Here is a 57671-nt window from a genome sequence, read left to right as displayed (position 1 = left end):
AATTATACGTCGGGAACAACCGGCTATTCCAAAGGAGTCATGCTTCCATACCGGAGTTTGTGGTCAAACATCGCCTATTGTCATGAGATGCTTCCGGTAAAACCGGGAGATCATATCGTCTCCATGCTCCCTATGGGACATGTGTTCGGCATGGTCTACGACTTCCTTTACGGATTCTCTGCCGGCGCCCATCTCTACTTTCTGACGCGTATGCCGTCTCCCAAGATCATTGCACAGTCATTTGCGGAAATCAAGCCGAGAGTGATCTCTTGTGTGCCGTTGATTGTTGAAAAGATTATTAAAAAAGATATTCTCCCCAAACTGGACAACAAAATAGGTAAATTGCTGTTGAAGGTCCCCATTGTTAATGATAAAATAAAAGCCGCTGCCCGACAGGCCGCTATGGAGATCTTCGGGGGAAATTTCGATGAGATTATTATCGGAGGAGCTCCATTCAATGCAGAAGTGGAAGCCTTCCTTAAACAAATAGGATTTCCATACACCATTGCTTATGGCATGACAGAATGTGGGCCCATTATCTGTTCAAGTCGCTGGGAAACCTTGAAACAGGCTTCGTGCGGAAAAGCAACCAGCCGTATGGAAGTGAAAATCGACTCCCCTGATCCGAAAAGCATTGCCGGAGAGATCATTTGTAAGGGTATGAACCTAATGTTGGGATATTACAAAAATCCGGAAGCGACTTCACAAATCATCGATGTAAACGGATGGCTCCATACCGGCGACTTAGCTACAATGGATTCGGAGGGGTATGTCACAGTACGTGGACGAAGTAAAAACATGTTACTAACTTCAAGCGGACAGAACATTTATCCGGAAGAAATAGAAAGTAAATTCAACAACATGCCTTATGTATCCGAATCATTAGTCCTGCTCCAGAAAGATAAACTTGTGGCATTAATCTACCCTGATTTCGATGATGCCTTTGCACATGGACTGTCACAAACAGATATTGAAAGGATGATGGAAACCAACCGGATTGAACTCAATCAGCAATTACCCTCTTATTGCCAGATTACTAAAATAAAGATTCACTTCGAAGAATTTGAGAAAACTGCGAAGAAGAGCATCAAACGATTTATGTATCAGGAGGCAAAAGGATAAAAGCATTAAAGTACCAATTCCCGGAACAATCGCTCCAATGTCTCCTCCAGATCATCGGAGTAACCCACATGAGGTCTTGAAGTTTGAATACACGAACTCCGGTGTGCAGTCAACCATCGAAAACGTTCCGGGATTTCCAATTGGGCAATAGCTCCTCCTGTACGGCAACCGGCACAAATTTTGCTAAAAGCCTCCAGATGTTCACGGAAAGAATCAATATCAAGTTCCGGTGCAAATAGCCTCAGCCTTTTTTCATTGATATCATAACGCATCCTGATAAAGCATGCTTGTTTGGAAAACAGGATAACTCCAACATTGATAAACTCCTCACGTTCCACTTTCGGAACAATCCGGATAACGGCGTATTCATAAATATGCTTCTCTGGCATGTTTTGCTTCTTTTACAAACGTTTCAGAATGTTCTATCCTTTCTATAAGAAATTGGTAATAGATATCACGGATATCTTGGGGAGTTTCATTTTTGTCACGCCACTCCACCCAGTCATCCGGAATCAAATTTACGATCTCACGAATCTTCTCCGATGTCAGTAATACCCGAAATTCGGCATCCACCTCCTCCAACTTATCGGCTTGCGGCAATAGAGCATGATCTTTAATCTGAGTAAAAGGACTCATTGCATGTTTGTGCCAATTGACCCATGAATGCTGAAAAAAGAGAGAGGCACCATGATCTATCAGCCACAACTCTTTATGCCACATAAGCATATTGGTATTTTTCGTGGTACGGTCCACATTAGTCAATAACGCATCCAGCCATACAACCTGTGACGCCAGTTTGCCGTCGATCTCAGTAACAACCGGATCGAATGGTAAAGCGCCTGAAAGAAAATGCAAGCCCAGATTCAATCCCCGGCTTCCCTGCAATAAATCCTGTATCTCTTCGTCACCTTCCGAACGTCCGAAAGCTTCATCTAAATTCAAAAAGACCAACTCCGGCAGACGAAAACCCAACATCCGTGCAATCTCACCACCAATCAATTCTGCTATCAGTGCTTTAGTTCCGTGCCCTGCACCCCGAAACTTAACAACATATTTAAAACCATCATCAGCTTCGGCCAGCGCCGGTAGAGAACCACCCTCACGCAGCGGCATGATGTAACGAGTGACATCGACTGTACGCAACTCCATAATTCAAACTCCTTCCTGTATACTGTTACAGGTGATAAAGATACAATAATGTTTCCATTTCACCAACTTCTGTTTATAACACTCCATACGAATATATGTTTATACAAGCCGTTGACATACAAAAATACAACTATGCCTCAATTTGGCAGAAAAATCCCTTATTTTTGCACAAAATTCAGAAGTACATGAAAACAGTAAAATCACATATTACCCAATTATTGTATGCCATGAACGAGGGAATCTTTGAGAAAGAACATCCCATCGCATTATCACTTTTATCAGCCATTTCCGGAGAAAGCATTTTCTTCCTCGGACCTCCGGGAGTCGCCAAAAGCCTTATCGCAAGACGATTGAAACTGGCATTCGACAGAAGCACTTCCTTTGAATACCTGATGTCCCGTTTCAGTACCCCCGATGAAATATTCGGTCCGGTATCCATCTCTAAGCTGAAAGACGAGGATAAATATGAACGTATTATCGAAGGCTACCTTCCATCGGCAACGATCGTATTTCTGGATGAAATATGGAAAGCCGGACCAAGCATACAAAACTCATTGCTGACAGTCATCAACGAGAAAATATACCGCAACGGACAATATACGATCCGGTTGCCATTGAAAGGATTAATAGCAGCTTCTAACGAACTGCCCGCTCAGGGAGAAGGTTTAGAAGCTCTGTGGGATCGTTTCCTAATACGCTGTTTCGTAGGGAACATCGAACAGGAATTCGCTTTCGACCGGATGATAGCCTCAGTAAATGATGCTGAACCGGTAATTCCATCCGGACTTTCCATTACAGAAGAGCAATACAGGGACTGGCGAACTCAAATCAACCAAGTCAATATACATTATACCATCTTTGAATTAATTCACTCCATCAAACGGCAGATAGAAAAATATAACATACAGAAAGAAGAAATCCCCCACTCTGTTCTTTATGTTTCTGACCGCCGATGGAAAAAAATCGTATCCTTACTCAGAGCTTCTGCTTTTCTGAACGGAGCAGATACCATTCGCTTCTCCGACTGTACGCTATTACTACATTGCCTGTGGAACGAGGTGGAACAAATCCCGGTTGTCGAACAAATAGTTTCGGCCGCACTCCGCGAGTGCATCGACCACTATCTTTGTGGTGAACGAATTTTAGAACAGAAATTGAACAGTATCCGGGAAGACATGAAATCAGAACACAGCCTGAGAGAAATAAAAGATCCTGCATTACAGATTGTAGATACTTTCTATCATCAGATTGAAGGATATCCTGTAGCAGGCAATTTATTGATTTTTGCTTCCGACTACCAAGGTTTAAGGAAAGATACTCAAAAATTGTTTTATATCCAGAGAGATAAGTATCGTCCTGTAAATTGGATATTAAAGGTATATGACTATGTCCGCAATCGCAATGTATCCCAATCAGCCGTCGTCTCACTTAAAAAAGGCACTCGCTCTGTATTCATCAATAATCAAGAGCACCCATTAACCTGTAATACAGGATATGACATTGATATTCCGGAAGAGACATATCAACCTTTTGAATTTCGGTTTCAGGAGTTGATTGACCTATGCCACAACCGCGAAAATGACTTAAAGCGCATAACTGACATCGAATTACAATATTGCAAGGAACATTTATTTATGGACGATAAACAACGCAGTATGATTAAACGAGTATTAAACAGCCAGAAAGAAATGCTGGACATCTGCCAGAATGAAATCCGGGAAATAGCATATACACATGGATTGGAAAATAAGGAATATTAGGCTGCAAGAACTTAGAGACATCTATCTGGAAAAGCTGGAAAAGGTAACTTACCAACTATACGAGTCACATCTTCGGAATGATATTATCAAGCAAGAGGAACTTGATGAAGAAATCAAGTCTTATTATCAACACACTCAACCCTCCCTGCAGGAATTTTATTCACATTATGCTGCGCAATGGGAACATTTTTACGAAAGTCGTGAACTTACGGACACCGCTTTTTTGCATTTTCTTGAGAATTCAGCCTATCCGTTACAAATGAAATACAACCGCGGTGACTTAAATATTCAATACTATATCAGCCGATTTCATACACTTAAAAAACGGTCGAAAGAGTGGAAAAACCTTCGAAATCTTTTTTTTGGCAAATGGCATCACCTGTTAGCTAATAATGAATATAATTATCAGACAGAACGTATCGACGGACTTTGTGAGAACTTCTACCAACTACAGAAAAGCATAGCCGATCAGCTGCCCCAACGTGGTAGCATCCGCTTAATATGGTTATTAAGGGGTCACAAAGAACTGGCTAAACAACTTTTCCATTACGACGAAATAGCAAAAACTCACCCGGCTATTCGGGAACTGGCAGAAATTCTCGGAAAACAACATCAAGGTAAGGAGAAAAAATTCCGTATGATTGCAGGCATACACCAGGAACAGATCATTACGCCTGCTGCCCAAAGCGATATAAGAGGAATATGTGAAGGCAATGATTTAAACAGCCTCTTACCCATAGAGTATTGTTATCTTTCAGATCCAGTCTTACAATCTCTTTTCTTCGAACGATTCAGCAAGAAGAAGTTACAGATGATAGACTATGAATCAAAGGAACAACACCGCATAAAAGATGTAAAGGTACAGGGAAAAGATATTGCAGAAGAACAATCAGGACCATTTATTATCTGTGTGGATACTTCAGGATCTATGAGTGGAGAAAGAGAAGAGTTTGTCAAATCGGCCATTCTTGCCATTGCCGAACTCACAGAACAACAAGATCGAAAATGCTATCTTATCAGCTTTTCCGACGACATAGCCTGCATTGAGATAGAACGTTTAAGCCAAAATATACAGGAATTAGCAGATTTTCTTTGTCAAAGTTTTCATGGAGGCACTGATTTAACCCCTGCACTTCTTCACGCTATACATATTTTAAGAACTAAATCTTATCGGAATGCTGATCTGGTAATGATGTCCGACTTCGAAATGTCTCCGTTAAATGACGAGCTTTCGGAAGAAATAAAGAAAATCAAGCAAAACAATACCTACATATATGCTCTTTCTGTACAAAAACAATGTGAAAAAACTTATTTAGATATCTGCGATAGATTCTGGTTTATTTAAATTATGTTATAAAGCATGCTTTTTTTCTTGGATAGTTTGCAGATTAATTTATCGTGCGTATATTTGCAATGTGTTTTTCATAGTATTAGATTTTAAGGTTAACAAAGGTTGGAGTACGGCGGTACTCCTTTTTTTATTTATATATTCTCAAAGCACAAATCCTATTAAATATCCAATCAAACAGGTCAGCATCTTACTCACAAAACGGTAAAACAGTTTTTGAGTAAAAAGTCTCTAAAGTAAGGTTATAACCCCATTGTTCAGGTACCAAGCCGTTCCTATATCCACGACATCCCACTATCTTTAATCAACGAACTTCTGTTCATCCATGAATCCTTCCCTTATTTGGGTGGGTGTAGCGTTCAGGTTACGCCTGCAAAAGTCCCAGAAATAGTTGCTCGACTCAAACCCGCAATCACCCGCAATCTCTTTCATGGGAAGGTTGGTATGGGTGAGCAGCGTTACTACACGCTTTGCTTTTTGCTCCATCATCCATTTGCGGGGAGCAGCCCCGAACTCCTCTTTGAAACGACGTTCAAAAGTATTCACCGCACATCCGCATTTCTCCGCCAGTTCCCTGACGGTCTTTGCTGTAGGGAAGGCAGCCATCACTTTGTCACGGAAAGAATATTCTTTCAAGTGTGGCAAGTACTTTTCCGCCACTTGCAGATCCGCTTCGCTGAATACGGGAATATTCCCTTTTCGGTACTCCTTTACCCTATCACGGCGACAAGATAGCAGGTAGCCCGTTAGTTCGTTGTACAATCCGTTCAGGTGCGGATAATCCTCATTATCATTGATGGCAGCCTGCATCCGGCATAAGAACAATATCCCGTCATGGTCTTTCTTTTTGATATATACTTTCATTGTATCCAATAAATATCCCAAAGAATCGTTGTCGTTATGATAAGCAGCCAATATCAGGTAAGCCGGTTCTTCCTGTGTTTTTAATGAAGGGCAAGGGCAATGTTCCTTCAACAGTTTCACCAGACAGGGCATATTATCCTCGTCCCGGGACAATCTTTCCAATGCCATCCACGTTACCGGATTCTTCACATCCGTCTGCCACACAGCGACCTGTACCTTTTTCATCCACTCCTGTAACCCTGTTTGTCGAGCTTCATCCATCAAAATCTGACCCAAAGTTTTTCCCATACTTTCTATTTTAAATGGAAAAGTTATATGAACTTTATTTCATTCTGTTTAGCTGATCTTTTCCAACCGCATCCCATGTACTGGTTCTTATCGCCCTTTTTCTCATCTATATAACAGGGACAGCGGTTCCGGGCTACACATCTTATACGTCCAATAAACTGATTCCCCAAAATGAAACATGTCGTACTGCATTTTATTCAGTTGCTTTCATATTACTTTACTCTGCTTGTTATCAATGCCGTGCAGCCTGCTGTTTATTATTATCAAATATATGCGAAAGGTGTATAATACCAGTGCCCATCCTGTTTATTAACGTCAGTTTAACACGTTAAAGGTAAAAACAAGCTCCGGTCATAATCTTTTCCCGATTGAAATTTGCCCTTTCCCTGCCATATCCGTAACTTTGTAAATCAAAGAATCCGATATGAATCAGGAATTATTAAAGCGCACGCTAAAGAACCGTCGCATAGAGCTGACGGATCAGGAGAAAAAGGATTACTATCCTAAAGAACCTCTTTTTATGCTTCTGTTCACTTCTGTCGCTTTACTGTTTTGCCTTCTGATGGCAAAGATTAAGGGTGAAACGATGGAACCGGAATCTGTATGGTTTGTCGTATTGTTTCCGGTTGTTTTCGCTGCGGTTGGTTACATTACCTATCGGAATAAGAAGAACACGCTCAAACTGCATTACATCAGTACGGCACTCACCCCCAAGAGCAGCAAAAAGTCCTGATACGGCTGGCTAAGGAAAATCAGTGGGAAATAATACTGTGCAACAAACAGCAATTCGTAGCCGATGACATTTGTATGCGCTGGCGTGTGCGTATAACCGTCATTTTCGGGAATCCGTATATGGCTTACAATAGCCGATGCAATCCCACTCGCCGTTGGCACGCTTCCGGTGGCAGGAATTGTGATAACCGGGAAGCAATCCGTCAAGCTATCGAAAAAGAATGGACAACCAAAAACAAGAACTAAAAGGTACGGTATAAACAACAATATGATAGAGTATATGAACATTCCGGCTTTGGTCTGTGTCTCCCTGTTGGGTGCGGGAGCCCTTGCCATGATAGTAGGCTCGCTATTGAAAATGCAATGGGCTACGGAGGGAAAAAAGACTTCGCTATTCACTTATCTTTTATGCCTGATTGCAATGGCAGGTTCCGGCTGGACATGGTATGATAGCATACACAAAGCCCGTGCGTTGGCAGAAGGCAACCGATACACTTTAGCCACTTATGAAAAAGTGTCGGGTGTCATTAAAGGGGGACATAAGGTACGCCAGTTCGGTTTTTATGTGGATGGGGTGAAATATAATACTACGACGACATACCCCAAATTCTTGGGTGTCAGCAATCCTTTGCGCATCATAGTGAGGTATGCCGTCAGCAACCCTGAATACAATAAGGCTTTTGGGGACGAGTTTGTCCCCACATGGGTACTGTCCCCACCGGAAAAAGGTTGGAAACAATACCCGCCTGCTATTCATTGGGAAGGTGCTGTGCTGGATTCTGTTTATATGCAATCATTACAAGGTAATAATTAATCCGATGACGGTAAGTGCCGTATATACGCAGTTGATATAAAATGCAGCCATCAACAGCCGGGGGATATATTCCGACTTCCTGAATAGAGAGGCAGGCTGGATGATTAGCAAAGTAAGAAAAAGAACAATGCTAAAGCCGACCTGACTCATCAGCAACCATTGCGGATATTCCGTAATGACAGCCGCAGACCATGCTTGGAGCAAAGGAGTTATATTTTGCAGAAATACGTGAGCCGCAAAATATCCCAAAGAAGAAACGGCTTCTTTCCTCTGCCGTAGAAGCGCATTGATAGCATAAACGCCTATTCCGGCTTGTCCCAGCAGTATGGATAACTGGAAAAAGTCGAAAATCCAATAGATGGGATTGCTGGTAGTGCCATCGTTGGCAAAATAATCATAGAAACAGAGTGAGGACACGCAACTTGTTGCTACCAACCCCGCACAGATAAATGAAATGATTCTTTTATTCATTGTCTTTCATTTTTTCAGATACTTTTCCAATGCAATATACACTTCTTTCCGGTAACTGACAAAAATAGTTTTATCTGTTTGGGACGAATTTTTCTTTTTCCCGTCATAGTGCGGAATATTGGATAAAAACAGGCCATACGAGAAAATCATGTTCTCCTCTATTTTACGGGAAGGTTTGAATGACTTGGCAGGTATATAAGAATAAATACCCTCTTTACAACGGTAGGGCTTATACATTTGCACAACTCCCCACGAGTTTATCTCATCCACCCGGATGCTTCTTTTCCCGAACAGGCTTCGTGCTTCTATTCTATCCTCACAAAGTAAAATCTTACTGGGTAGTGCCCAACAGATTAACAGGATAGACAAAGATATGGGCAACAGGAAAATAAAGAGGACTTTATTCTCACTTAAATTGGCTACACATAAAAAGTAGATCATAAATGCACTGAATATACTGCATATGACAACTCCTGCCCAAACAAACTTATTTGTAGGGTAAATCCAGAATGTCTTTTTCCCGGAATCCTTATCTTTCATTTTATCATTATTCTTTTATATTCTCCTTATGCCCTCTAAGGCACTATATCGTAAATGGTCTGATCGTTATTCTTGAAAATGGTTTGTTCAATCAATTTTCCAACATGAACGATGCTGTCAATATCCGCATTGACTTTCAGGCTTAGAACCGGAGCATATTTCACATGATCGTAATCAATGGGAGTGTTGTTATAGGTCGTTTCGATAATTGGGTAATTATGCTCTTTGGCAAACTGCTTCAATGAATCCAGATAGGGAAGTTGGTCTTTGCTCATGGCTTCAAAATCAATGTAGAACTTTCCGTTATCCTGCATGAAATAGATACAATCCACACCATTGGCACAGATACCCGTAAAATCATATTCCGTTCGTCCTGCCTGTACGTTTTTCAGCACGCCCGGCAACTTATCCATTGTAATCTGTGCGGCTACCGGAATATAAGGATTTATACTCTCACTCTGCGTAGCTCGCTTGTTTCCATATCCACATCCCAGTAAACCCAGAATAGAGGCAAATATTCCCATCCTTATTATTTTTAAATGTTTCATATTCAAATTACTTTTATGATTTCATCCATTTCATTGAAATAGACTGCAAATATACGTTATGTGTTTCAATCCTATACTCTGATTTTTATCATATATATTCTGATAATGTCTGGTGGCTAATCGACCATCAGGTCGATTCATCCGCTTGTTTTCTGTATTATTTTATTTCTAAACAATATGTATGACACCAATAAACAAAGTAAAAATGGTATTGTAGTATCATACAAGCACATTGCACCAGAAAATAAAATCATCAAAATAGGAATAAGAAAAAATGATAGGAAACTATACAGCATGCTGTTTCTAACTCTTGCAAAGCAGTTCAAGAACAAAGTGATTGCTCCGGTAGATAATGCCAAAATTCCCAAAATTGACCAAGCCAATGCCATGCCTCTATAAGAAGTATCCATATCTGGTACAGGTTTTATATTTTGAGTCCTTAGCCAAAGAATACCCGTGGTACACAATAGGCTAATACATAATATTCCAAACCATATTTTCAATAATAGTTTGATTATATAGTATTTCTGTTTCATTTTTCGTTTATTTATTATCAAGTTAATGTCCGGTGGCAGCATTTTAATTCGAGCTATCTTTCATCATTATTCGTAGTTGTTTTTGTGTAGGTAATGTTTTCCATCCTTTATCTGGCGCTTTTAGAGTAAACCAAGATGGTACGCTGTCTAATATAAGATGTCGGTCGGGGGCTTTGGCTAAGAATGTTACAAAGTAACGGGTTCCGATTGGAGTGTTTTTACTCTCGGCAAATGATATAAAAAAACTTCCTTCATATAAAGTCTTATTATATATAAATTCATATTTTGCACTTTGCCCTCTATAAGCAGAACCGTATTTAATAAGAGTTACGATAGAATATATGCCATACTTTTTTACATTGTTGTTTCTAATTGTTGAGACATCATACAATAGAATGAATACTACAATAGGGATTATAAATTTTAAAATCTTGGTTTGCTTAATCATATTTATTGCTATTCTATATACTTTCATTTTTTTACTCTGTTGATAATGTTCGGCAGATAAACCATTTTCAATGTTTCATCTGTTTGTTAGCAACCTGTTCTATCCTTCTAATCCATTACATTCACATTCAATTTTTCCGTTTTCTTTGGTATATAGACTATACCATATAACATGACCTGCATAATAATCAGGGGAACAACTTATATACATGTTTATATCTGTTATCCCTTCCTCAACAGAAAAATAAATAGATTGCACCTTTAAGCTATTATAAAAATCAGTTTGAGTTATAGGTAAAAATACTTTTTCCTCATATGCCGTCAAATAACAATCTTTTTCGTTTGTTACTTTAGAATCTTCATCTTTTATCCATTCTTCAGCAAGTCTAATCATTCCTTCCTCTATTGCTGTTTCTGTGCAGATTTCTTTATTATTATTTACCCACACTAAAACAGATTTAATTATAGAGAGAATAGATATATTGTCAATTCCTTGTTTATTAGATATTTCGACACGAGTTGATTCATTCCATATTGAAATATGGAAATTATACTCATAAGACAGACTTCCTTGTACAAAATCTTTTTCTGTAAGTTGTTCTATTTCTACTATCATCTTGTTTTCGCTTTATGGGTTGCTAATGGGTTTCAGCTAACTGCATTTAGCCGTTTAGGTGATCGTTATCAGCCTTTTCTGTCAAGTATTGTTCGAATAAGATAAAGAACTTATCTAAAGCCTTGTTTTCATCGTTGGCAGACATAAAATATAAAAATTCACACCAACTACAAGTACGTCCACTGCTATTAAAGAACGAATCATCTATCCATAAACTAAAGTCACTCAATATTTTCATTTGAACATCTTCATCTATATTGCGAAAGTGCCAACCGTCTATAAAGGCTCTCAAACAGAATATGCTATGTCTGCCTATATACATTGCAGGTCTGTCTTTTATCATTCTTATTAGTTCAATTACATTCATATTCTTAACTGATTTCTGATTTCTGATAATGTTCGACGGATAACTGACCGTTAGGGTGGTTAATCTGTTTGTTAGCATCATATTTAACTATCAGCAGAAAGCGACCTCTCCGGTTCCTGTTTCGATAATTTCATATTTGCCTTCATTTATCTTTATCTTAATGCCACAACCATGTTCAATATCAAATTCAACCCTGAAAATCAGACCAAATAACTCGTGTTCATTTTGCTCAAATAAAATGTAAATACCCATTAGTTCTATATCTTGCAAGTGGACATCAATCTTATAAACATTTTTTATCCATGCGATGATTGAATCACAAGTTATTCCATACCATTGAGGCGTATTATTTACAAAGCTTGCTATCTTTTCTCTGTATTTATCTGTTAGCTCTTCTTCTGATGCATCTAATTCGTCAGATATGTTAAGATGAATATTCTTATTTAAATATTCCGAGAATATACTCATGTAAAATCTCTCATTAAAAGATATATCATTTGCTTTCATTCTTTTTTATTTTTAATTATATTGATGCTAATGGGGTTCAACTAACTGCGTTTAGCAGTTAAGGTGATTGTTACCGATACTATTATATTCTTCAATGATTTTTATATTGTTTAAGGGGGTTGCTATGGATATAAGCAAATAGCCATTGTTATTATTATATGCATAAATAACTCCGTCTATAATTTTGATTTTTTCAATAGGATTTATGCCGTCTAAAAACAAGAACCATACAGGTAAATTTGTTTTCTTGTCTATGACATAAATTATTCCATCACTCCCATAACTTCCATCCCCACCATACACTTTATACAAATCCGTTTCACATGAACAAAATATATCGAAGGAGCTTACAGTATCTATCGAATTGAAGTCAAAATAACTATCAATAGATGATTTGCACAATACCCTTATATTCATGGAAAAATCATTCAATACATATAAATCTCCATTAGCGAAAATAATGGAATTTATTATCGGGCAACTGCCTTTATCTATTATATCTTTTAAGTTCATTCTTTATCTGTTTTATTGGTTTATCGGTAATGGGTTGCAGCTTGCCGCCGTTAGGTGGCACAGGTGCTTGTTACCGATAATTACCTGTTTTTACTACCTGTTCCTAAGCGATTAGGATAATATTCTGATTGGAATAATAACTCTTCAAATGTTTTTCCTTTTGGTGGAATACAAGTTGATAAATCACAATCTTCAAAATCGACATATTCACCAAATATCGCTTCACTAAAATCTATATGATACATAGAGTTTAGTTGGGGATTTGAATATAAATCACTTTCATCGTTTCCCCTAAAAATAACATCTGATAATATTCCAACAAATTTACATGATACAAAGGAACTTGCCTTAAAATCTACTTTGCTCAACTTGCATTTATTAAATGCACAATTATTAAATTCAGGTTCATAAAAAGAAGCATCACGAAAATCACAATTATCAAAACGACAATTTATAAATAAACCTTTATGTGCACCTATGGTAGCTGTACGAAAATCAATCTTCACAAAACGACAATTTATGAAGGAACATCCATAAATCCTCGCATCTGTCATATCAGATTTATTGAACAGACAATCTTCAAATTGTACATTGTCAAAGATTGGATAATTGAATTGGGTACCTGAAAAATCAAAAGACTTGAAAGACTTATTTTCAATCTTTTTTTTCATTTCCCACATTTTGTTTTTATGCTCTTCGTTATATTCCATTTTATATTTTATCGGTAATGTTTGGCAGCTAACCTATTTTCAGAGGTTGAGCTATTTGTTAGCATCGTCTTTTAATCCAGTTCAGCACGGGAAAACAAGTCTATAATCAACTCTTGATCTTCACATGCTTCTTTGAACTTTAAGATAAACTTTTTTAAAGCATTTCTATCTTTTGAATAAACACAGAACATACTTCCTTCCGAATCAAAATCAATGTTTTCGGATAGTTCTGGTGCTTGTTCATCAATAAAGACACGAGCCAAAGATTCCCAATCATAGCCATTACCTTCAAATCCTTCATCTTCTCTTGATTGAAAGATTTCTGTTTTATATTCGCCAATAGTCAGACATACTGAAGCTGTAGTTTTATGTTCCACCCAAAAGAAGGGGTTAATTTCATCATTGATCTTCAACATAGCTATTCTGATTTTGCCCAACTTTTTATTTCTGTCAATTCGTTAAAAAGTTTATCTGCTGTTTCTTTTATTCCGGCACGATACTTTAAGGGTATTTTTTTCTCATTCCTTTCCCACCATTCATAAAATGTTTCTTTAAGCTGCTTGCGATTTAGGCGATAAATCCCCATTGAGGCTGTTGTTGGATATTTCTTGCAGATTGTGATTAACATATCAAGATTTACAAGTAAATACTGACAACCATCATCGTAATCTAATACCTTTAAACTCTCTTCCGCTTTTTGTACATTTTCTAAAGCAAAATTGAAATATCTCAAAGGAAATAAATCAGCCTTTGTATTTTCTTCCGGTCTTATGCCTTTATTGGTATGCTTCTTCATTTTTTATTTATTAATTCGATGCTAATGTTTGGTGGCTAACCGACCTTTCAGGGGAGGTTAAGCCGCTTGTTACTAACATTTTATTGTGTCAATTCATTATTAGTTTTACAACAGACCAATGACATTTGCAACAATATATATTGTCGCTATGTTGTTCTATACCTTCTATATCTATCATTGGAAGTTGTAATTTCTTTCCTTTCATCGCAATCTCAAACTCATTGAAATGCCAATCTTTAAGTTCTTGTTTTTCTATTGTGAAGCCACAACTCTGTAAAAGTGTTGTAAGCTCTATTATAGGATTGCATATTGATTTGTATTGACACATATTATTTTTTCCTTGTTAGTAATGTCCGGCGGCTAACCGACCTTTGAGGGCGGTTCAGCCGTTTGTTAGCAATATTTTATTCTAATTCAAAATACCATTCCAAAAAAGAATTGAAGTCTTTCCATTGTGGTAATAATTTCCCATTCTGAAAATTGATTAGTTTCTCTCCCAATTCAATTTCAAGAACTTCACCTGTTTTACGATTATAAAAGAAACCACCTTCAGCTTCAAAACTATCAAGAGGTAAATATTCGGAAGGAATGCCTAAACAAGCTTGATTTTCTATCCCATAATCTAAATCATTTGAATAAATTTTGAACCAACATACATTATACATTTCGCTAAGGCGTCCAAGAAATGTTACTTCAGTAGTGTGTAGATTGAAAAAAGCAAAATCACTGTTCAAATCAATTCCTAAATTGATTAAAGCCTCTTTGTATTCTTCATCTTCTTTTTCCGAATAGATACCTTGTTGCTTCAAATACTCTATTATTTTATTGCTCAACATAATTGAATGGTATTTTATTTGTTTTTTTGATTGCTAATGTTCGGCAGCGTGCTGTTTTAGGCAGTATGCTGTTTGTTATCGTCTTAATTTGTATTGCATTAATAGTGAATCAAATTCATTATCCAATTTCTTTGAGCCAAATGCTGCACTCATTTTCACTATACTTTCCTTTTGCATTATGAATTTTAAGTCATTTGGTAGTTGTGGCGTACAGACAATATCAAGTGATTGCAGATTGGGTATAAGGATAATATTTGTAATATCCTCTAAATTCTTACAATTAAAAAGTTTTAGCTCCTGCAAACTCACTAAGTTCGACAAGTCCGGGAACTTTTTAAACGTTGATACATATCCAATACCCAACTGTCTCAAATTACTGATATTACCAACAAAGTCAAAATTTATTTCTTGCACTGTTTTTATTGTATTAATGAATAGGCTTGTTAGATTTCTCAGTTCACTTAATGCCGAATAATCGTCAAACGTACAGCTATACATTCTAATATCTTGTAATAATGGAAATAAGCGAACGAAGTCAATAGTTTTACCTTTAACCTTGCGTAAAGTTAGTGTTTTCACCTTTCTATATTTATCTATCTCCTTGATATCTGAATAGGTCAAACCTTCAATAAAAAGTCCACTTCCACTAATATATTCTATCTTCTTTTCCATCACTATAATTTATTTGATTGACGATAACGTTATGCTAACAGCGGTCATTTAATGTTCCGCTGTTATTTTTTCTAAGTATTTTTTAAATCTCTTCTTCTAAAATATCGTCCAACGGACTTTTAATTTTGCTTTTGTAAGTGTCTGCTATATGGACGTACATTTCAGTCGTTTTAATATTGTTATGTCCCAGCAGCTCTTTTATTATCTTCAAGTCCGTACCCTGTTCTATTAAGTGAGTGGCGAACGAATGGCGGAACAAGTGGGGATATACTCTTTTTGTTATTCCTGCTTCATGGGCTATCTCTTTCAGTTTTTTGGAAACGATACTTTCAGAGAATTGTACTGCGGCTTCACGTTCAAAAAGCCACTTTTCCGGCTGATATGCTATCCTATATTCTTCCAGTTTATTGATAAACGGTTTGGATAGCAGCGTATATCGGTCTTTCTTCCCTTTTCCCTGTCGCACATGTATCAGTGAACGGGAAATGTTTATATCATCCGGTTTTAAATTCAGCAATTCGCTGATACGAAGCCCTGCCGAGTACAGTAGCGAATACATGCAATAAAACCGCAAATCTTCTTTAGCTACTGTTAGAAAGTCTTTCACTTCTTCCTTGCTCAATACATCCGGCAGTGTCTTCTCACGTTTTGCACGGTTTACCTTGTAGCAGTGACGTTCGTTGCCCAGCACCTTTTCATAATAGAACTTGATCGCGTTGATACGTTGGTTCTGTTGGCAGGAAGAGATATTTTTCTTGTCTATCAGTTGAAGCAGGTAAGCATTTATTTCGTCCGGCGAAATCCTTTTCAGGTTGCTTCCGGCAAAATACTGTTGAAAATCTCCGATATAGGTAGTATATACCCGTATTGTATGATCGCTGTAACGCATCTGTTTCAGCTTTTCCAAAAAGCCCGCAGGCAGTTCCGGGCGGATGGTCTTTTCTTTCTTCGGTTTATTTGTAGTGTCTGTTACTTTGGAATAGTCAATAAATGCAAGATTCACATAACGGTCGAAGAACTCTGCCAAAACAAAGTCTTCTGCCGGCAGGTATGCCTTGTTACTTTCAAACAGCACACCCTTCTCCTTTGACAACAATAGCCTTGCAGCATCGTTATTTCCGAAAGCTACCTCAATATACCTTCTCCTTCTCCGTATGGAGCGGGAGAGAATCATACGTTCTTTTTTCCGGTATGTTTTTATATTCTTTATTTTGTCAGGCATAATGTCTGTGTTATATGGCTTCTTATCTACTAAATGACGATATTGGGCAAATTTACGCTATTTCCTTCTATTCTCTATTCTGATTTTTATCACATACATTCTGATAATTCATCAATATTAGGTATTATGCCTCTAAAAATACGGTTTTGTCCAATCACCCACAAAGGAATCTGTTAGTTTTTTCCTATATCCTATAAAATAGAACAATACGGCTCCTCGTTTCGGAAGAATTCCCAATTAACAATGTTAATGCTATTCTTAAAGTATTCCATTCTTGAATAGAAAGAATAAATCTTTTGCACTTAAAAGACTTCTTCTTTATCATCAAAAGCCTTGCTTTAACACTGTGTTAAAACAAGGCTTTGGCCGACAAGCAGCAAAGCGTCATAATCATCTAATTTGCAAACACATATATAAAACATTCAATTCACATCCCCTGAATTCCGTTCATACATTCTGAAAGGAGATAATTACTTTTCTGACAAGTAAAGTTTCATTCTAAATCAATACTAACGTAAGCTATTTATTAGGGCACAGCGATAAATTACAAATAAAAAAAGCCGCAAAGTCTTTTTATAGACTCTGCGGCTTGGGTTGTGTGTGCTTTTTTTAGATCTTCATGTGTATTAGTTGGCTAATCCCGGATTGGCAGCAATAGCATCTTTCGGAATAGGAATAGTATAGCGTGGATCATCCTGTTCCAGTATATAGGTTTCGCCTTGGAGGACTTTCACAATCCGTGGACGCGTAGTACGACGAAGGTCAAACCAGCGATGTCCCTCAAAAGCAAGTTCACGGGCACGTTCATTCAATATTTCACCAATCAAAGCATCTTTATCCATTGTATTCACAGCATTCTTTTTCTCAACATAAGCTACGGGAGTGTAACGTTTCTGCATCAGTTCCAAAAGACGCGTACGTGCCTGCGGCAATTTGTCCAGACGCGCAGCAGCCTCGGCTGCATTGAGATAAAGTTCACCTACACGGAAAGTACAGGAGTAATCTCTTTTCCCTCCTTTAGAACTCTTTCGATTTCCATTTTCATCGGGAGCAGCAAAATAGGCAGCCAATCTCCTGTCACCTTCCTGATAAATAGTAAGAAAAGAGGCAGGAGCCCATGCGGCGTTATTGACTACTGAACTCATAACTTGCTCCAATGCCGTTATGGTTTCAACAGATTCAAAATGATTAGGCAGAACAAAGGAGGCTTCGTTCATATCAACAAGAACAGATTTCTTTGCTAATACTGCTTCAGCAGATTCAAGACATTTCTGCCACTCACCCATATATAGGCTGACACGAGACTGCAATGCATCTACTGCCAGAACGCTGAACCGATAAGAGAAAACTGTTTCCCATTCTTCTTTGTTTATCAGTTCACGAGCTCGTTCGATATCTGACAAAATAGAAATATAAACTTCTTCTACAGTATTGCGTCCTAATGTCTTTTCAATATCCGTATCCAACTTCAAAGGTACTGACTTTGAACTTAAGGCTCCGGGCTTAGTATATGGCTGACCATGTAAGTTTACCAAAACAAAATGCATATAAGCACGAAGTAGATAGGCCTCCCCCACCAACTGGTTCACTACTTCAGGAGTGCCCTCTGTAATTTCTTTTTCATTCTCGATCAACTGGTTAGCTATAAAAAGTACATTATAGAAATTGGACCAGGTAAACTGACTCGTCCCCGGAAACGGAGAAACATCATTCCAACGTTCAATGTCTCCGAATGAATTCCGGTCGTATTCATTATCATTCACCATCATCTCGTCCGAACGGAAACAAGCTTGTCCGCGGTCCTTCGGTACATTCAGATAAGCACGCGCCAATAAAGCGCGATACTCTTCAGCAGTTTGGGGGATCACGCTTCCCACCGGTTTTATGTCCAGATAACTATCACAGGCAGATAGCATCAACAGACAACTCAACAAAGTCAAAACATATATTTTTTTCATCTTCTTTTTTCTGCTTAATGATTAAAAATTTAAATTCAAGCTAAATGTAACTGATTTAGGAATGGGCGGTGCATACGGATTGTACATTGATTCCGGATCGAGGAAATTTTTGTAGCTTGAACCAAATACAAGTAGATTACGTCCTTCAATAGCTACCGAAGCTGACCCCATTCCCAAAGCTTTGGTCATTTTCTCCGGTAAACGATAACCTAAACGCAGATTCTGCAAACGGAAATAGTTCAGCTTCTTCACCCAAATATCCAGATGCCGATATATATCACTCTTTTGATCATACCAATAATACTCATCAGCACGTTTTTCACTGGTAATCAATGCCGGTAAATGTCCGTCGGTGTTTTCCGGAGTCCAACGATCCAAAATGTCACGATTCACATTCTGTCCCCGATCAAAATTGATAGAGTTATAGGAAGGGGTCGTACGTACATATCCCCCTAAATTAAAGGATAAATTCGCTGTCAATTCCCAGTTTTTATAGCTGAATGTATTGATCAGACCGCCGGTATAAGGAGTATCTCCCGAACCCATATATGAATAAAATCCACGTTCTTCTGCCGGAGTTACATCCGAACTAACCGTAAAACCTAATCCATAAGGATCCTGTAAGCGATACAGTTCTTTCAAAGTAACCTTCTTCCCTTCTTTATCATAGAACAGAGGATAACCATCCTCATCCAATCCGGCAGTCTTTATCGCAAAAATAGCACTGACCGGATATCCTTCACGCCCCGGAGTAGTCTGAGCCTCCGGAATAGCTTCCTGCAATACCTTGTTGTTATTGTAGGCAAAGTTGAAGTTCGTATACCATGAGAAATTTTTGGTAGCAACGTTTCGTGTGGAAAGAGATACTTCCACACCTTTATTGGTCATACTCGCCCAATTGACACTGGTCGAAACAAAACCGGTTTCAAGTGGCAACATTTGTCTTCCGATCAGATCTGTACCTTTACGATAGTAATAATCCACACTCAGGTTAATTGCCTGATTGAGTACCGAAAAATCAAACCCAACATTCACGGATTGAGTTTTCTCCCAACGAAGTTTCTTGTTCGGAGCCGAGTTTATATCGATCATATGTTCGGATCCACCCGGTAAAATATTATCTACCACATATTTGCCCAACAGGAAAGGAGAAGTGTTTTTATCTATATTTCCCTGAATACCATATGAAGCACGAAATGCAAGATTATCCATCCACTTTCTGGCTCCCTGCATGAAAGGTTCATTCGATAACCGCCATAATCCACTTATTGAATACAGAGGGAGATAACGGTACTTCTTATCGACACCAAATAAATCCGAACCGTCAAAACGGATGCTTCCTCCGAATGTATAACGGTTCATCAACGAATAGGAAGCTGTGGAGAAGAAAGAAACATAAGCATTCTCTTTATACGTTTTCTTATGGAGTGGAAATTGTTTGGCGCGATCTTCGTCCGGAAAGATAACCGGCTTCGTGGTCAACGTCTGTCTGTCGAAGCCATATCCCGCGGAAAAGAGTGTCTCATACCAGGTTTTACGCAATTCAGTACCCACCATTATTTCCAGTTCGTGAATATCATTGAAACTATCCCGATATTCTCCCATTGCCTTCCAGGTAATCTGAGAATTCGTGTTTTCATATGCCTTGTGCACGCCTCCGTCCGGTATGAAGTATTTGTTGCTTTGAGAAGCAGAATCCCAATATTTACTGTTCTTACGGGTTAAACGCATTGAGAAACTTTCCTGGTCGGCAATCTGTTCTTTTGAGGCCTTCTCTAATTGCAACCCAAGCTGGGTAGTAAACTTCAGCTTATCATTGAATCTCAGTTCAGCATCGAAAATAGATGAAATCGCATTAATTGTCTCTTCGTTCGATGTATTTTTACGTTCCTCAAAAATATTAAAACCTAAATCTGTATCAGAAGTATTTTGTACATCAAAATCGTACACGTAATTTCCATTTGCGTCGAAAGGCTGATAATATGGATTGGCCTTGCGTGAATAATAAACCGGATTCACTAATCCGTACGTATCTGTCAGGTAAGTTTTGTTATTACGACGGTTAGCAAACAAAGAAGCACCGAACTTTAACATGCGGTTGACTTTATACGAAGTCTTCGCTACAATATTCAAACGATCCAACCCAACACCTTTTACGTTACCGTTTTCTTTATAATATCCGATAGAGGTATAATAGGTTACACGTTCGTTACCTCCCGAAAGGCTCAAACTATACTCCTGATTAAAAGCATCACGAAAGAGAATATCATTCCAATCGGTTTCAGTATCCCGTAACCGGTTGATATCGGCTTGCGCTTCAGAAGTCAATGCTCCCCAGCCCCCGTTTTTGTATGCATCGGTCAGACCGTAGCCGGAAATGATTTTAGAGACTCCACCCTTATTATTCCCATAGGCAAAATTAGAACGGAGCAGTTCAAGTTCCAGATCTACTTTCTCCTGAGAGTTCAACAGATTCAAACGCTTGGAACTCAGTGTAGGCATATAAGTAAACTTTGAAGAAAAGTTAATCACCGGCTTCCCTACTTTTCCTTTTTTAGTAGTTATCACAATCACACCATTTGCAGCGCGAGCCCCGTAAATGGCAGTAGCAGCCGCATCCTTCAGTACGGTAATATTTTCAATATCCGCAGGATTCAATCCGGCAATAGACGACTGTTGTATATTAGAAATATCATTCAAGATCTCCGACTGAGGTACATCCGTACCTTCCAATGGAATACCATCCAGAACCCACAACGGATCCTGAGTTCCATTTAATGACGAAGTTCCACGAATACGTATTTTTGCCGGTGCACCGGGTGCACCGGAAGTAGAGGTTACGGAAAGTCCGGCAATTTGTCCGGCCAATGCCTGATCGATACTTTTTACAGCACCAATAGTTTCATCCGAAATGTTCAGCTTCCCAACGGCAGCTGTCAGTTTACGACGTTCTACAGTTTGATAACCGGTCACTACTACTGCATCAAGCATTTGTGCCGATGGAGAAAGAGTTATTTCATATTGATTCTTCCCGGGAACAAGCTTAATTTCCTGCACATCATATCCTACATAGCTACAGAATAGACGAGTTACTCCCTCGGGTACTGAAATATTGAATTTACCATTTATGTCGGTAATCACTCCTGTCATTGTCGGAGAGTTGCCGTCTTTTGACAGATCCTCTGCCTTTATATAGACAGAAGCACCTATCAACGGCATATTATCTTCCGATGAGATCACCACTCCTTGAATTTGCCTGTCGGCGGCAAATGCAGAAGTCAATGCTCCGACAAAAGACAATAAAAGAATAAAAACGTGTCTTTTCATTTGTTACATCCTATAAAATTAATACTCATTTTGAAAACTGTCTTTTATTTATATAAATACACAAAGCCCCTCGCTCAGCAAATAAAGTCGTTGAGTGTTTGTCAGAGGGAACTTTGTGTTTTTAGTGTATTTACTTAGAAATGCCTAACGCAGTGTTGATACGCAAAATTAAATCTTTATAATGATATTTGGTGGCTACATCCGATGTACCCAGACGGCTCTGGAGCAAATCTTTAATGCGGAGCAGCTCTCCCCGTTTCACTGAAATGGCATCTGAAATACGATTTATCTGAGAACCATAAAAATTCAGTTCACGGCGTGCCCCCATACGGTCGGCGTATGCCGAACGATGTGCATGATCGTCACAACTGCAAAGCGGTGCCTGATGATCGAACAAGAAATGGTTATCGGTCAACTTTTTGTTCACCTTCACTCCTTCGCTTTCGGCAGCAGCAGTAATCAATGCATCTACAAAGCCTTTTTGCAAATTGCGGGTCATCACATCGGGTAAGCCGCCACGCTCGGTTACGGCAAAAATCCCCTTATGCAGACCATCCATCATTTCCACGGCTGTGAAAGCCTTTCTGCCGTTTACAGACTCATTCTCAAGCATACGCATCAGGCGATTATTTGATAGCAAGTCCCAAAAAATATAGGACTGTGCATTTTTCAACACTTGAGTCGGTGCATTCTCCACTACTCCTAAAGGTGTATTTCTGAGCAGATAAGTATATTGTGCAACCTCCGGATCGAACAACCACTCAGGATAACACAATACTTCATCGAGCAAAAACTTCAAAGCAGCCTGCTGCTTCTCTTTTTCCACAAACGTATAAGTCTTCTCGCCATCACCTACGGTTGTATTCTCAATATAAATACCCCCGATATTTGCCATCACATGATAGAGATAATTATTCCATTGATTGATAACTGCGTAATACAAACGTGACGCCTCTTCGTATGTCTGCCCTTTCTCCCCGGTAGTGGTCCACTGGATTATTTGAGGAACAATACGCTTCAAATTGGCAATACCATACTGCGAAGAACGAATGGGGTCATCACCAAGATCCTCGTTCTGCGCACGAGGGTCAACGGCATCCCGGGGATCCTGTGCCTCGCTATACTTGTAAAGCCGATCGGTATGTTTTGCCAGAAAATCCTGCAACAATCCTTTTTCTTCTTCCGGAGTCTGTTTGCCATACCAACGGTAACCATATTCTATGGCAAAAATATCATAAGGTCCGATATGAGGTGACAAAGCTTTCACACCGTCACCGGGCTGTGCCACATAATTAAAGCGGGCATAGTCCATTATGGATGATGAAGTAGAATTCATCCGGTCGGTAAATGCTTTCGAACGGAGAGAGTCGGTAGGAAAAGCCCAAGAACCCATCATATTATGACGTAACCCGAGTGAATGCCCCACTTCATGGCAAGCGACAAAACGCATAGCGTCCCCCATCAGACTATCCGGCAGTGTTACGCCGCGAGCTTCGGGACGAACCACACCGGTTTGTACCGTAATCCACTCCTGAAGCATTGAAAGCACATTATGCCACCACATTATATCAGCCTCAAGTATTTCCCCCGAACGCGGATCAAGAATAGAGGGTCCCATCGCATTTGCCTTGGTAGATGCGGCATATGTCAATACAGAGTAGTTTACATCATCCATATCCACCTCCATATCATCGGTAATATCTTTGGCTATAATGGCATTCTTAAATCCGGCACGCTCAAAAGCTACCTGCCAGTCTTCAATTCCCTGTTTGATATACTTCCTCCACCGATAAGGCGTAGAGTTTTCTATATAAAATACAATGGGCTTCTGGGGCTCTACCAGTTCACCGCGCAGATATGCTTCCCTGTCCTCAGGCTTTGGTTCAAGACGCCAGCGGGTAATGAATTGTTTTTTATTCACCCGTTGTTGACCATCACTGAAGTTAGTCAGAGGATTAGTAAAATACCCCACGCGAGGATTATCCAGACGTCCGGTCATCGGCACTTCGGGAAGCAACAGGATAGACGAACTTACCTCCACTGTCACGTAGATAGTAGTAGTCCCTTCTGTGACACGTGTAGTGAGTTCTGAAGTTGCCACTACATTATTATCGAAAGACTTAATGGATAAAATTCTCGATAAGTTCTTTATAGCCGATGTTCCCAGATTAATATTGGTAAATACGTTATTAATACTTGTCTCCGTACCATCATATATATCGTTTACCTTAATCAACATGCTGGTAGAGTCATTATTATATGCCTCTATCTTGAAACCGGCTATTAACGGAGATATATAGTTGTCCTTCACCGATTGGCTGATAGCATCTTCGGATGGAGAAAGAGGCAAAGGCCGACTTTGACGGATTAATAATTTATTAGCCGGCTTGTCCAGTTCCAAACGGATCATTTGGTTCTCATAGTTAGTTCCGCGGTTCACTCCGGCCTCATTCAGTTCCGAAGGTACTCGTTGCAGTTTATTTACTACCAGCATATCACGTCCCAACAAAGTGGCGGGAATCTCAAAGTAGTAATCATTCTTCTTCCGGAACACATTGAACATACCGCGATGAGCGACACTATCGCTTCCCGTCAGTTTCTCATACTCATTCTCAACTTTGACGCTGTCTTGGGGATTACTCTTCTTTTTCTTTTTCGAGAACCATCCCATTTCAGAAATAGCGGGAGGTTCAACACGCATAGCAGCGACAGGCTCGCACAAAAATGAACCGGTGGCCACAGTGGTCAGTAGGATTGTTTTTAGTCTCATGTTAAATCTAATTAGCACTTAACCTTATTCTACGCTATGGAATAAGGGGGCGCAAAGGTAACAAAATAGCCCATAATACCTAATAAGAATGATACATTTTGACTTTTTTTCTCTATTTCATGAGTAAATATCACATTTTTATGCAAGTTTTCGATTAAAAAGAAAGTTCAGTTCTCCCCTCTTTCTGTGCTGAAGTGTCCGTTTTCTCGTACAATAATCGTATATTTGCCGCGAAACTAATTAAATAAATTAATCCCATGAAAAACTATTTAGGACTGATTTTCCTTCTTTTTGCCTTTACGGCAATTGCACAAAACAATCGTTCGGCCCTGTTGCCTATGCCCAATCATATAGAGCAACTGCAAAGTAAACCTTTTAGCCTGACAGGCAAAAATATCTCTATTCATCCAGAGCAACCGGAACTTAAGTTTGCGGCTACCACCCTGCAAGCCATCCTGAAAGATCGGATGCAAATAAATATCCCTCTTTCCGGCTCACGGCAATCAGCCATCCGGTTAACTATTGATCCGCAACTAAACGGGAAAGAACATTATAAACTCAAAATAGATCAGAAAGGAATTACCATTAGCGGAGCCAGTGCAGCAGCTGTCTTCTATGGGGTAATGACGGTTGATCAAATACTTTTAGGAGATGTATGTACCACCAATCGGAAAGAAATGGCTGCAGTCAGCATTGATGACGCTCCACGCTTTGAATATCGGGCTTTAATGCTCGATCCTGCCCGGCATTTTTTACCGGTAGAAGATGTAAAATTCTACATTGACCAAATGGTACGATACAAATACAATGTGCTTCAACTTCACCTGACAGATGATCAGGGATGGAGAATGGAGATCAAAAAGCACCCGAAGCTTACAGCCGGACAACCTTTTTATACTCAGGAAGAACTAACCGATCTGATTCATTATGCAGCTGAACGCCATATTGAAATAATCCCGGAACTGGACATTCCCGGGCATACGGTTGCTGTATTAGCTGCTTATCCGGAATTGGGATGTACACATACCGATACCATTGAAAAGAATGTGGGTAAAACAGTAGATTTAATGCTTTGCGCCAATAATGAAAAGGTATACACGGTATACAAAGACATTATTGACGAAGTAAGTGCTCTCTTCCCTTCACGCTATATCCATTTGGGAGGCGACGAGGCAGTAATAGAAAAAAACTGGACCAAATGCGAACGCTGCCAAAAGATGATGAAAGAACTGAAATATGAAAAAGCATCTCAGTTAATGATTCCTTTCTTCGACCGAATGCTCAGTTTTGTACGGGCAGATGGAAAACAGCCGATCCTTTGGTGCGAACTGGATAATATTCGTATGCCTGCCAATGACTATCTGTTTCCTTACCCCAAAGATGTGACACTCGTAAGCTGGAGATACGGATTGACACCTACTTGCCAGGAGCTGACCCGACAGCACGGCAACCCTCTGATCATGGCACCGGGAGAATTTGCATACCTCGATTATCCCCAGTTTAAAGGTGATCTTCCGGAATTCAACAATTGGGGAATGCCTGTCACAACGCTCGAAACTTGTTATCAATTTGACCCGGGATACGGAAGACCTGCATCCGAACAAGCACATATTCTGGGCGTAATGGGAACGCTTTGGGGAGAAGCAATAAAAGATATCAACCGGGTAACGTACATGACCTATCCTCGCGGACTGGCATTGGCAGAAGCCGGATGGACCCAAATGGAACATCGCAGCTGGGACTCTTTCAAAGAACGGTTATATCCGAACCTGACCAATTTAATGAAAAACGGTGTTTCAGTGCGCGTGCCGTTTGAAATAGTAAAAAGAAAATAATTATTATCCAACATAAACTGTGAATGAGCGAACTTATTGTCTATAAAGCCTCTGCCGGTTCCGGGAAAACATTCACCCTGGCCGCTGAGTATATCAAGTTGCTAATACAAAACCCGCGTGCCTACCGCCAGATATTGGCAGTGACTTTCACCAATAAAGCTACTGCCGAAATGAAGGAACGTATTCTCAGTCAGCTATATGGAATACATATAGCTGACCCGGACTCGGATGCGTACCTAAAACGCATCATCGCTGAGACAGGCTGTTCGGAAGATGAAATACGAAAAACAGCTGGCATAGCTTTGAGCTACATGCTCCATGATTACAGCCGGTTTCGTGTCGAAACCATCGATTCCTTTTTCCAATCCGTCATGCGTAATCTGGCCCGTGAACTTGAGCTGAGTCCCAACCTGAATATCGAGCTGAATAATATTGAAGTATTAAGTGATGCCGTAGACAGTATGATTGAAAAATTGGGCCCTAATTCACCGGTATTGGCATGGCTACTTAATTACATAAACGAACGCATTGCTGATGACAAACGCTGGAATGTTTCGGATGAGATCAAAAATTTCGGACGCAATATTTTTGATGAAGGGTATATTGAAAAAGGTAACGGTCTCCGTCAACGTCTTCGCGACCCGAATGTAATCCGCGAGTATCGCAAGACATTAAAAGAGATGGAAACAGCCGCTCTTGAACAAATGAAAGATTTCGCTCAGCAGTTTGAAAATGTACTTTCCAGCCAATCGCTAAAGCCAACTGATTTAAAAAACGGTACTAAAGGGATAGGAAGCTACTTTAATAAGCTCAGGAATGGTATATTGGGGGACGAAATAGCGAATACAACCGTAGTAAAATGTCTGGAGGACGAAACAAACTGGGCTGCCAAAACTTCCAGATATTATACTGACATTATCGTATTAGCCTCCTCCATCTTAATGCCGCTTCTGCAAGATGCTGAGCAACATCGCTCACGCAATAACCGGATTGTAAACAGTTGCCGGCTCTCAATGCAACATTTAAACAAAGTACAACTATTGGCTAATATTGATGAAGAGGTACGTCAACTAAATCGTGAAAACAATCGCTTTCTCCTTTCAGACACCAATGCTCTGCTCCATCAACTGGTAAAAGACGGAGACTCTTCTTTTGTGTTTGAGAAAATCGGAACAAACATCCGTAATGTGATGATTGACGAATTTCAGGATACCAGCCGGATGCAATGGGATAACTTTAAACTGTTACTTCTTGAAGGCCTCTCACAAGGAGCGGACAGCTTGATCGTTGGTGACGTCAAGCAATCTATATATCGCTGGCGAAACGGTGATTGGGGCATCCTGAACGGATTGAACAAACGCCTTGGATACTTTTCCATCCGTACAGAAACACTGAAGACCAACCGACGAAGTGAAACCAACATCATACGGTTCAACAACAGTATCTTTACGGCTGCTGTAGATTATCTGAACGAAATACACAATAAGCAATTGGGAAGCATTTGTGAGCCTTTAATTAATGCATATGCTGATGTGGAGCAAGAATCCCCCCGGAACGAACAAAAAGGATACGTTAAAGTCGAGTTTCTCGAATCAGATGAAAAACACAATTATACCGAACAAACCCTTATCAGCCTCGGAACGGAAGTGGAACATCTGATACAATCGGGTATAAAGCTGAACGATATCGCCATTTTGGTAAGAAAGAATAAAAGTATCCCCCGCATTGCCGATTACTTTGACAAACAACTGCATTATAAGGTTGTGTCTGACGAAGCCTTCCGGCTTGACGCTTCACTTGCCATCTGCATGATGCTGGATGCCCTGCGCTATCTTTCCGATCCGGAAAATCGGATTGTAAAAGCTCAACTTGCAACTAACTATCAGTTACAAGTACTTCATACCGAAAACAATCTTAATTCACTGCTCTTCCATAAGGCTGAAGAACTATTGCCTTCTGTTTTTCTGGAAAGGATGACAGAACTCCGCCTGATGCCTCTCTACGAATTACTGGAAGAACTTTTCAACCTCTTTGAGCTGCACCGCATCAAGCAGCAGGATGCTTATTTATTTGCTTTCTTTGATGCAGTGACCGATTATCTTCAAAGCCACTCTTCAGATCCGGACAGCTTTATCCGATACTGGAACGAAACTTTATCTGGTAAAACAATACCAAGCGGTGAAGTAGAAGGCATACGTATCTTCTCCATCCATAAGTCCAAAGGGTTGGAATTTCATACAGTACTTCTCCCCTTCTGCGACTGGAAAATGGAAAATGAAACAAATAATCAACTCGTTTGGTGCGTACCCCAAGAGTCTCCTTTCAACGAGTTAGATATTGTACCGGTAAACTATTCTTCTGCGATGGCAGAATCGGTATACCGGAATGACTACTTGCACGAGCGCTTGCAACTTTGGGTAGACAACCTGAACCTGCTCTATGTAGCATTTACCCGTGCGGGCAAGAACCTGATTATCTGGAGTCGGAAAGGACAAAGAAACACAATGTCTGAGTTATTGGCCGGAGCATTACCGCAAGCAGCCTGTAAGTTGGAGCAAGAATGGGACGAGGAGCAAGTATATGAGTTTGGTGACCTCTGCCCGTCCGAAGATGAAAAAATGGTCGATTCAGGCAACAAGCTTACACGCAAACCTGAGAAACTTCCGGTTAGCATGGAATCCATGCATCCGGATATTGAGTTCCGGCAATCAAACCGTTCAGCCAATTTCATAAAAGGACTTTCCGAAGAAGAATCGGATGACCGCTTCATAAATCATGGACAATTATTGCATACACTGTTTTCTGCCATTGAAACGAAAGAAGATATAGAATCTGCCATCCAAAAACTGGTATTCGAAGGTGTTATCGGCAGCAAAGAGACAGAAGAGGAAATACGTACTTTGACCATGAAAGCCTTCTCTCTGCCTGAAGTACAGGAATGGTATTCCGGCGAGTGGAAATTGTTTAACGAATGCGCCATCATCTACAAAGATAAAGGAGTATTGCAAACCAGGCGCCCTGACCGAGTGATGATGAAAGACGGGCAAGTCGTCGTAGTGGATTTTAAGTTTGGTAAAGAAAATAAGAAGTACAACAAACAGGTGAAAGGATACATGCAACTCCTCTCCCGAATGGGATATAAAAACATCACAGGCTATCTGTGGTATGTGGAAGAAGAAATAATTGAAAAAGTATGAAAACATTTCTCCAGTTGGTCGCACAGGACCTCTATAGCAAGATAGGGAACGATCTGTCACGTACAGCTATCGTTTTCCCAAATAAACGTGCCAGCCTGTTCTTTAACGAGCATTTAGCCAACCAATCCGATCAACCACTTTGGTCACCTGCTTATGTGAGCATCAGCGAACTGTTCCAACAGCTTTCAGTCTTGAAGTTAGGAGATCCGATTCGTCTGGTATGTGAACTCTACAAGGTATTCCGTGAAGAAACGAAAAGCGAAGAATCACTTGACGATTTCTACTTCTGGGGTGAGCTACTGATAAGCGACTTCGATGACGTGGACAAAAATATGGTTGATGCCGACAAGCTATTTACCAATCTTCAGGACCTGAAAAACGTCATGGACGATTACAACTTTCTCGACGAAGAGCAAGAACAAGCGATCCAACAGTTTTTCCTGAATTTCTCTATTGAAAAGCGAACACTGTTAAAGGAGAAATTTATCTCACTTTGGGATAAATTGGGTAATATATATCGTCAGTACCGAAGGAATCTGGAAGAATCAGGACTTGCATATGAAGGTATGCTCTACCGGAACGTCATTGAACACCTTGAGCCTGAATCATTGAAGTACGATCGTTACGTATTTGTCGGCTTCAATGTACTGAACAAAGTAGAGACCCACTTCTTCCGGCAATTGCAGAGTACGGGAAAGGCCCTGTTCTATTGGGACTACGATGTATTTTATACTCAACTTCCTTCACAACACAAACAACGCCACGAAGCCGGAGAATTTATAAATCGTAATCTCAAACTGTTCCCCAACGAGCTTCCGGCCGAATTGTTTGATGAATTGAGAAAACCCAAGAAGGTCCGTTTTATCTCTTCACCCACCGAAAACGCTCAGGCCCGTTATCTGCCCGAATGGATCAGAGAGAACCTGAGTAGTGAAGAAAAAGAAAATGCTGTCGTTCTATGTAATGAAGCCTTACTCCTTCCTGTCTTGCATTCCATCCCGGAAGAAGTAAGGAACGTTAATATCACCATGGGATTTCCACTGGCACAAACGCCGGTATATAGCTTTATCAATGCCATACTCGAACTACAAACCAGCGGATACCGTACAGAATCAGGAAGATACACTTATGAGGCCGTACAAACTATATTAAAACATCCGTATACCCGTCGTCTTTCGGACAATGCCGAACCATTGCAACGGGAACTCACTAAAACCAACCGCTTTTATCCTTTTCCTTCCGAATTAAAGAAAGACAGGTTTCTGGATTTATTATTCACTCCCCGTAATGGCATTCGGGAGCTCTGTATTTACATAACGGAATTACTGAAAGAGGTATCTATTCTATACCGTCATGAGCAGGAAAATGATGATATTTTCAACCAACTGTACCGTGAATCTCTTTTTAAGAGTTTCACTCTGGTAAACAGGTTACTCAACTTGATTGACAACGGTGAACTGCAAGTGCGTATAGAAACTCTGAAACGCCTGCTGAACAAAATATTAAATGCCGCCAATATCCCCTTCCATGGTGAACCGGCCATAGGAATGCAGATAATGGGAGTTTTGGAAACACGCAATCTTGATTTTCGTAATCTGCTCCTCCTCTCGCTTAATGAAGGACAGTTACCTAAATCGGGAGGCCAATCATCGTTTATTCCATATAACCTACGTAAGGCTTTCGGCATGACTACCATTGAACACAAGAATGCAGTTTATGCCTATTATTTCTATCGCCTGATTCAGCGGGCAGAAAATATCACCCTGATGTATAACACTTCATCGGATGGACTAAACCGGGGAGAATGGTCACGCTTTATGCTACAGTTCCTGATCGAATGGCCACATGAAATCAGCCGTGAATATCTGGAAGCAGGCCAATCACCACAAAACAGCCGGGACATCCGTATCACAAAAACACCGGAAATCATTGATCGTTTATACCAGACCTACGATTTCTCACATAACGCCGATGCCTTAATGCTTTCTCCATCGGCACTGAATACATATCTCGACTGTCGACTGAAGTTTTATTTCCGTTACGTGGCACGTCTCAAAGCCCCCGATGAGGTCAGTGCAGAGATTGATTCCGCTCTGTTCGGAACTATCTTCCACCGTTCGGCTCAATTAGCCTATCTGGACCTGACAGCCCACAAGCAAGAAATACACAAAGAAGATATTGAACGTTTGTTGCGCGATAATGTCCGTCTGCAAAATTATGTCGATACAGCTTTCAAAGAAGAATTTTTTCACGTTCCTCTTGACGAAAAGCCCGAGTATAACGGAGTACAATTAATAAACTCAAAGGTTATCACTTCCTATCTCCGCCAGTTGTTACGTAACGATCTGCAATATGCTCCTTTCCGAATGATAGGTATGGAACAGAAAGTAACGGAAGATATCCAGATAGAAGGCCCCAAAGGAATGTTATCATTAAAGATCGGAGGTACGATTGACCGTATGGACAGTAAAGAAGGTACACTTCGGATTGTGGACTACAAAACCGGAGGAAGCCCCAAAGTGCCGGCGAATGTGGAGCAACTATTCACACCTGCCGAAGGGCGTCCCAACTATATTTTCCAAACCTTTCTTTATGCCGCCATCATGGCACGCCAACAAACATTAAAGGTGGCTCCTTCTCTATTATATATCCATCGGGCAGCTTCCGAAAGCTACTCTCCTGTAATTGAAATGGGAGAAGCACGCAAACCCAAACTACCTGTCGATGATTTTTCTGTTTATGAAAAAGAGTTCCGCGAACGACTATTGGCACTACTTGAGGAAATATACAACGACCAAGAGGAGTTCACCCAAACTGAGGATCTAAAGAAATGCGAATATTGCGATTTTAAAGCTATGTGTAAACGATAAAAAGCTCCCACTGGTATAATCACACGAATGAATCAGACAAAATAAAATGGTGCAGACTTATTTTTAGAAATATAGTCTGCACCATTTTTATCTACTTGAATAGTCTGATTCTCAAACGATCCACCCAAACTGCTGAAGCCTTATTTTTTCAGTGGAATAGAAAAATAGAAAGTTGAGCCTTCACCCTTAACAGAAGTAAACCACAACTTACCTCCATTCTTCACTACGAAATCCTGACACAACAGCAATCCAAGTCCCGAACCTTCTTCATTATTAGTCCCGAAAGTACTGAAGTGCGTATCAGTGTGCAATAGTTTCTTCTGACTTTCTTCATCAATACCACATCCGCTATCCTTCACACTAACGATTGACATTCCATCCATATCTTCTACTTTTATGAGGATCTCAGAACCTTCATTACTGAATTTGATAGCATTGCTTATTAAATTGCGTATAACTGTTTTTATCATATCAATATCAGCATATACAGCCTGATGTTCCGGTGCTTCAATACGCAAATGAATATTCTTCAAACCGGCCACCATTGAGAAAATCTCTCCAACTCCCTCCACAACTTCAACCATGTCAATATCCTGATATACAACTTTAAGTTTACCTATCTGACTTTTTGTCCACTTCAACAAGTTGTCCAACAGAGAAAATACATCTTCAGTAGTCTGATTAGCCATGGTCAGCAGTTCGTACATGTCTTCACCTATTTTTTCTTTGGGCAAACTCAAGATCAGCATATTAAGTACCATCTTAATAGATCCCATAGGCGAACGAAGATCATGAGCTATAACCGAATAGAGCTTATCACGCCCGATAATAGTCTTTTTAAGCTCCTCCGTTTTAGCTTCAATAATACGTTTGGCTGCTACTAAAGAAATTTGGTGTGTGACACGAATAATCAACTCTTCCTTATTAAAAGGTTTAGATATAAAGTCATTGCCACCTACCTGAAAACCTTTCACTATATCGGCAGTGCTATTCAGTGCTGTCAAAAAGATAATTGGAATATGAGCTGCTTCGGGATCAGCCTTTAATTTCTGAGAGACTTCAAAACCGCTCATGTCCGGCATCATCACATCCAACAATATCAAATCCGGATTCTCTTTTTTCACTTGATCCAGTGCCTGGGTTCCATTACAGGCTGTCACTATGTTAAACTTCTCATTGGTCAACAATACTTTCAGCAAAAGGACATTTGACATTACATCGTCTACAATGAGAATTTTATATTCCGAGGGATTAATTTCCATATTCATCTTTATGTAGCTTTAATCTTGAGTTCTTATTTTATTATAACGTGTACTTCTTTTTAAAATAATCAATCATACGATCCAGACCTTCATCCAACAAAATTGTAGGCTGCCATCCCAGCTTTTCCTGTGCCAAACTGATATCAGGCTTACGCTGTTGAGGATCGTCATGAGGCAAAGGTTTGAAAGTTATCTTTGACTTCGACCCGGTTTTCCGGATAATCATCTCTGCCAACTGAAGCATGGAAAATTCATTGGGATTACCAAGATTTATAGGTCCCGTAAAATCATCATCCGTATTCATCATCCGAATCATACCTTCGACCAAGTCATCTATATACTGAAAGCTACGGGTTTGCTCACCGGTCCCATAGATAGTTATATCATCGTTCTTCAACGCCTGAATGACGAAATTAGAAACCACTCTCCCATCATGGGGCAGCATCCGTGGACCGTATGTATTGAAAATACGAACAATTTTAATACGTACGTTATTCTGGCGGTGATAATCCATAAAAAGGGTCTCAGAGCAGCGTTTCCCTTCATCATAACAAGAACGGATACCTATCGGATTGACATTTCCCCAATAAGATTCCGGTTGCGGATGTACCTCCGGATCACCATAAACTTCACTGGTCGAAGCCTGCAGAATTTTAGCATTAAGCCTTCTGGCTAATCCTAACATATTGATAGCTCCCATCACCGATGTTTTAATGGTCTGAATAGCGTCGTACTGATAATGTATGGGAGAAGCCGGACAGGCAAGATTGTATATTTCGTCTACTTCAGCACTATATGGGAATGTTATATCATGACGTACCACTTCAAAATGGTGATTATCCATTAAATGGATAATATTTTCTTTTGATCCGGTAAAAAAATTATCCAGACAAATGACGTCGTGTCCCTCGTTGATTAGCCGAGTACAGAGATGTGAGCCAATAAACCCGGCACCTCCGCTAACTAAGATTCTTTTCATGTAATTATTTTATAATGACAGAGGGCAAACGTGCGCCCTCTATCATTTAGATCTGCACAAATGTAAACGATTTGATTAAAATATGCAAGTTTTCCGAACACATATTTTTAATAAAAAGCCGCCAATTCTAAAAATTCATTTATACTCCGAACGTGCTGCGCCAGCTTTCAAATTCCGCTTTTTTTTCTTCCGGAATGCTGATTTCCATTTCATCTGCTCGACCCGTCTGTACCAATGTGTGTTCAACAAACTTCTCAATCATGGCATTACTCAGCATAACACACTTCAGTACAATCTCATATGCATGATAAATACGATCAAAAGCATTGAACTGCGAATACAAAAAACAAAGATGACGCGCCGAATTATCGTGTGCACTCCAACAATCTCCTTCCTTATACAAAAAAATACGGCTTTTATTGTCTATTTCTCTAAATAATACTTTTTCTAAATCCATAATAATCATTTTTAGGGGTTTAACATAAAAACGGAACTTCCGACTCGGTGTATACAAAGCTACATCAGGATCAGAAGATATTCGTGACCGATAGAATGTTTCTGTTTCAGAAATGCTTTCTCTCTATCTACATTAAGCGGTATCAACTCACTTATTATGCAAATAGAGGCTGCAAATGAAAAAATAGTTGCGAATACCGAAACAAGCCAGGGTGCAAATATGTTAAACAAAGAAACAAAGGCTATGATAATAAACGAATTAAATACAGGCTTAATAGAAGCCGCAAAAGAAAAAGTTCCGGCCGGAGCCAATCTGGCAAATACATTGATGGATATCTTATATATAGGTAAAGAAGCTATTTATCGCCGCCTGCGTGGAGAAGTACCATTTACACTGGCAGAAGCTGCTGTCATTTCAAGAAAATTAGGAATATCGCTCGACAAAATGATTGGTGTGAGTTTCAGCAATAACGCAGTATTCGATCTTAATGTAGTACACCATAGTAACACATTCGAGACTTACCATGACATCCTCACAAGATATGTCAATGCATTCGACAGTATCCGTGAAGACCCTACAACAGAAATGGCAACGTCATCGAATATTTTGCCTCAGGCACTATATCTCAAGCATGATATTCTTTCGAAATTCCGTTTGTTTAAGTGGATGTATCAGAACGAAAATATCAGATGTAAACACTTTGACGAACTGGAGATTCCACACAAAATATATGATGCCCAAAAAGACTTCGTCAACATGACACAGCAGATGAGAACTACAGATTACATCTGGGATAATACCGTTTTTGAACATGTTGTGAGAGACATACAGTTCTTCTCGGAAATCCATCTGATATCTGAAGAAGATAAAGAAATGATAAAAGATGATTTACTACTTCTGACGGAAGAATTGGAGGAACTCGCCGGGAAAGGTAAATACGAAACCGGCAATGATGTACGCATCTATATTTCGAATATTAAGTTCGACGCCACTTACAGTTATGTGGCAACCAGCAACAGTCACATCAGCATGATACGTATATATTCTATTAATGCCATTACTACCCAGGATGACGGCATGTTCCGCAGTTTGAAAGAATGGGTGCAGTCACTCAAGAAATTCTCAACACAAATATCCGAAAGCGGAGAGATGCAACGTATACGCTTCTTTAAAGAACAGCGTGAAATAATAAACACCCTGTAACTTTCTTAAAACGAAAAACGAAACAATTGGGGAGAATAGTGACAATTATCGAAAACAGGTGGCATTGCCATCTGTTTTTTTTCATTCCCAACCTGTCTTTCCGACAATTATTTCCCAATCAGAAATACCCTCTTTTTTCCACACATGATATGCCACACAAAAGTTCGGGTTACTTACTCTATATTTGTATATGCCACAAGCTATTACAATTATTACAATATTATTAATCAATAACCCAAATGGCAGTTATGAAAAATTATATCGTTAACGAGCTTATTGCAGCAATGAAAGAACGGATTCCCCGGGGAATAAATCTGGCTAACTATCTGACAGATGCGCTATGCATGGGAAAAGAAGCTGTATACCGAAGATTACGGGGAGAAGTAGCCTTCACTTTCGACGAGGTTGCACTGGTTTCATGTAAACTGGGGATATCAATCGACCAGATTATTGGGAACCACCAGTCAAACCGGGTGACTTTCGACCTGAACTTGCTGCATTCACCCGATCCCCTGGAGAGTTATTATGAAATTATAGAGCGTTATCTTCGCATCTTCAATTATGTAAAGGACGACAGTAGTACGAAGATATATACGGCTTCCAATGTGATCCCTTTTACTCTTTATTCTTCGTATGAATACCTATCGAAGTTCCGTTTATGCAGATGGATTTATCAGAACGGGAAAATACGTACTCCTAACAACTTGTCGGGTATGCAAATACCCGTCAAAGCGGTAAATGCCCACAAGTTATTGAGTGAAGCAGTTAAGGCGTGCAGAAAGACTTGTTTCATATGGGATAGTAACGTATTCTACTCGTTCGTGAAAGAAATGAAATACTTTGCCGGATTAAATCTGATCTCGGAAACAGACCTGATGCATTTAAAAAACGAACTGGTACTGTTGCTGCATGAATTGGAACAAATATCCGCAAAAGGAGAATTCGGTAACGGAAACAAAGTGGCCATTTACTTATCGAATATCGACTTTGAGGCAACCTATAGCTATATAGAAAAGAAAGATTTCCAGATCAGTCTCCTCCGGGTATATTCCATTAATTCGATGGATTCTCAGAGCCCACGAATTTGCGGGATACAAAAAGATTGGATACAATCGTTAAAAAGACACTCTACACTGATCTCAGAGAGCGGAGAGGCACAAAGAATCAGCTTTCTTGAACAGCAAAAAAGTTTTATCGACACATTATAAGCTTACCCGACGAAGATATGCATAAAAAAGATGGCTACGCCCTTTAGTATATAGGGTGTAGCCATCCCGACGTTTGGGTGTAGCCATCCGCCCCAGATGGCTATACCCTCCCACCTAAACTCCATCGACCTCTTGTTTCCGAATCAACCAACCGTTGATCTGCACGTCCACACTAATATAGTTTCCATTGCTATCCATGCCCTTAAAGAACAAAATGATACCATGCTTATCAGCACGATCCAGATATTCCTGCAGAGGTAAATCAGAATATTGCTGAAGCCTCAACGCGTTGAGATACTTATTCAGAGAGATGTCAAGAATCACATTGCCCGATGGCTTATGTGTAATAACCAATCTGTTTTCTTTGTCAGTCATCAGTCGCAATGTGTTCAGTTCGGCTATAGCTCCGGTTTCAGAATTGTTTTCGGTATGGTAAGTAGTATATTCTACTTTCTCGTCCGTTTCATCTCCCAAAAGCCCGTTTTCATGATCGTACCTTCCATTGGGTGAAACGATCCGAAAATCATAATCATCCACATCAATGTTGCTATCATCAAGCATTTGCATGATAATGCGAAATTTTTTCGTATTTTTCAGCAACGAGACAGTAGTGACATCATTATTATATTGCGGAGACACTTCTGCCTGCTTGCCATGCCATAGCAGATGGAGTTCCCTGTCGACCACTCCCCCACCACTCCGGGTTTTCAAGTTATTGACGCTGACCTCCAGATCCGCCAGTGTAGATACTCCGGGAGTGAGTGCAACCTTATCATACGACTCGCCGTACAATCCGGACCAAGCAACAAAAATATACTTCTTGCCTGCCATGGATTGAGGTAAAGTCATCAGATAATCCGGTGCAAAAGCACCGGATTTTTCTTCAAGTTCTGTCACAAATACGCCTTTTTCATCGAATACATACAAGTTCATCTTGGTTGCCTGCTTATGAAACAGGTCTATGTATTCCAGGTTGTAGTCGTATACAAAGCGGACATAAGAATTGCAATCTTCATCCATCCCGTCTCTGACGCAGGAAGCACATAGCAGAAGGCAGCAACATGCAACCTGTATGTATCCGATAAATCTGTTCATAGCTACTTCAGTTTAGTTTAAATAAGAAAGAATTTATAAAAGTTCCTCTACATTCTGATTACGGATATACCACCGCATAATGTTGACATCTGCCGAGATCCAAGAGGTATCTTCATCATCCGGATCTGTTCCCGGAGGATTGATCACCGGCTGTCCCGGACCAATAATCTTATTGATGCTAAGTTGGTAAACGTTATTACGCACTACGCCATAACGTCCATATCCCATCAGTACGGGTACCATATTATTGGAGAAATGGCGAATCAGGACAGTATAATAGCACACTCCTTCATAGTAGAAATTAAGGCCACCCACCGAAAATGAAGCCGTAGGCGAGTTAAACGCATTCGGATTCCATGCCAGTACATCGTTGATAGCCTGTTCCAATCCGGCGTCACGCAATTCCTGAGGAATCAGGTTCCTGTCATTCACCATGTCTCTCATGGCTTCTACTCTGATAGCATTACCTTTGAAATAGTAGAAGCTGATGCCACCACTGTTACGAGTTGCCACCGATCCAAAGCCATTCGGTGTATAAGTACCACTGATCACTACGCGGGTAGTAACGTCATGGCGCTGTTCAACAGCTTCCATTGTATTTTCCAGAGTATAATCATAATCATCAAAATCCTTCGTCAACTCCGGAGTTCCGGACAGGTATTCAAATTGCCCGGCAGGATTTCCACCATTCCATGCACTGAATCCGGTAAAGTTCGGGTCCTCGGCATATCGTTCTTCCCTGTATCCGCTATTGAGCTGTTCCATTTCGCCCGGCACACCACCCGAATTAGCGATAAAAGTCATTTTACGCATCCAATAAGTATACTGGTTGGTTACATCCAGCCCCCATTTCAAATTATCAATCCGGTCTCCGTGCGGCACTACTTCAGGCACCCCACTAACAACCACTTTTGCTACTGCACGCTCTACTTCTACCCTCACCGGATTTTCCTCAGCCATCCGCTGATTATCCTTCAGCTCTACTTCAGGAACAAAAATAAGATCCTGATGATTGGTCATATAAAAGTTATTGTCTGCGGCAATACCATAAGGCTGTATCAACGACTCTTTTGTCATGTTGGCAGCACGTGATAAATAACTTCTGGGATTTCCTTGTTCGGTTATTTCCAGTAATTCGCCGGGAGGATTGATCAGAATAAGCAATTCATAGTCCTGCTTCACCACTTCACGCCCCACCGTCACAAAACGGCTCACTGTAGGAGTAGCCGAAGGCACGTCTTCTCCTCTGACTACATCTCCTCCGGTAAATTCATTCACTCCATCAGTAGATACATTCAGGTCCCAAGAGTATCGCACCGTATTATTCTTGGTTTCATACAGCACCATGCGTACATGATTTACCACCTGTTCTTCTGTACGTCCCGAGGTTGTCGGGTCGACTGCCACCCGGGTACCGGCCAACGAACCGGTAGATAAGCGCATGGAGAGAAACGCTTTCTCCGTTGGTTCCGGCACTTCTTTACCGGGACTGCCGCCAGGGTCAAAATTCTCTTCATCGCTACAAGATACCATCATCATCATTCCGGCTCCGATTGCGAGGCCGAACATTAGTTTTTTCCATTCTACTTTCATAGTTCTACAATTGTTTAATTAATAAATACATTTATTGGTCACTCCTGGGTTTTTAGCCAAGCCGCTAACTGCCCCATATTGTATACTGCCGTTTGTATACCGGCATTTATTGCTTTCTCCAGATATTCTCCTCCTTTCCCATATTCCTGTTTCATCAGGTAGGCCACTCCTAAATTATTCCACGCTTCGGGCATATCCAGCTTTTGGAGACGAATAATAGCAGCATCTACAGCACCCTTCTCCAATTCGAGTGCCGCCGTATTAAGCTGTGCTATCGGATCATCGGGATAAATACGAGCAGCTATGTCGAACACTTCTTTAAACTCCTTGCTATCCTTGGGATAGGTATCGGCTACAAGAAACATCTCATTCAGACTGAGATACCGGGGTTTTGTTTTAATCAGTTCTTTTGCTTCATCTACATTGAAAGCACGTGCCACATAGGCAATGGTATATTCGTTACGACGCAAAGGCGGATAATAGTCTTGCAATAGCATTCGGTAGGTAACGCCCCCATTCAAAGCCTGCAACCGATTCTTTCGCTGGGTAATATCAGTCTCCCCATCGATAAGAGCGAGTATAACCTCTTTATCATTCAGGCGAGAAGCTGCGACTTCATTACGCAGACCTGTCCAGTCTTCTCCCTTCCAATCAACGGTTAACAAAGACCTGTCAACTCCCCCACGATTCCGCAAATAACCGACCAACGCCAATGCCCGATTTTCCGACAACTTCATGTTACGATTGTAATTGCCCTCAGGTGATGCATAGCCTGTAACCTTAAATTCCGTTACAGTCAGGTTGGAGTCATTATGTATCTCATGGACAATCCGATCTACTTCAGCAAGTACATTGGCATTATTCTTATAATTGCGTAACAAAACGTGTTTATCTACTTCGAAATTCAGACGGGCCGTATGCGTCTCGCTACGTTGCTTCAACGGTTCCACCGGTGGAGTTACATAGCTCAATTCATACCGGGGCGTAAACACCTCGTCAAATACCGATGTCATGACAATATGCTCATCCCGCCCGACAGCACAATCGGCACAACCGGTCACTTTTTCATGGAAAACAAATCTTGACTGCCGCATCCATTCATCATATGGTAACCTGAGATGGATATCCACCATCTGGGGCATTCCGTTTTTCCGTTTTTCGACAAGCATAGGAAGCGTATCAAAATCAGCAGAGCCAAAAGCCAAAGCTCGTTTCAGGGCCCGATATCGCTTGGGTCCGGCAATCACTACAGGAGCAAACTGTTTCTGTTCCCCGCCTCCGGCAGATTGCAGAATCGGTGTAAGTACAACCATTTGCTGACTACCCAACTTCACGGTTTCCAAATCAAGGGATACATCCAGATTCAACTCCCCTCCCTTCCGGACTACATGATGCTGTCCAAAAACGATATGACCTTGATAAGTATTTTGCGCTTGAATGCCCATGCTATAAAGAACAAAACCCAATATCAGAAAATAAAACCTTTTCATATCTTTCATTTTTAAAAAATTCAACTTAGCGAATAAAATAGACTAAAGAGACAGCTGCTTTAGTAGGACCTACATAATTTTTATGTCCACTCTTTATTTTAGGGCTACAGTTCACACAACGATATTTATCGTATACCCAATGAGCATATCCCACTCCGACCGAGGCTTCCAGGTTCCAACGCTTACTCAGCACCCACTGATGTCCCACACTGACGCCTCCTCCATAGAAATACCCTTCATAACGATGATCTTTGAGTGAAGGAAACATCTTAAAAGGCAAATGGATACCGGCCACGCTAAATTCACCCCCATGCAGGTGTAATCCCCAAAAGGTTCCATTGAAACGTTCGCAGGTCCAGTAACGAAATTCCGGCTGTACCAGCCAATGCTTGAAACGCTTGTTCCCCCCCAACGTAAACGGATTGTAACCGCCATACAGGTCGAGTGTGGTTTTCTTGCCCAGCCCTATCTCCAATGCCAGATTCGGTGTAGTGGTAGCATCATACAGAAGGTTGTTTTTCAGAGCGACATGCTGTGCACTTATGGCTACTGAAATCGATATTGCGGCTCCAAACAGAATTAGCTTTTTCATACTCGTTTCTTCTATTATATATACTGACTAAAAAACTTGCTCAAAATGAACATGACAAATATCGCGGAATTGTATCATTCCGGGAATTGTATTCATTTCTCTTATAGAAGAAAAAAGAATAATAAAAATTCTAATAATGAGGCTTTAATGAAATGAAGTTGCTAAATGTAAAAAAGGGAGGGGAAAGTTCTGCGTAGTTTCGCTTTCCGCAAATAAAACAGCAGTATGTTGCGATCCGGGCAAAAAGAAGGGGCAAAAAAACAGGCATAGATTCTACACAGAATATGCCCGCCAACGATGGGATATATACTTGTAAAATCTATGCCTGAAAGACTAATTTAACGGGCAGGCTTCTTATCGACATTTCCTGGCTGGTCCTCTTCAGGAATACTAAAGTCGCGGTTGGCAAACAGATCAGCCAGACCCGATATTTGCTTTAAGCGCAACAACTCATCCCGATCCATACCAATATTCTTCATTATCCATTGGTCGGACATGCCTGCTTTATCCAGTTCGGCAACAATGTGACACATCAATTCTATATTGTGTGTACCCCGGGCACGATTATGGCGGATAGTGGAACTCATACGATTGGAAAGATCTTTGTCGATCACCACTACAGGCAACATCCCATTTTCTCTCTGAAAGATACGTTTGGAGGTCTTCAGCACAGAATAACGATGGAAACCATCGACAAGGATATAAATATCCTTCTCCTTATCATAATAACAAACGCAAGGCATAGTGAACCCATCCTCCCAGATAGAAAGTTCAAGGAGCTTCATTTCCGGAGGAGCCACTATATTGGGATTGTAATCATTGGCCTGTACTTTTTCAACCGGAACCGCAATTACATTATATACCGGACTTTTCTTTATACTCATTGCAATATGTTTTTATATTGTTCGATTACTTGATTTCGTTTACTCATCTCCTCTTTCGTCGGAGAGAATCCCATATACTTGCAAGCATGATCATTTTTCAAGATACAGATACACATACGCTTGTAAGTGGGAATTTCCCTGAATTCCGGAATATCGACATCATCCTGATATTCCATACGAACCGGTTTCTTGTTCGTTTTATAGTTGGAGCTATCCATAACGATAATAGGCACTTTTGCCGCATTCAGTCTACGAATTGTTTCGTCACTCAGACATCCTCCTTTTGTACGCCAAAACTGAACGCTGACCTGCAACTTACGAAGATATCCGTTTCGGGTTCGATCGGGTAAAGTGGAAAGCAGGAAATACATAAATTCCCGCCAGGTATATCCTTCCGGAAGTTTGATGGACTGCCATCCCATCGCATGAGTTCCTCCATACATACTCGTAAAATTGACCCCATTGACACGGCCTATCATTTTCCCCCATGTATTCGGATCAATAGCACGATAAAGTGCCAGGCTCTCTTGCGCCTCACCTATGAACGGACTGGCTACACGCTGACGCTCCAGATTAACTCCTGCCCAGTAATAATAATCATATAGTTTATTGTAATCCCACTTAAATTTCCCGTTAGCTGTCCATACATCCGTTGTCTTCCAGTCATATATAGGGTACGCATTAAAGATGTCGTTTCCCACCTTTGAGGTCCATCGATAGCGATGATACATCTGATATTTACGATTGAGATAGATACAACGCCAACGATTGAAACTTTCTTGTGTACGGATACCAATCAGGCAACAAGTACGCACGGCATCCTTTTTAGTATGCAGCCAAGAGGCAAAACGCATCTGGAACTCATAGTCCCACATCTGTATATTATAAAAAGGAAAGTCTTCCTTCGTCATGGCATTCTCAGGCATCGGACGTACCCACAATTCCTTTTTGCTGTCCTCCCACGGACGCCAGAAAGACTGATACATGGATGTACAGGTTGCTACCCGGAACGGTACACAGACACGATATACTTCCAGAATATCCTTATTTTCCTCCAACATACGGGCAATGTAATCAATTGTCATTTTATATTGTATCTCATAATCCATATGGAAAACCCCGAGTTTTATTTTCAGGTTATTCTTACGGATATAATCAATACATAAACTCAATAACACCCCGCTGTCTTTACCTCCCGAAAAGGAAAGATAGACATTATCAAACTCATTGAAAATGATACGCAAACGTTCCTGCGCTAACTCATATACATTTTTAGGGGTAGTTGCTGTTTTAATCATCATTCATCTTTTTGCATTTTTACATAACGTTTCCATGCCTTATCTACTATAAACCCATGTTTTTCAAACACTGCCTGATGCTCGACCATGACAACGGCACACAACCGTACTTCCGAGCCGATTGCCTCCAAGGTGGTGGTAATTAATAAAGAGAGTGTTTCACGGTTATCATCACAGACATAATAGTTATTGATAACACAACCGCTTCTCCTCCGCTCCACCGGCATGAAGCCAACAACAGACTTTTTATCTACAGCAATGAACCACACATAGTGTTCAGTCGTTTTAAAAGGATAATTATTATTTGCACTCAAAACATCCGGATTCATCACTAACGGAGCTATAAGTTGGTATAAGCGTTTTTCTGTTCCTTGCACTTGTATTGTTTGTATCATGGTATCAAAGCCCTTTTGGTATATAATCTATGCAAATCGCAAAAATAGATAAAAAATGAAAGCAAAATGCAGATATAACTATAAAAAACCAAAAAGAAAAAAGATGGCACGATTATAAAACATTGTGTCTTTTTAATATAAAACTTCCCGCTTTCCTTTTTTGTTCTTATATAATTATTAAAATAAGAAATAGCTTGACTATGAAATTATTACATATAAAACGACACACCACTTGCCTCAATTATGTATCTGATTACAACATATGCTTTATTCACCAAAGACTCTTTTCAGGAGGCGATTTTAAAGTAGATAATCATCATCACTCGTGCATTTTATTTCTTTTAAAAGGAGAACTCCTGACATCTTGCAGTGAGTTCCACAATCAACAAGTTGCTGAAGGAAACATGATTCTCTTTCCCCAAAACGACCCGAATAAAAGCAAGAGCATGACAGAGACAGAATTTGTATTGCTATTCTTTGACAACCAGATAAATCTTTATAATAAGACGTCTATCGAATCGCTTACCATTCACTCTGAATACGAAAATACTTATTTCTACTCCTTACCTATCTATCCCCCATTGCGACATGTGTTGGACAGTATTTGCTACTATCTAAAACAGAAGGTTCAGTGTAGCCATATACACGAATTAAAACAAAAAGAGGTATTCATGGCATTCGGAACATTCTACAACCAGACAGAAATGGCACATTTCCTGATGCCTATCATAGGACGAGATCTAAACTTCAAGAGTTTCGTACTCGCAAATTACAGACAAGTACGAAACATCAAACAGTTTGCACAACTATATCATTGCTCCGAGCGCTCTTTCAACCGTAAATTTAAAAGTTGTTTTCATGATACTCCCTATAATTGGATTCTCACCCAAAAAACACGCCACATCAAAGGGCAATTAGCCAATCGCGATATACCCATCAGTGAGATAGCCCGAACTTTTCACTTTGCCTCACCCTCACATTTCACCACCTATTGCAAAAAAAAGCTTGGAATCACTCCAAGTGAATTCAGAGAAAAAATTGCAGAATAAGAAGTCCTGACCCGAAAAATGGAAAAAATAGAATTTGTATTGCGACGGGAACAAAATAACAGAAATGGCATTTATCTGAACTACGTCAACGGCTACTGGTATACTTATGAATGGTCGGCTTTCTTGTTATGCATGCTCTTCCCGGAAATCGAAGTAAGAAAACTCTTTGGAGTGCAGCCTGAAGAGAGTTACGCCATAGCACGAGTAAAAAAAACAATTATAAAAAAGCTTGAAAAGAAATATCCGACATCCGTGATGGATGACTCTATCAAAATTTTGCTTCCTCCTTTCAACGAAGATGAAAATATCTTCCTGAATTGGAAAGCATTACTCCCTCCGTAAAATCGACTATCACAGCATCTCACTAAGAAAGGCACTGCAGAACCATATATTGAATATTCAAATATTAGGTGGAAAATTCTTATTTTATAGTTAGTCCCCCCTTATAAATCATTTATCGATATTTAATACGGTTGTATGTTTAATTTCACTCAAAACAAATGAACTCTGCATTTTAATGATACCGTGTACCTTAGTCAGTTTCTCAAAAACAAATTGATTATAAGCATCCAAATCTTTTAAAACTACTTTAATGAAGAAGTCGTAAATACCACCGGTAGAATAACATTCCATGATTTCATCTATATTCTTTATCTCTTCTTGAAAACGTTTAATATGTTCGTCATCATGAACTGCCAGAGAGACATTACAAAAGACAATTAACGGCAGTCCTATCTTCTTATTATCTACCAAAGCAACATACCCTTTTATATAGCCATCATTTTCCAGCCGTTTGATGCGTTCGTATATCGGAGTTTTGGAAATATGAAGCTTCTCGGAAAGCTCCTTAGTGTTTACCTTAGCGTCTTTCTGTAATACCTGAAGTATTTCAATGTCGGTTTTGTCTAATTGCCCCATAGTCTTTTTTCCTATTTTAAATGGTTTAAGTTCTCCTTTTCAGGAAAATAGAATAGAAAAACAAGCGAATATAGGAATAATATCGTATTTTAAGCCGACATATAGGAAAATAATCCATTATAGATAACTTTGCAAGCACAAAAGCAATATAAATATATGGAAACAAAGAATCTTTCAAGTGCCACACACAAATGTGTTTTAGTGATTGATAACGCCCAACCTACGGGCATAGTAGCTAACATTGCCAGTGTCTTGTCCATGACACTTGGGTGTAAAGTCAATAACATTGTGAGTCATGATGTATACGATAAACAAGGCGAAAAACATTTAGGCATAACCCAACTCCCAATTCCTATACTTGGAGCTTCGCAAGAAAAGATAAAAGAAATCCGTAAGCTCTTCAATTCTTTAAAAATAGAAGAGCTGGTATTAGTCGATTTTTCTACTATTGCTCAACAATCTAAAACTTATGATGAATACGAACGGGAAATGTATAGTGCCAATGAAGCAGACCTGCACTACATTGGCATTGGAATTTGTGCCGAGAAGAAAATTATAAATAAAGTAACCGGCTGTTTAAGCCTGATCAGATAAAATGTATAAAAATAAGAATATACTATACCCTATTATCGCTCTATTGACGGTTGTTATACAGGGTACCATTTTTGTCTCTGCCAAAGTATTAATCAATGAAAGATTACCACTGGTAGAGATTCTATTATGCCGTTTTATTTTAGCTTATTCATGTATATGGATAATATCACACGGAAAACTTTGGGCTAATTGCCCGAAGGATGAATTACTTCTTTTCCTTACGGGATTATGCGGAGGTTCTCTGTATTTTATTGCAGAGAACACAGTTTTGGGAATAACACCAGCTTCCAATTTATGCCCGGAACATTGCAACACAACAGAAAGAATCAGAATCATTTGAAAAAAACGAAATAGTCCAAACTATTTGGCATATTCTACTATGCCATAAAAAACAATCGTTATATTTGCTTACGAAACAGGCATCCAATTTGGATATACGTTCGTTGGTCGATGTTGAAACATTCGAAGGAATATTGAATTTTCAATACAAATTAAATCTTAAAACATTATATAAAGATTACATAAAAGCTATTGAATATTATCTAAACCATGACGAATTCCTGAATAAATAAAAGTTGAACTTATGAGAAAGCGATTGTATTCACTTGTCGTACCATTGATATTGGTAGCATGCAGTCAAAAAGTTGAATTGGGTAGTACCGGAATGTATCCGAACTATCAAGTTGGTGAAATGGTTAGTCTTATTCCGGTGGACTCCCTGACTTATGGAGATGTGATTGCATATTATTCATATATACCCGGCTTTCAGGAGAGGGCATTTAAACGAATTGTCGGACTTCCTGGTGACACTATCCGTTTTCAGGATCAGCAATGTATCATTAACGGCAAGAAGTGCGAATGGGAATTTATACGAAAGCTTTTCTATGAAGATGATGAATGTGAAGAGTATTGTGAACGTCTGCCCAACGGCATAAAGGTAAATATCTGTAAAAGCGTTGTACCCATAGATTCGACAACGGCTACCACGTCTGCGATTGTTGTTCCGGCGGGCAGCTACTTCGTTGCAGGGGATTACAGAAGTGGCTCAATTGACAGCCGTTCGCAAGGATGCATAGCTGCGGATTCAATTATCGGGAAAAGTGCAAAAAGAAAATGAATATCTGAGGATATCCCCGATTTATCATACCACAAAACAATGAATAGCAAGAACTTCAAATAGGTTAAAGTTGATATCACTCAAACGCAACGAATTTTTTGTATACCTAAAGCCCATTGTTCAACGATACAGATGAACTAAAAGAGGGTGTGTCGAAACTCACCACAGAGGACACAGAGTAACATAGAGTGATTTTTAAGTTATTGATTATCAACATTCTTATTCTGTGATAATCTGTGTAATCTGTGGTAAAAAGAGTTTTGACACAGCCCCGGATATATACAGCTCCTATTAAAACATGGAACATTTACTATTTCGCTTCTCTTCCGCTTTGATCCGGGTTTCGCTCTATATAGTATTTGATTCTTTCAGACCAGGGTTTATCTTCAAGTGGAAACACATTAGAGCGTTCCGCCCATTTATTCCACTTAGCCTCCAGCTTTTTCACTTCTTTCGGATATTGAGCGGACAGATCTTTTGTTTCAAATGGATCCGTCTTTAAATCAATTAGTTCCCATGGTTCATTCTGGCTGCCACGTACCAGTTTCCAATGATCGGAAATAATAGCGCAGGAACTTTGGTGTTCAAAGTATAATTCTCTGGGCTTTATTTTTTTCCCATTGATTGAAGGAAGTAAGCTTTTACCTGGCAAATTATCTTTGAAATCCGAAGGGTAAGTGGCTGTGGCAGGATCTATACAAGTAGGCAGTATATCAATAATATGAGCCGGTTGTCTGCAAATCTGACCTCTCATCTTATTTTTTTCAGCATCTCCATAGGATAAGATAAAAGGTGTACTTGTACCTCCCTGAAAACATTGTGACTTATAACTTCTATAAGGGGTGTTACTCAAGTCAGCCATAAGCTGTCCCAAATATCCGCCTTCTTTTGTTGCGCCATTATCACTTAAAAAGATAAATACGGTATTATCCAGCATCCCTTTTTGCCTGATTGTTTCCACCAATTCACCAATTCCGCTATCCACGATTTCAATCATAGCAGCATAAGTAGCCATATCGGTAATCCATTGTTCCTGTTGTTTTCGTGTGAGTGTTTCCCAAGAAGGACGTTTTCCACCAAACTCTTTTTGGAAGACGGGATAATCCATTTCGTCCGGAATGAACTTCAACTTCTTTAATCTGTCGAAACGTTGCTTGCGCAGCACGTCATATCCCACCTTATACCGATTTATGCATTTACCCACGCGATCAGCAGGAGCCTGAAGAGGCAAGTGAGGAGCATAATGAGCCACGTACATAAACATTGGTTTGCCTGCAGGATGTTGTTTGACAAAACTTACTGCCGAATCGGTGATGGCAGTGGTGTAATAATAATCATCGGGGAATTCTGTAATTCGGGTCAGATTACTGTATACGGGAGTCGGTTTATAATAATTCCCTCCTCCGCTCAGGCAACCGTAATATTTGTCAAAACCTCTCTGGGCCGGATAGCTGCCGTTAGGAGCATCAAAAGCTCCATCTACTGTAACGTGCCATTTGCCGCTCATATAAGTGCTGTAACCATTCGCCTTCATCACTTCGGCAATAGTAGGGATGTTTTTCGTAATCTGTCCTCTGTATCCGGGGCGATGTTCATCTACTGCCGTCATCCATCCCATGCCCGCCTCATGCTGGTAGTGCCCTGTCAGCAAAGCAGCACGGCTGGGGCAACTTCTTCCTGTATTCTTGAACAGGCTGAAGCGAACACCGTTTTCTGCAAGACTGTCGATGTTTGGGGTCTGGATTTCACTTCCGTAACAACCCAGGTCGGAAAAGCCCATGTCGTCACATAAAATCAATACAATGTTAGGAGGAGTATTTGTCTGGGCCTTTATACAGGTAAGCCCGACTCCTAACAAGAATGAAGTATACAATACTCTGTTCATATGATTATAATTTAAAATTGAAATAAATATGTGTTTATTCTATCCACAGCAAGCCGGGGTGATTATTCAAAGTCACTCTGCTGTTTTTCTACCTCTTTTAGTTTCAGGCGGCTTAATTCCTGTTGCAGATCAAGGACACGCTTTTTACAATCAGAAGAGACAGTAATTGCTTTTTCGTTGTTACGCCCGTCTGTTGATTGGGCTTGTGCCAGTTCCTCTTTGTCCGCTATCAGAGTATGCTCTGAAGGAAAAGTGGAAATAATCAATTCTGCCGGAACGGGAGTCTGTTTGCCTTGCCATACCACCGATGCGCGAATTTTGATTTCTCCGGGTGTAGTAGTTGACCTTACCAGCACCGGGGCAGTTCCCCAAAGTACCGGACGGGGATTGGTAAATGTCGCTTCATCGGCAACGAGCTGCCCCTGTCCTTCAATCTCAAATTTGACTTCGTAGTTATTCAAACGTTTGATATTCCCGTTTTCATCTGCGATGGCGGCTATGATTGTCACTATGTCTGAACCGTCCGCTTTCATCTGTACTTTCTCATCGTCCGCCCAAAGCAATAATTTCACGGGACGACGGGCAGGCGTTACTTTATGTGTCACAACCACCTTTCCGTTCATTATTCCTTCCGCCAGGAGATAAGAATCCGCCTGTTTGTTTTGTCGTGCCAACTTTTTGTCGTGCATGACATCAAAGACATCCTTAAACATGATAACCGGTGAAGGCATTCCGGCTTCATTCGCCGACTTATGGTAAGTATATCGCTTGCCTCCCTTACAATAGGTAAGGCGAACTTCATCGCAGTTGCTATATACTGTCACATCTTTTGGGGAGAAAGGAGTCATCGCATTGGCTATGTAAACCATCGGTCCGTTATCGGCTATCAGTTCTTTGTTGGGTTCGGCAGGACGCTGGGAACAGAACATATAATAAGATAGCTTGGGTTGCCGGAAAGCATCCATGATTCCCCCGTAGAACGGATCGGGATGATAGCCTCTCTGGTGGTCGAAGGAGTGCCAGAAGCAACCGCCTATATGTTGTCTGGGAGTCCTGTACAGTATATCATAACTTGTAAGCCGATAATCATTCTTAGCATATCCCTGTGCCTGAATCAGCATAGGCACTTCTCCCCAGCTGCGGTTGACCCGGCTCGGTGAGTTATGAGAGTTCCAGTCGTCCACATTATCTCCCCATTCGCGGGTGAAATAACTGATTTTAGGGTCTAAATCTTTGGAATTAAAGGCTCCGCCGCCACCGTTTATCGGGTGGGTAAATTGGACGGGGAAATATTCATGTCCGCGTGCCGTCGCATCACATCCGGCATAACAATACGGATATGGATATTCTTCTTTGAGAACATCTACTACCTTCTTGGCGAAATCCGCTGGATACCAGGTTTCATTCAGGACCGGTTCCCACATCCATACGCAAGGATGATTACGGTCCCGGCGAATCATATTGCGGATATCACTGAATACTCTCCGGGCAAAGATCGGCTTGTCATTCCAAAACTGCCACCCCGGTGTATTGACAATCACAAAGAGTCCTAATTCATCGCAAGCATCCATAAATGCCGGATCTTGCGGATAATGGGCATTCCGGATAACACGTAATCCAGCATCACGCAACTTTTTCGCATCGCGCCAATGCAGACTGTTGGGCAGGGCATTGCCTATTACAGCATAATCCTGATGACGATTGGCTCCTATCAGAGGATACGGATACGGCTTTCCATTCAACCAGAAGCCATCTTTTCCCTTGAATTCAATGCTGCGGATACCAATACGGCGGCAATATCCGTCAATGATGTTATCGGCTTTGTCTTTCACATAAATGTGCAGTTTGTAAAGGTAGGGAGTGTCGGGTGACCAGAGGTGAGGCTTTTCGACAGTTGCTTTACAGGAAAACTGTCTGGCAATCCCGTTACTCACTGACAAGCCGGTTTCTTTGGTAAGAATGCATTTGTTATCTTGATCATAGAGTTCATACGTTATTTTTCCGCCAAAAGATTTTCCGGAGTTGTTGCGTATATGGGTGTCCAATTTCAACTGTGCAGACAACTCGGACACTTTGTCGAAGGAGACAAACAGCCCACCTCCGGCAGCCTCGTCTTCATAATTGGGATCGGTAATAAATACCTGGTTGTGGACTATCATCCAGCAGTCGCGGTAAATTCCTCCAAAATAAGCAAAATCCAATGCGTCCTGTGGTTTTCCGGGAGGATAATCGGGATCATCACCATTGTCCGCCCATACGGCAATTACATTATCTTCTCCGTATTTCAGGTATGGAGTGACATCAACGATTACAGGCAGATAACCACCGAAATGTTCCTTCAGCAACTTTCCGTTCACCCATATTCTGGACTTTCCCATAATAGCTTCGAAATGGAGGAATTGCCGTTTGCCCCTCCAACACGGTTCGGGAGTAAAATGTTTCCGATACCAGACCTCACCCTGATAATTGACGCATCCGCTGGCCTCAGTGGGGAGATACTCTATGCCATCCGGCAATGATACGATATTCCAGGCCTTGTCATTGAATCCCGGCCGTTCCGCTCCTTCGATATTTCCTTTATGAAGTCTCCAGGCGGGATTCATACTATACACCGCACGTCCTGTGTTGGGAAGTGAATAAAAGCCGGCAGTGGAATAAGATGGCTGGTAGCCGTCTGCATAAATACCTGTTGCTTCGGTCAACATCAGACAGATAAGCACAATTTTCCAAAAGATTAAAGAAAATCTCATAATTCTTCTATTTTACTAAATTAGGTATTTTTCTGTATATCAACGATAGACTATTTTACTTTCTCATAGAACTTCATCCGGCCAAGGTACTAATTTTCCAGTACTTTTAAATCTCGGACGCTGAGCTTTATTCTTTCTTAAATATTTACCTAATTCATCAGATAACCTTTTCACTATACCGGGATGACTTTGTACGAGATTCTGTTTTTCTGAAAGATCATTGGCTATGTTGAAGAGTTCTTTCTTTTGCGTACCATAGTAGTAGATCAACTTCCAGTCGCCTTTACGGATAGTACAACTGGCTCCGAACCCGGGCCCTTCTTCCCTCCATCCATTGGGGAAATTCCAGAAAAGGGCCCGATTTTTAGAGGTATCCTTTTTACCGGTCAGCAACGGGATAAAGCTGATTCCATCCACACGCTGTACCGTATGGTAACGTTTGATTTTTGCCATTCCAAGAATAGTAGGAAAAAAATCCTCTATAATTACATATTTGTCACATTCAGTCTGCGGTTGAGTTACACCAGGCCAATAGACCATCATCGGTTCGCGGATTCCCCCTTCATGGGCCGATCCTTTTCCACTACTGAGCGGAGCATTTTGTACATACAAAGGCGTGTGCCAGTAAGGCTCCGACGCCAGTCCTCCATTATCCGACATAAAAAGTATGATTGTATTATCCATCAGGTCATTCTTTTCCAGATTATCCATCAGATCCCCAAGGCTTTTGTCCATTCCTTCAATGAGTCCCGCATAAGCAGCATCATTATCTGATAGTCCTTTCTCCTTATACTTCTTATAAAACCGCTTATCTTTTTCCAGTGGCACATGAATGGCATAATGTGCCATGTACAGGAAAAACGGTTGGTTTTCCTGCTTCACTTTATCGAGTGCCCTGACCGCTTCCAAGGTAAGTGCCTCAGTCAGAAAAATATCTTTCCCGCGATACTCTTCAAGGCCGGGAGTAGCAAATTTCGATGGTGCATGGCCTTCATAGGCATTTCCGAAATGTGTAAGTCCCTGATAAGTGCCGGGAGCCCCGGGAGCTCCACCGGCAATATTAACATCAAACCCCATATTCAGCGGATTTTCACCAGGTGTTGAACGTGCGGCAAAATGTGCTTTACCACAATGTATGGTATAATATCCATTGTCTTTTAATAACTGTGCCAGCGAAGTCGCATAGGTACAATGCTCAATCTTGTCCTGTTGACAGAATCCGTTTACATTCCATTGTGGATAGATGAGTTTGTCACTTGGAGCATCATTGGAAGCATTTCTCTCCAGGGTCCAATTGGTGACTTTGTGGCAGGTACTGTTCATACCTGTGAATAAGCTTACTCGACTGGGCGAACTGATGCTATTGGCATATGCCTGTGTGAACTTCATACCTTTCCGGGCAAGACGTTCCATGTTGGGTGTCTCGTAACGTTCATTAAAAGGTGTCTTCTGATTCCAAAAAGGTACGGAAGTATCCTGCCACCCCATATCATCTACCAGAAAAAGAAGGATATTGGGACGCTTGTCCACTTTTATGCCTCCTGCATACATATTACCCGCAAGACATAACAAAAATAAGGAAGCAATTCTTTCCATTTTTAGTTTGTTGTTAAAGAAGAAGTATTGCAAAAGCCTTCTCCCCCCACTATTTTTTCTCAGGAAGAAAGAGTGGCTACCCAAAGAGCGGTGTTAGGAATATACAATAGTGGCAATTGGTATTTTTACCTACCACCCAGGCTCTTGCAATAACTTCTTTCAAATTGAAATTCTATATGTTTTACTTTACACCAATCGGTCCTTCATTAGCTACAGTAGGCCATCCCGGATTCTGGTAAATAACAGAAGTACTGGGATCATTAGGATCTGAAGCAGTGATTCTGAAATGCGTAATAGCAATCGGATTCAGATAATGTGCTTCACACCAGGAGTATCCGGCATCATACATCAGATTATTTGTTTTAGTAGCCCGATAAGGACATAGATACTTACCACTACTGGCATAGCTTGAAACATTAGAATCCGGTTCGCCTTCCTGTACCAAAAGATTCTTCCCGTCCTTCATATACATATCCTTCAAATCGGATTCCCACAGATTGACACCTTCAATAATGTAACCCTTAACCTGATCCAAGGCTCTCCACCGTTTTAAGTCCATCATACGAAGACCTTCCGCCATGAGTTCGCAACGCCGTTCACGACGTATATTATACAATAAAGAAGAAACTTCTTTTCCTGCCGAATATACCGCCCAGTCTCTCTCTCTGGAAAGGTCCGTATTATTCACTGTCACCGTATAATCTCTCGGCAACCCGGCCCTTTCGCGAAGATCCCCCCAGTAGCCGGCCGCTTCTGAACCGATAGATGTACCGTTATGTTCCATACAATCGGCTTCAATATAATTCAGATACGCCTCGGCTACACGATATACCGGACAACCTTCGATCGCTGTATTGCCATCACGATACCAATGATCGGAAAGCCCTTTGCGAACCTGATAGCCCGTCACACATTTTAATTCTGTTATATCCAAAAGATTCGGAGCTTCCGGTAGTAAATCGGGAGTACCATTCATGATAGTCGGGCTGAGTGTTTCACCAGGAGTCATCATGAAAAGTTGCAGACGCAAATCTCTGTTTTTACGTACATTCCGTAATGCCCCATCCCCTTTATATTCATCGCTTGCATAGATCGGCTTGCCGTCACGACAAAGGAAGCTCTCCACATAATTCCGCGTATATCCTGTATTTCCTCCCACTCGAATATAATAAGGAGCCGAATGCATGATTTTATACTCAAGGAGATTGTATTGACGCCACATTAATATTTCTGAATATCCTTCCAGGTTATCTGCGGAAAATTGGGCAAAATAAGGATTGCTCATTTTATATACGTCTTCATCTGTCTTAACTATTTCATCCGTACAGTCTTTTGCTGTATTCTGTACCAAAGCCGCATTCCCGATTACTTCCTTAGCTGCGGCCTTAGCCTCCTTCAGAAAAAATGCAATTTCTGTATCGATATTAAAACCCGTTATATCCTCCGCCTTTCCCGGCCACCCCGGGCCACCCGGAACTAAAGCCGTACCTTTATGATATGTCAGCCAGGAGGCTTCAAATAAGGCAGCTCTCGATTTCAATAATAAAGCCGCATTTTTGGTTATACGATTCTTTCCACCTGTAATATTATTGCTCAGCATACCGATGGCATTATCCAAATCTTGCAAAATAAAACGAGCGACTTTGTAGCGGGGCTCCCGTTTACTGGCTGCAACTAAAGCCTCGCTTTCGTCCGGCAATGTTTTTGTTATGATAGGAAAATCACCGAAGGTCTGTAATTTAGATAAATAATTTTTAGCACGTAAAAAATACATTTCGCCAATATAATGTTTGATATTGACTTCCGTACCTTCTATTTCTCCTTTTTCAAAACGGGGTATCACTGTTTCAAGAAAATAATTTGCTTCACGAATAGGCCCAAAATACCAAGGGTCATTATTACTGGGATCACTGTAAGCTTCCGGCACTTTCCATTGACCGGGAATCCACTTATTATCATAACTGGTAGCAGCCTGATTATCGGTTGCATTATCATTTCTCCAAATACCTGCATTGTATCCGCCGTGAGTCGTGAAATTGTAGTGCTTTACAGCATAGGCAGCCAAGTCACTTTCATTGAAGAAGAAGTTGTCCGGAGTCACACTATCCAAAGGTTCCTTATCCAAGAAATCATTGCAAGAAGAAAGAATAAAACTTCCTCCTGCCAACAAAAACAAATATTGAATTATCTTTTTCATACGTCATCAATTAAAAATTAACACTAAATCCTGTGGAGAAAGTACGAGACAACGGATAGGTCTTTCCTGAAGTATATGAATTTGATCCGTATCCGGTACCGATTGTTTCCGGGTCAAAGCCTTGCGGCAATCCCGTAAGTGTAAACAGGTTTTCTCCTGAGAAGAATATTCGCAGATTGGAAATACCCATTTTAGACGTTATCCGTGCAGGGATAGTATAGCCGATCTGCAGATTTTTCAGCCGTACATAAGCGGCATTTTGCAAATAACGAGTCTGCGCCTGTTGGTTTTTAG

51 protein-coding genes (2 of these 51 only partly in view) are annotated in these 57671 nt (G+C 40.5%); 15 read left to right on the top strand and 36 right to left on the bottom strand.

Translation table 11 applies throughout. The features are described from left to right. Window positions 1-1122 carry the 3' portion of a long-chain fatty acid--CoA ligase gene (locus ISX59_RS01265; protein WP_220575579.1) on the top strand. 543 nt of this gene lie to the left of the window's left edge, so the window shows 1122 of its 1665 coding nt (coding positions 544-1665); its start codon lies beyond the left edge, outside the window; the stop codon is at window positions 1120-1122. A gap of 5 nt (window positions 1123-1127) precedes the next feature. Here ISX59_RS01265 and ISX59_RS01260 read toward each other — a convergent pair whose 3' ends face one another. Beyond that, entirely contained in the window at window positions 1128-1511 is a 384-nt protein-coding gene (locus ISX59_RS01260; RefSeq protein WP_005777457.1) for a DUF3037 domain-containing protein, read from the bottom strand. Further along, window positions 1489-2271 carry a HipA family kinase gene (locus ISX59_RS01255; RefSeq protein ID WP_005777455.1) on the bottom strand — a complete coding sequence of 261 codons (783 nt, stop codon included), beginning with the start codon at window positions 2269-2271 and terminating at the stop codon, window positions 1489-1491. The genes ISX59_RS01260 and ISX59_RS01255 overlap by 23 nt, the downstream gene beginning before the upstream one ends. Before the next feature lie 185 nt (window positions 2272-2456). Between ISX59_RS01255 and ISX59_RS01250 the strand changes: the two genes are divergently transcribed. Together ISX59_RS01250 and ISX59_RS01245 are read left to right on the top strand one after the other, a co-directional pair. Beyond that, window positions 2457-4031 (top strand): AAA family ATPase, encoded by a 1575-nt coding sequence (locus tag ISX59_RS01250; RefSeq protein ID WP_220575578.1) that lies wholly within the window; start codon window positions 2457-2459, stop codon window positions 4029-4031. After that, window positions 4006-5376 (top strand): VWA domain-containing protein, encoded by a 1371-nt coding sequence (locus ISX59_RS01245; RefSeq protein ID WP_220575577.1) that lies wholly within the window; start codon window positions 4006-4008, stop codon window positions 5374-5376. Before ISX59_RS01250 ends, ISX59_RS01245 begins: the two co-directional genes overlap by 26 nt. Window positions 5377-5679: 303 nt before the next feature. Here the strand turns inward: ISX59_RS01245 and ISX59_RS01240 are convergent, their stop codons facing one another. Continuing rightward, on the bottom strand, window positions 5680-6531 hold the full coding sequence (locus ISX59_RS01240; RefSeq protein ID WP_032536044.1) for an AraC family transcriptional regulator: 852 nt from the start codon (window positions 6529-6531) through the stop codon (window positions 5680-5682). A 424-nt stretch (window positions 6532-6955) separates the two neighbouring features. Here ISX59_RS01240 and ISX59_RS21095 point away from each other — a divergent pair, with 424 nt between their 5' ends. Both ISX59_RS21095 and ISX59_RS01230 read left to right on the top strand, forming a co-directional pair. After that, window positions 6956-7264 (top strand): hypothetical protein, encoded by a 309-nt coding sequence (locus ISX59_RS21095; RefSeq protein WP_255580106.1) that lies wholly within the window; start codon window positions 6956-6958, stop codon window positions 7262-7264. A gap of 267 nt (window positions 7265-7531) precedes the next feature. Further along, the gene (locus ISX59_RS01230) at window positions 7532-8077 is read left to right on the top strand and encodes a hypothetical protein (protein ID WP_122143350.1); all 546 of its coding nucleotides are present in this window, start codon (window positions 7532-7534) and stop codon (window positions 8075-8077) included. Here ISX59_RS01230 and ISX59_RS01225 read toward each other — a convergent pair. The 3 genes from ISX59_RS01225 to ISX59_RS01215 are packed head-to-tail and all read right to left on the bottom strand — an operon-like array spanning window position 8060 to window position 9636. Then, window positions 8060-8548 (bottom strand): hypothetical protein, encoded by a 489-nt coding sequence (locus tag ISX59_RS01225; protein WP_220575576.1) that lies wholly within the window; start codon window positions 8546-8548, stop codon window positions 8060-8062. The two genes, ISX59_RS01230 and ISX59_RS01225, sit on opposite strands and share 18 nt — an antisense overlap. A 6-nt stretch (window positions 8549-8554) precedes the next feature. Continuing rightward, window positions 8555-9088 (bottom strand): hypothetical protein, encoded by a 534-nt coding sequence (locus ISX59_RS01220; protein WP_220575575.1) that lies wholly within the window; start codon window positions 9086-9088, stop codon window positions 8555-8557. A 35-nt stretch (window positions 9089-9123) separates the two neighbouring features. After that, window positions 9124-9636 carry a hypothetical protein gene (locus tag ISX59_RS01215; protein ID WP_220575574.1) on the bottom strand — a complete coding sequence of 171 codons (513 nt, stop codon included), beginning with the start codon at window positions 9634-9636 and terminating at the stop codon, window positions 9124-9126. A 177-nt stretch (window positions 9637-9813) separates the two neighbouring features. Here ISX59_RS01215 and ISX59_RS01210 point away from each other — a divergent pair, with 177 nt between their 5' ends. Next, entirely contained in the window at window positions 9814-10035 is a 222-nt protein-coding gene (locus ISX59_RS01210; RefSeq protein ID WP_220575573.1) for a hypothetical protein, read from the top strand. Between the two features lie 180 nt (window positions 10036-10215). On the opposite strand, the gene ISX59_RS01205 is transcribed toward ISX59_RS01210, so the two are convergent. The 14 genes from ISX59_RS01205 to ISX59_RS01140 all read right to left on the bottom strand — a co-directional run bounded on the left by ISX59_RS01205 (window position 10216) and on the right by ISX59_RS01140 (window position 24913). Then, window positions 10216-10647 carry a hypothetical protein gene (locus ISX59_RS01205; RefSeq protein WP_220575572.1) on the bottom strand — a complete coding sequence of 144 codons (432 nt, stop codon included), beginning with the start codon at window positions 10645-10647 and terminating at the stop codon, window positions 10216-10218. A gap of 72 nt (window positions 10648-10719) precedes the next feature. Continuing rightward, the gene (locus ISX59_RS01200) at window positions 10720-11235 is read right to left on the bottom strand and encodes a DUF2262 domain-containing protein (RefSeq protein ID WP_220575571.1); all 516 of its coding nucleotides are present in this window, start codon (window positions 11233-11235) and stop codon (window positions 10720-10722) included. A gap of 46 nt (window positions 11236-11281) precedes the next feature. Beyond that, a complete protein-coding gene (locus ISX59_RS01195) occupies window positions 11282-11602 on the bottom strand; it encodes a hypothetical protein (RefSeq protein WP_220575570.1) in 321 nt (106 codons plus the stop codon). A gap of 90 nt (window positions 11603-11692) precedes the next feature. Beyond that, window positions 11693-12109 carry a hypothetical protein gene (locus ISX59_RS01190; protein WP_220575569.1) on the bottom strand — a complete coding sequence of 139 codons (417 nt, stop codon included), beginning with the start codon at window positions 12107-12109 and terminating at the stop codon, window positions 11693-11695. 51 nt (window positions 12110-12160) lie between these two features. Then, entirely contained in the window at window positions 12161-12622 is a 462-nt protein-coding gene (locus tag ISX59_RS01185; protein WP_220575568.1) for a hypothetical protein, read from the bottom strand. 80 nt (window positions 12623-12702) lie between these two features. After that, entirely contained in the window at window positions 12703-13332 is a 630-nt protein-coding gene (locus ISX59_RS01180) for a pentapeptide repeat-containing protein (RefSeq protein WP_220575567.1), read from the bottom strand. A 71-nt stretch (window positions 13333-13403) separates the two neighbouring features. Beyond that, on the bottom strand, window positions 13404-13748 hold the full coding sequence (locus ISX59_RS01175) for an immunity 51 family protein (protein WP_220575566.1): 345 nt from the start codon (window positions 13746-13748) through the stop codon (window positions 13404-13406). A gap of 2 nt (window positions 13749-13750) precedes the next feature. Next, window positions 13751-14128 (bottom strand): hypothetical protein, encoded by a 378-nt coding sequence (locus ISX59_RS01170; RefSeq protein WP_217773280.1) that lies wholly within the window; start codon window positions 14126-14128, stop codon window positions 13751-13753. A gap of 404 nt (window positions 14129-14532) precedes the next feature. Beyond that, window positions 14533-14964, bottom strand: a complete 432-nt coding sequence (locus ISX59_RS01165) for a hypothetical protein (protein WP_220575565.1) — start codon at window positions 14962-14964, stop codon at window positions 14533-14535. Window positions 14965-15039: 75 nt separating this feature from the next. Beyond that, window positions 15040-15636 carry a hypothetical protein gene (locus ISX59_RS01160; protein WP_220575564.1) on the bottom strand — a complete coding sequence of 199 codons (597 nt, stop codon included), beginning with the start codon at window positions 15634-15636 and terminating at the stop codon, window positions 15040-15042. A gap of 82 nt (window positions 15637-15718) precedes the next feature. Next, window positions 15719-16858 (bottom strand): tyrosine-type recombinase/integrase, encoded by a 1140-nt coding sequence (locus ISX59_RS01155; RefSeq protein ID WP_255580105.1) that lies wholly within the window; start codon window positions 16856-16858, stop codon window positions 15719-15721. Between the two features lie 626 nt (window positions 16859-17484). Then, entirely contained in the window at window positions 17485-18816 is a 1332-nt protein-coding gene (locus ISX59_RS01150) for a RagB/SusD family nutrient uptake outer membrane protein (RefSeq protein WP_032530208.1), read from the bottom strand. A gap of 21 nt (window positions 18817-18837) precedes the next feature. Then, window positions 18838-22143 (bottom strand): SusC/RagA family TonB-linked outer membrane protein, encoded by a 3306-nt coding sequence (locus ISX59_RS01145; RefSeq protein ID WP_220575563.1) that lies wholly within the window; start codon window positions 22141-22143, stop codon window positions 18838-18840. Window positions 22144-22273: 130 nt separating this feature from the next. After that, the gene (locus tag ISX59_RS01140) at window positions 22274-24913 is read right to left on the bottom strand and encodes a zinc-dependent metalloprotease (protein WP_122296462.1); all 2640 of its coding nucleotides are present in this window, start codon (window positions 24911-24913) and stop codon (window positions 22274-22276) included. Window positions 24914-25170: 257 nt separating this feature from the next. Between ISX59_RS01140 and ISX59_RS01135 the strand changes: the two genes are divergently transcribed. From ISX59_RS01135 to ISX59_RS01125, 3 genes are read left to right on the top strand one after another with little or no spacing between them, the layout of a single operon-like run. Further along, window positions 25171-26748, top strand: a complete 1578-nt coding sequence (locus ISX59_RS01135) for a beta-N-acetylhexosaminidase (protein WP_005805604.1) — start codon at window positions 25171-25173, stop codon at window positions 26746-26748. Window positions 26749-26771: 23 nt separating this feature from the next. Continuing rightward, window positions 26772-29945 (top strand): exodeoxyribonuclease V subunit beta, encoded by a 3174-nt coding sequence (locus ISX59_RS01130; protein ID WP_220575562.1) that lies wholly within the window; start codon window positions 26772-26774, stop codon window positions 29943-29945. Next, the gene (locus ISX59_RS01125) at window positions 29942-32815 is read left to right on the top strand and encodes a PD-(D/E)XK nuclease family protein (RefSeq protein ID WP_220575561.1); all 2874 of its coding nucleotides are present in this window, start codon (window positions 29942-29944) and stop codon (window positions 32813-32815) included. The genes ISX59_RS01130 and ISX59_RS01125 overlap by 4 nt, the downstream gene beginning before the upstream one ends. Window positions 32816-32955: 140 nt before the next feature. Here ISX59_RS01125 and ISX59_RS01120 read toward each other — a convergent pair whose 3' ends face one another. The 3 genes from ISX59_RS01120 to ISX59_RS01110 form a co-directional block, all read right to left on the bottom strand. Further along, the gene (locus ISX59_RS01120; RefSeq protein WP_005805597.1) at window positions 32956-34083 is read right to left on the bottom strand and encodes a response regulator; all 1128 of its coding nucleotides are present in this window, start codon (window positions 34081-34083) and stop codon (window positions 32956-32958) included. Window positions 34084-34117: 34 nt separating this feature from the next. Then, a complete protein-coding gene (locus ISX59_RS01115) occupies window positions 34118-35056 on the bottom strand; it encodes a UDP-glucuronic acid decarboxylase family protein (protein ID WP_005777113.1) in 939 nt (312 codons plus the stop codon). A gap of 139 nt (window positions 35057-35195) precedes the next feature. Beyond that, the gene (locus ISX59_RS01110; protein WP_005805595.1) at window positions 35196-35513 is read right to left on the bottom strand and encodes a hypothetical protein; all 318 of its coding nucleotides are present in this window, start codon (window positions 35511-35513) and stop codon (window positions 35196-35198) included. 243 nt (window positions 35514-35756) lie between these two features. Here ISX59_RS01110 and ISX59_RS01105 point away from each other — a divergent pair, with 243 nt between their 5' ends. Both ISX59_RS01105 and ISX59_RS01100 read left to right on the top strand, forming a co-directional pair. Next, entirely contained in the window at window positions 35757-36716 is a 960-nt protein-coding gene (locus tag ISX59_RS01105) for a hypothetical protein (RefSeq protein ID WP_032537476.1), read from the top strand. A gap of 248 nt (window positions 36717-36964) precedes the next feature. Further along, window positions 36965-37924 (top strand): hypothetical protein, encoded by a 960-nt coding sequence (locus tag ISX59_RS01100; protein ID WP_032530214.1) that lies wholly within the window; start codon window positions 36965-36967, stop codon window positions 37922-37924. A 114-nt stretch (window positions 37925-38038) separates the two neighbouring features. Here the strand turns inward: ISX59_RS01100 and ISX59_RS01095 are convergent, their stop codons facing one another. The 7 genes from ISX59_RS01095 to ISX59_RS01065 form a co-directional block, all read right to left on the bottom strand. Next, window positions 38039-39019 carry a FimB/Mfa2 family fimbrial subunit gene (locus ISX59_RS01095; RefSeq protein ID WP_186992561.1) on the bottom strand — a complete coding sequence of 327 codons (981 nt, stop codon included), beginning with the start codon at window positions 39017-39019 and terminating at the stop codon, window positions 38039-38041. A gap of 33 nt (window positions 39020-39052) precedes the next feature. Further along, window positions 39053-40612 carry an Mfa1 family fimbria major subunit gene (locus tag ISX59_RS01090; RefSeq protein WP_005805588.1) on the bottom strand — a complete coding sequence of 520 codons (1560 nt, stop codon included), beginning with the start codon at window positions 40610-40612 and terminating at the stop codon, window positions 39053-39055. A 38-nt stretch (window positions 40613-40650) separates the two neighbouring features. Next, window positions 40651-42102, bottom strand: coding sequence for a DUF3868 domain-containing protein (locus ISX59_RS01085; protein ID WP_032539359.1), 1452 nt, complete (start codon window positions 42100-42102; stop codon window positions 40651-40653). Between the two features lie 25 nt (window positions 42103-42127). Continuing rightward, window positions 42128-42694 (bottom strand): DUF3575 domain-containing protein, encoded by a 567-nt coding sequence (locus tag ISX59_RS01080; protein ID WP_032539360.1) that lies wholly within the window; start codon window positions 42692-42694, stop codon window positions 42128-42130. Between the two features lie 338 nt (window positions 42695-43032). Continuing rightward, the gene (locus tag ISX59_RS01075) at window positions 43033-43578 is read right to left on the bottom strand and encodes a ParB/RepB/Spo0J family partition protein (protein ID WP_005777096.1); all 546 of its coding nucleotides are present in this window, start codon (window positions 43576-43578) and stop codon (window positions 43033-43035) included. Then, complete coding sequence (locus ISX59_RS01070) at window positions 43575-44879, bottom strand: DUF3440 domain-containing protein (protein WP_005777093.1); 1305 nt, start codon at window positions 44877-44879, stop codon at window positions 43575-43577. Before ISX59_RS01070 ends, ISX59_RS01075 begins: the two co-directional genes overlap by 4 nt. Then, window positions 44876-45271 (bottom strand): hypothetical protein, encoded by a 396-nt coding sequence (locus ISX59_RS01065; protein WP_032539361.1) that lies wholly within the window; start codon window positions 45269-45271, stop codon window positions 44876-44878. The genes ISX59_RS01070 and ISX59_RS01065 overlap by 4 nt, the downstream gene beginning before the upstream one ends. Window positions 45272-45471: 200 nt before the next feature. On the opposite strand from ISX59_RS01065, the gene ISX59_RS01060 reads away from it, so the two are divergent. After that, entirely contained in the window at window positions 45472-46320 is an 849-nt protein-coding gene (locus ISX59_RS01060) for a helix-turn-helix transcriptional regulator (protein WP_005805577.1), read from the top strand. Between the two features lie 18 nt (window positions 46321-46338). Continuing rightward, window positions 46339-46662, top strand: coding sequence for a hypothetical protein (locus ISX59_RS01055; protein ID WP_005777089.1), 324 nt, complete (start codon window positions 46339-46341; stop codon window positions 46660-46662). A gap of 108 nt (window positions 46663-46770) precedes the next feature. On the opposite strand, the gene ISX59_RS01050 is transcribed toward ISX59_RS01055, so the two are convergent. Then, window positions 46771-47238 (bottom strand): Lrp/AsnC family transcriptional regulator, encoded by a 468-nt coding sequence (locus ISX59_RS01050; RefSeq protein WP_005777087.1) that lies wholly within the window; start codon window positions 47236-47238, stop codon window positions 46771-46773. A gap of 156 nt (window positions 47239-47394) precedes the next feature. Between ISX59_RS01050 and ISX59_RS01045 the strand changes: the two genes are divergently transcribed. After that, the gene (locus ISX59_RS01045) at window positions 47395-47832 is read left to right on the top strand and encodes a DUF2000 domain-containing protein (protein WP_005805572.1); all 438 of its coding nucleotides are present in this window, start codon (window positions 47395-47397) and stop codon (window positions 47830-47832) included. A 583-nt stretch (window positions 47833-48415) separates the two neighbouring features. Beyond that, the gene (lepB, locus tag ISX59_RS01040) at window positions 48416-48949 is read left to right on the top strand and encodes a signal peptidase I (protein WP_032539362.1); all 534 of its coding nucleotides are present in this window, start codon (window positions 48416-48418) and stop codon (window positions 48947-48949) included. Window positions 48950-49259: 310 nt separating this feature from the next. Here the strand turns inward: lepB and ISX59_RS01035 are convergent, their stop codons facing one another. The 5 genes from ISX59_RS01035 to ISX59_RS01015 form a co-directional block, all read right to left on the bottom strand. Then, a complete protein-coding gene (locus tag ISX59_RS01035) occupies window positions 49260-50834 on the bottom strand; it encodes an arylsulfatase (RefSeq protein WP_220575560.1) in 1575 nt (524 codons plus the stop codon). Between the two features lie 62 nt (window positions 50835-50896). Next, window positions 50897-53584: a glycoside hydrolase family 2 TIM barrel-domain containing protein gene (locus tag ISX59_RS01030; RefSeq protein ID WP_032539365.1), complete on the bottom strand. Its 2688-nt coding sequence runs from the start codon at window positions 53582-53584 to the stop codon at window positions 50897-50899. Window positions 53585-53647: 63 nt separating this feature from the next. Then, window positions 53648-55135 (bottom strand): sulfatase, encoded by a 1488-nt coding sequence (locus tag ISX59_RS01025; RefSeq protein ID WP_233481294.1) that lies wholly within the window; start codon window positions 55133-55135, stop codon window positions 53648-53650. A 226-nt stretch (window positions 55136-55361) separates the two neighbouring features. Next, window positions 55362-57377 carry a RagB/SusD family nutrient uptake outer membrane protein gene (locus ISX59_RS01020; RefSeq protein ID WP_032539367.1) on the bottom strand — a complete coding sequence of 672 codons (2016 nt, stop codon included), beginning with the start codon at window positions 57375-57377 and terminating at the stop codon, window positions 55362-55364. 10 nt (window positions 57378-57387) lie between these two features. Beyond that, window positions 57388-57671: the 3' end of a TonB-dependent receptor gene (locus tag ISX59_RS01015; RefSeq protein ID WP_032539368.1), read on the bottom strand. 3238 nt of this gene lie beyond the right edge of the window; only the last 284 of its 3522 coding nucleotides appear in the window; its start codon lies beyond the right edge, outside the window; it ends in the stop codon at window positions 57388-57390.

The organism is Bacteroides sp. FSHCM14E1, from assembly GCF_019633785.1.
In the GTDB taxonomy this organism is placed as follows: Bacteria; Bacteroidota; Bacteroidia; order Bacteroidales; family Bacteroidaceae; genus Bacteroides; species Bacteroides hominis.
This window is presented reverse-complemented; position numbering and strand designations above follow the sequence as displayed.

Coding starts and splice junctions, on each gene's coding strand:
- ISX59_RS01260 (WP_005777457.1), bottom strand. CDS start 1,511: ATGCCAGAGAAGCATATTTATGAATACGCCGTTATCCGGATTGTTCCG.
- ISX59_RS01255 (WP_005777455.1), bottom strand. CDS start 2,271: ATGGAGTTGCGTACAGTCGATGTCACTCGTTACATCATGCCGCTGCGT.
- ISX59_RS01250 (WP_220575578.1), top strand. CDS start 2,457: ATGAAAACAGTAAAATCACATATTACCCAATTATTGTATGCCATGAAC.
- ISX59_RS01245 (WP_220575577.1), top strand. CDS start 4,006: ATGGATTGGAAAATAAGGAATATTAGGCTGCAAGAACTTAGAGACATC.
- ISX59_RS01240 (WP_032536044.1), bottom strand. CDS start 6,531: ATGGGAAAAACTTTGGGTCAGATTTTGATGGATGAAGCTCGACAAACA.
- ISX59_RS21095 (WP_255580106.1), top strand. CDS start 6,956: ATGAATCAGGAATTATTAAAGCGCACGCTAAAGAACCGTCGCATAGAG.
- ISX59_RS01230 (WP_122143350.1), top strand. CDS start 7,532: ATGATAGAGTATATGAACATTCCGGCTTTGGTCTGTGTCTCCCTGTTG.
- ISX59_RS01225 (WP_220575576.1), bottom strand. CDS start 8,548: ATGAATAAAAGAATCATTTCATTTATCTGTGCGGGGTTGGTAGCAACA.
- ISX59_RS01220 (WP_220575575.1), bottom strand. CDS start 9,088: ATGAAAGATAAGGATTCCGGGAAAAAGACATTCTGGATTTACCCTACA.
- ISX59_RS01215 (WP_220575574.1), bottom strand. CDS start 9,636: ATGAAACATTTAAAAATAATAAGGATGGGAATATTTGCCTCTATTCTG.
- ISX59_RS01210 (WP_220575573.1), top strand. CDS start 9,814: ATGTATGACACCAATAAACAAAGTAAAAATGGTATTGTAGTATCATAC.
- ISX59_RS01205 (WP_220575572.1), bottom strand. CDS start 10,647: ATGAAAGTATATAGAATAGCAATAAATATGATTAAGCAAACCAAGATT.
- ISX59_RS01200 (WP_220575571.1), bottom strand. CDS start 11,235: ATGATAGTAGAAATAGAACAACTTACAGAAAAAGATTTTGTACAAGGA.
- ISX59_RS01195 (WP_220575570.1), bottom strand. CDS start 11,602: ATGAATGTAATTGAACTAATAAGAATGATAAAAGACAGACCTGCAATG.
- ISX59_RS01190 (WP_220575569.1), bottom strand. CDS start 12,109: ATGAAAGCAAATGATATATCTTTTAATGAGAGATTTTACATGAGTATA.
- ISX59_RS01185 (WP_220575568.1), bottom strand. CDS start 12,622: ATGAACTTAAAAGATATAATAGATAAAGGCAGTTGCCCGATAATAAAT.
- ISX59_RS01180 (WP_220575567.1), bottom strand. CDS start 13,332: ATGGAATATAACGAAGAGCATAAAAACAAAATGTGGGAAATGAAAAAA.
- ISX59_RS01175 (WP_220575566.1), bottom strand. CDS start 13,748: ATGTTGAAGATCAATGATGAAATTAACCCCTTCTTTTGGGTGGAACAT.
- ISX59_RS01170 (WP_217773280.1), bottom strand. CDS start 14,128: ATGAAGAAGCATACCAATAAAGGCATAAGACCGGAAGAAAATACAAAG.
- ISX59_RS01165 (WP_220575565.1), bottom strand. CDS start 14,964: ATGTTGAGCAATAAAATAATAGAGTATTTGAAGCAACAAGGTATCTAT.
- ISX59_RS01160 (WP_220575564.1), bottom strand. CDS start 15,636: ATGGAAAAGAAGATAGAATATATTAGTGGAAGTGGACTTTTTATTGAA.
- ISX59_RS01155 (WP_255580105.1), bottom strand. CDS start 16,858: ATGCCTGACAAAATAAAGAATATAAAAACATACCGGAAAAAAGAACGT.
- ISX59_RS01150 (WP_032530208.1), bottom strand. CDS start 18,816: ATGAAAAAAATATATGTTTTGACTTTGTTGAGTTGTCTGTTGATGCTA.
- ISX59_RS01145 (WP_220575563.1), bottom strand. CDS start 22,143: ATGAAAAGACACGTTTTTATTCTTTTATTGTCTTTTGTCGGAGCATTG.
- ISX59_RS01140 (WP_122296462.1), bottom strand. CDS start 24,913: ATGAGACTAAAAACAATCCTACTGACCACTGTGGCCACCGGTTCATTT.
- ISX59_RS01135 (WP_005805604.1), top strand. CDS start 25,171: ATGAAAAACTATTTAGGACTGATTTTCCTTCTTTTTGCCTTTACGGCA.
- ISX59_RS01130 (WP_220575562.1), top strand. CDS start 26,772: ATGAGCGAACTTATTGTCTATAAAGCCTCTGCCGGTTCCGGGAAAACA.
- ISX59_RS01125 (WP_220575561.1), top strand. CDS start 29,942: ATGAAAACATTTCTCCAGTTGGTCGCACAGGACCTCTATAGCAAGATA.
- ISX59_RS01120 (WP_005805597.1), bottom strand. CDS start 34,083: ATGAATATGGAAATTAATCCCTCGGAATATAAAATTCTCATTGTAGAC.
- ISX59_RS01115 (WP_005777113.1), bottom strand. CDS start 35,056: ATGAAAAGAATCTTAGTTAGCGGAGGTGCCGGGTTTATTGGCTCACAT.
- ISX59_RS01110 (WP_005805595.1), bottom strand. CDS start 35,513: ATGGATTTAGAAAAAGTATTATTTAGAGAAATAGACAATAAAAGCCGT.
- ISX59_RS01105 (WP_032537476.1), top strand. CDS start 35,757: ATGATAATAAACGAATTAAATACAGGCTTAATAGAAGCCGCAAAAGAA.
- ISX59_RS01100 (WP_032530214.1), top strand. CDS start 36,965: ATGAAAAATTATATCGTTAACGAGCTTATTGCAGCAATGAAAGAACGG.
- ISX59_RS01095 (WP_186992561.1), bottom strand. CDS start 39,019: ATGAACAGATTTATCGGATACATACAGGTTGCATGTTGCTGCCTTCTG.
- ISX59_RS01090 (WP_005805588.1), bottom strand. CDS start 40,612: ATGAAAGTAGAATGGAAAAAACTAATGTTCGGCCTCGCAATCGGAGCC.
- ISX59_RS01085 (WP_032539359.1), bottom strand. CDS start 42,102: ATGAAAAGGTTTTATTTTCTGATATTGGGTTTTGTTCTTTATAGCATG.
- ISX59_RS01080 (WP_032539360.1), bottom strand. CDS start 42,694: ATGAAAAAGCTAATTCTGTTTGGAGCCGCAATATCGATTTCAGTAGCC.
- ISX59_RS01075 (WP_005777096.1), bottom strand. CDS start 43,578: ATGAGTATAAAGAAAAGTCCGGTATATAATGTAATTGCGGTTCCGGTT.
- ISX59_RS01070 (WP_005777093.1), bottom strand. CDS start 44,879: ATGATGATTAAAACAGCAACTACCCCTAAAAATGTATATGAGTTAGCG.
- ISX59_RS01065 (WP_032539361.1), bottom strand. CDS start 45,271: ATGATACAAACAATACAAGTGCAAGGAACAGAAAAACGCTTATACCAA.
- ISX59_RS01060 (WP_005805577.1), top strand. CDS start 45,472: ATGAAATTATTACATATAAAACGACACACCACTTGCCTCAATTATGTA.
- ISX59_RS01055 (WP_005777089.1), top strand. CDS start 46,339: ATGGAAAAAATAGAATTTGTATTGCGACGGGAACAAAATAACAGAAAT.
- ISX59_RS01050 (WP_005777087.1), bottom strand. CDS start 47,238: ATGGGGCAATTAGACAAAACCGACATTGAAATACTTCAGGTATTACAG.
- ISX59_RS01045 (WP_005805572.1), top strand. CDS start 47,395: ATGGAAACAAAGAATCTTTCAAGTGCCACACACAAATGTGTTTTAGTG.
- lepB (WP_032539362.1), top strand. CDS start 48,416: ATGAGAAAGCGATTGTATTCACTTGTCGTACCATTGATATTGGTAGCA.
- ISX59_RS01035 (WP_220575560.1), bottom strand. CDS start 50,834: ATGAACAGAGTATTGTATACTTCATTCTTGTTAGGAGTCGGGCTTACC.
- ISX59_RS01030 (WP_032539365.1), bottom strand. CDS start 53,584: ATGAGATTTTCTTTAATCTTTTGGAAAATTGTGCTTATCTGTCTGATG.
- ISX59_RS01025 (WP_233481294.1), bottom strand. CDS start 55,135: ATGTATGCAGGAGGCATAAAAGTGGACAAGCGTCCCAATATCCTTCTT.
- ISX59_RS01020 (WP_032539367.1), bottom strand. CDS start 57,377: ATGAAAAAGATAATTCAATATTTGTTTTTGTTGGCAGGAGGAAGTTTT.